The following is a 57,671-nucleotide window of genomic DNA, read 5'->3' on the forward strand; positions in this document are numbered from 1 at the left end:
CTGCCGGGCGAGGGCGCCTTCTACGGCCCGAAGATCGAGTACCACCTGAAGGACAGCCTGGGCCGCCCGTGGCAGGTCGGCACCATGCAGGTCGACTTCTCGATGCCGGGCCGCCTGGGCGCCGAGTATGTTGCGGAAGACAACACCCGCAAGGTCCCGGTCATGCTGCACCGCGCGATCGTCGGCTCGATGGAGCGCTTCATCGGCATCCTGATCGAGAACTACGCCGGCGCGCTGCCGCTGTGGCTGGCCCCGGTCCAGGTTGCGGTGCTTAACATTTCCGACGCGCAAGCTGATTACGTCAAACAGGTGGAGGCAAAGCTGCGTCAAGCTGGCCTGCGCGTTCACGCTGATTTGCGGAACGAGAAGATTACTTATAAAATTCGTGAACATTCCGTCCAAAAACTGCCGTACATCCTGGTGGTTGGCGACAAGGAACGTGAAGCGAATACGGTGGCCGTGCGTGCCCGCGGCAACGTCGACCTGGGTGTCATGTCGGTCGACGCGCTCGTGGAGCGTCTGGTAGGCGAAGTCGCTGCGAAAGCGAAATAAACGCTACAATACGCCCGGTCAAATTTAATACTTTCGAAGGAATAGACATAGCTACTGACAAACAGCATCGCATCAACGGCGAAATCACTTATCCGGAAATGCGCCTGAACGGTGTGGACAACGAACCGCTGGGCATCGTGAGCCTGGCGGAAGCGTTCCGCATGGCCGAAGAAAAGAACGTCGACCTGGTGGAAATCGCGCCGAACGCGACGCCGCCGGTTTGCCGTCTGATGGACTACGGCAAGTTCAAGTACTCGGAGCAGAAGAAGGCCCACGAAGCCAAGCTGAAACAGAAGGTCATCCAGGTCAAGGAAGTCAAGTTCCGTCCGGGTACCGACGAGGGCGACTACAGCATCAAGCTGCGTAACCTCATCAAGTTCCTGGACGAGGGCGACAAGACCAAGATCACGCTGCGCTTCCGCGGCCGCGAGATGGCCCACCAGGACATCGGTTTCCGCATGCTCGAGCGCCTGAAGGCCGACCTCGAGGCTTATGGCCAGGTCGAGCAGTTCCCGAAGATGGAAGGGCGCCAGATGATCATGATCATCGCGCCGAAAAAGAAGAAGTAATTCTTTTTTCGCCAGGAATTGACAGGGCCGGGTCCGGCGCCGCAGCGCAAGCTGCCGCGCCGGGCCTGGCCTTTGTCGTTTCGGTTTCGGATTTTGTAGGGTGGGTACTTGTACTCACGCGTTCTCGCCGTTCGCATTGATGTGGCGTCGATTCTCCTGGCCTGTTCGCGTGGTCGATTCCCGCGCGCGCCCCGGCTGATCGACCGTTGCACCGCGTGGGTTCGAGAACCCACCCTACAACCCCGCCACAACACTATTTCCCCGCAACCTGTGCTAGAATCTACGGTTCCTGTTTCTCGAAACAGGTTGTAGTGAGTTCGCACTCGCTGCAAAACAAGTGAAAGCAGGCATCCAAGAGCGGCGTTGCCGCCACCTGCAATCCTGTTACATATGAGGCTGTCCGTCAAAGGACAGAAGACTATGCCAAAAATGAAAACCAAAAGCTCCGCGAAGAAGCGTTTTCGCGTGCGTCCGGGCGGTACCGTCAAGTCGGGCATGGCGTTCAAGCGTCACATCCTGACCAAGAAGACCACCAAGAACAAGCGCCAGCTGCGCGGCACCCGTAACATCAATGCGTCGGACGTGACCAGCGTCTACCGCATGATGCCATCTGCTTAATCTCACACTAAGGAGCGAATATGCCTCGAGTAAAACGTGGGGTTACTGCACGTGCCCGTCATAAGAAAGTTCTTGAGCTTGCTAAAGGCTACCGTGGCCGTCGCAGCAAAGTATTCCGTATTGCCAAGCAAGCAGTCATGCGCGCTGGCCAGTACGCATACCGCGACCGCCGCAACAAGAAGCGCGTCTTCCGCGCACTGTGGATCACCCGTATCAACGCGGCATCGCGTTCGCACGGCATGACCTACAGCGCGTTCATGAACGGTCTGAAGAAGTCCGCGATTGAACTGGACCGTAAAGTCCTGGCCGACATGGCTGTGCACGACAAGCCGGCGTTCGCCGCGATTGTCAACACCGTCAAGGCCAAGCTGGCTGCCTAAGCTTAGGCAACTGGTTTTGCAAGACTGGCGCCGCGCGAGCGGCGCCTTAGAAGCGGGGCAGAGGTTCAGACCTGTGCCCCGTTTTTGATTGTGGTGGGACCTCGAATAAGCTACTGCGCGTTGCACTGTTGTCCTGCGCCGCCAAGGCGATGGCCCGCTGTACTACTCGTACAGCTCCGCTTCTCGGACAACATTGCTGCCGCTCGCTACGCTTTTTCGAGATCCTGTGGCTCTCCTGCCACTACAAAGACAGGAAAAGAATACGCATGAACTCGCTGGAAGAACTCGTCGTCTCGGCACAGGCTGACTTTGGCGCCTCGCTCGACGCGGCCGCGCTGGAAAACGCAAAAGCCAAATACCTGGGCAAGACCGGCCAGGTGACCGAACTGATGAAGGGTCTCGGCAAGCTCGAGCCCGAACAGCGCAAGGCCCAGGGCGCCCTGATCAATGCCGCAAAAGAAAAAATCGAACAGGCACTGACCGCGCGCCGCGAGGCCCTGGCCAACGCCCAGCTGGAGGCGCGCCTGAACGCCGAGGCGATCGACGTGACCCTGCCGGGCCGCGGCCGCGCGATGGGCGGCATCCATCCGGTGATGCGCACCTGGGAACGCGTCGAGCAGATCTTCCGCTCGATCGGCTTCGACGTGGCCGGCGGCCCGGAAATCGAAACCGACTGGACCAATTTCACCGCCTTGAACAGCCCGGAAAACCACCCGGCGCGTTCGATGCAGGACACCTTCTACATCGAGGGCGAGGACAGCCTTGGGAAGCCGCTGCTGCTGCGCACCCACACCAGCCCGATGCAGGTGCGCTATGCCCGCACCCACACGCCGCCGATCAAGGTGATCGCGCCGGGCCGCACCTACCGCGTCGACTCCGACGCCACCCACTCGCCGATGTTCCACCAGGTCGAAGGCCTGTGGATCGGCGAGGACATCTCGTTCGCCGACCTGAAGGGCGTCTACCTGAACTTCGTTAGAGCCTTCTTCGAGACCGACGACCTGCAGGTGCGTTTCCGTCCGTCCTACTTCCCGTTCACGGAACCGTCGGCCGAGATCGACATCGCCTTCGGCTCGGGTCCGCTGAAAGGCCGCTGGCTGGAAGTGTCGGGCGCCGGCCAGGTCCACCCGACCGTGGTGCGCAACTTCGGCCTGGATCCGGAAAAATTTATCGGCTTCGCGTTCGGCTCCGGCCTCGAGCGCCTGACGATGCTGCGCTACGGGATCAACGACCTGCGCCTGTTCTACGAGGGCGACCTGCGCTTCTTGAAGCAATTCAACTGAAGCAGTTCGATCTATAAGAAAACCTCATAAATAGCGCAGCTACAAGGTAAAAAGATTATGCAATTCTCCGAAAACTGGCTCCGTTCCCTGGTCGATCCGAAAATGAATTCGGACGAACTGGCCCACCTGCTGACCATGTCCGGCCTTGAAGTCGAGGAAGTGGAAGCCGTCGCGCCGCCGTTTTCGAACGTGGTGGTGGCCGAAGTCGTGGAAGTGGCGAAGCACCCGAACGCCGACCGCCTGAACGTGTGCCAGGTCGACGTCGGCAGCGGCACGCTCCTGAATATCGTCTGCGGCGCGCCGAACGTGCGCGCGGGCATGAAGGCGATCTGCGCCAAGGCCGGCGCCGTGCTGCCGCCTGGCGCGGACGGCAAGCCCTTCGAGATCAAGGTCGGCAAGCTGCGCGGCGTCGAGTCGCAGGGCATGATGTGCTCGGCCAAGGAATTGAAGATCTCGGAAGAGAGCAGCGGCCTGATGGAGTTGCCGGAAGACGCGCCGGTCGGCACGAATATCCGCGACTACCTCGGCCTGAACGACCTGAAGTTCACCATCAAGCTGACCCCGAACAAGGCGGACTGCCTGTCGGTGCTGGGCGTGGCGCGCGAAGTGTCCGCCCTGACCGGCTCGCCGCTCAGCTTCCCGGCCGTGCGTCCGGTCGCGGTCACCACCGACGAAATCCTGCCGGTCAAGATCTCGGCGCCCGACCTGTGCGGCCGCTTCAGCGGCCGCGTGATCCGCGGCCTGAACGCGAAGGCCGCCACGCCCGAATGGATGAAGCGCCGCCTGGAACGCTCGGGCCAGCGCCCGGTGTCGGCCCTGGTCGACATCTCCAACTACGTCATGCTGGAAGTCGGCCGGCCTTCGCACGTGTTCGACCTGGCCAAGATCCATGGCACGATGGACGTGCGCTGGGGCAAGAAGGGCGAGCACCTGAAGCTTCTGAACGGCAACACCATCGAGGTCGACGAGTGGGTCGGCGTGATCGCCGACGACAAAGAGATCGAATCGCTGGCCGGCATCATGGGTGGCGACGCCACCGCCGTCACGCTCGACACCACCGACATCTACCTGGAAGCGGCCTTCTGGTGGCCGAACGCGATCCAGGGCCGCGCCCGCCGCTACAACTTCTCGACCGATGCCGCGCATCGCTTCGAGCGCGGCGTCGACTACGCGACCACCGTCGAGGACATCGAGCGCATCACCGCCCTGATCGTCGAGATCTGCGGCACCGCCGATACCAGGGTCGGTCCGGTCGACGACCAGGTCGCCAACCTGCCGCAACGCGCGCCGGTCGTGCTGCGCACGGCGCGCGCCGCGAAAGTCATCGGCGTCGCGATCACCGACGACATGGTCGCCGACATCTTCACCCGCCTGGGCCTGCCGTTCATCCGCGAGGAAGGCCAGTTCGCGGTCACCGCGCCGTCCTACCGCTTCGACATCGAGATCGAGGAAGACCTGATCGAGGAAGTGGCGCGCGTCTATGGCTTCGAAAACATCCCGGCGAATCCGCCGGTGGCGCCGTCGGCGATGCTGATCGAGCCGGAAAACACGCGTTCGCTGTTCGCGATCCGGCACCAGCTGGCCGATCTCGGCTACCAGGAAGTGGTCAACATGAGCTTCGTGGAAAGCGCCTGGGAGCAAGATTTCGCTGCCAACGAGCAGCCGATCAAGCTGCGCAACCCGATCGCCAGCCAGATGAGCGTGATGCGCTCGACCCTGATCGGCGGCCTGCTGGCCAACGTGCGCTATAACCTGAACCGCAAGGCCGGCCGTGTGCGCGTGTTCGAAGTCGGCGCCGTGTTCAAGCGCGAGCCAGGCGTCGTCGACGGCCCGCTGTCGGTGGCCGGCTTCGACCAGCCCCAGCGCGTCGGCGCCATCGCCTACGGTCCGGCGGTGGACGAGCAGTGGGGCGTGGCGACCCGCGCGGTCGACTTCTTCGACGTGAAAGCCGACCTGGAAGCCCTGTTTGCGCCACGTGTGGTACGCTTCAATAAGGCTGAGCATGCGGCGCTGCACCCGGGCCGCTGCGCAAGCGTGGAAGTCGACGGCCAGGCCGTCGGTTTCATCGGCGAACTGCATCCGCGCTGGCTGCAGAAGTACGACCTGCCGCAGGCGCCGGTCCTGTTCGAGGTCGACGCCGCCGCGCTGCAACAGCGTTCGGTGCCGCGCTACAGCGAGATTTCGAAGTTCCCGGGCGCCACGCGCGACCTGGCCCTGGTGGTGAAACAGGACGTGCCGGCCCAGGCCGTGCTCGATTCCCTGAGCGCCGCCGCAGCCTCGCATCCGAATGGCAAGATTTTGCAAGCCGTTGTTTTGTTTGATGAATACCGCGGCAAGGGGCTGGAGGCGGACGAAAAATCGCTTGCTTTCCGCTTTAGCTTGCAAGATACTCAATCGACCTTGCAGGACGACGCCGTGGAGGCCGTGATGGCTGCCGTGGCCGAGGCGGCAAAAGAAAAACACAGCGCTAAATTGCGCGGGTAATGTCCAAAACGTTTGATCTGAAGGCAGGGCGCGAAAATTAACCATAACGACGTAGACACGGCCGTATTCCAGGAAGCCCTGGCGGCCGACCTGCATCGCGCGATGCAGGTGGCGCGGGTACGGAAGGAAGCCGAGAAGGACCTGCCGACCCTCACCAAGGCCGAGTTGGCCGAGCTGCTGTTCGAGCAGGTCGGCCTGAACAAGCGCGAGGCCAAGGACATGGTCGAAACCTTCTTCGACGAGATCCGTAACGCGCTCGAGCGCGGCGAGGCCGTCAAGCTGTCGGGCTTCGGCAACTTCCAGTTGCGCGACAAGCCGCAGCGGCCTGGCCGCAATCCGAAAACCGGGGAAGAGATCCCGATCACGGCGCGCCGCGTCGTGACTTTCCACGCCAGCCAGAAGTTGAAGGGCATGGTCGAAGAGACCAGTCCGGCATCCCTGGCGCGCGCCGCATAAGTGAGCCATGAACGACCGTCCGAACAAGACTGAACTCGCTACGCTGCCGCCCATCCCGGCCAAGCGCTACTTCACGATCGGCGAAGTCAGCGAATTGTGCGGGGTCAAGCCGCATGTGCTGCGCTACTGGGAACAGGAATTTACTCAGCTGAAGCCAGTCAAACGCCGTGGTAACCGCCGCTACTACCAGCATCACGAAGTGTTGCTGATCCGGCGTATCCGCGAGTTGCTGTACGAGCAAGGCTTCACCATCAGCGGCGCCCGCAACCGCCTCGACAGCCGTGCCAGCGACCTGGCCGGGGGCATCGAACCAGCCCCGATCGAGGAAACGCCAACGGTCGACGTGCCGAAGCTGCGCGAAGAACTGCTTGGAATTCTCGCATTGTTAAAACACGGCTCCCGGCCGGCTTAGAGCCTCTCCCGGCCAGGGGGGAATTGATGGCGGCATGCGCGTCAACAACGACTCGTTCCTTGCGGGAACACGGTCTTAAGTTTGGCATAACTCATGCATTCGTGCGCCTGTTGTACTAGGGCGGCGAAGTGCTAAAATGTTACATGCGCTTAGCTCATCCAACGCATGACAGCCGGGCTTGAAAACGTTCCTCCGGCTCTTTCCTGTGCCAGGAAAATTTAAGGGAAGACAATGATACGCGTTGCCATTTGTGACGATCACCAGATAGTTCGAGCAGGTTTCAAACAGATTTTCTCGTCGTCCGGCGAGTTCGAAGTCGTCGCCGAAGGCGCCACCGGCCGTGAGGCGCTGGACATCGCCCGTCGCGAAATCTGCGACGTGCTGCTGCTCGACATCGCCATGCCGGACCAGAGCGGGATCGATATCCTGCGCACCATCCGGCAGGGCCAGCCGAACCTGCCGGTGCTGATTCTCTCCGGCTATCCGGCACAACAATATGCGCTCAACCTGTTCAAGATGGGCGCGAACGGTTACCTGAACAAGGAGTGCGACGCCGACGAACTGAAGACCGCCGTGCGTACCGTCTACCAGGGCCGCCGCTACGTCTCGTCGACCGTCGGCGAACTGCTGGCCCAGAGCTTCGACCGCGACCCCAACACTGCGCTGCACACCGAGCTGTCGGACCGCGAGTTCCAGGTTTTCCTGCGCCTGGCCAAGGGTGCGACCGTGTCCGACATCGGCAATGCGCTCTCGCTGTCGATCAAGACCGTGTCCACCTACCGCACCCGCATCATGGAAAAGATGGGCCTGCAGTCGAACAGCGACCTGACCTATTACGCAATGAAAAACAACCTGCTCGACTAAGCAGGATGCGGACGCCGCCCGGCGTCCGCCTTCGCCGGCCCCGTCCGGCATCATGCGGCCTGGCGCGGTTTCAAGTGGCATACCGCGCAAGCCGCAGGCAAGTCCTCGCGACGTGACCGCGCCCTGGCGCAATGCTTGCCGCTCACGCGCTTTCTGTTTCCTCCCGCCTACACTCCAGCCCCCGCAGGCTGCGCTTGAGCCCGTACGGGGCTATAATCGGCCCGGCCCGCTTTAGTTGCGCGAAAGGAACCCAGCAGATGTACTTCACCCTTGACCCCGCTCCCCAGCGCGCGCGTGCGCTGCCGCTGTACAAGACACTGCTGTGTTTTGTTTGCGTGCTGATCCTGGTGGTCAACGGCTACTTCCTGCTGCGCAACCTCGACGGCCTGAAAGCCGCCAACACCGTGCAGGAGCGCACCGCCCAGGTCACGGACGAGCTGCAACACCTGAACCTGCTCGTCACCGACGCCGAAAGCAATTTGCGCGGCTATTTTCTCTCGGGCTCGGAAATCTACCTCGGCAGCGTGCAGATGGCGCCGACCCGCATCGACACCCAGTTGCGCAAGCTCGGCAGCTTGCTCGCCGATAATCCTTCGCAGCAGAAGAACCTGGCCCAGTTGCGGGTGCTGGTCGAGCGCCAGCTCGGCATGATGCAGCAGGCGCTGACCATCTATCGCCAGGGCGGGCTGGACGACATCCTCACCATTACCGGCGCACCCAGCGACGGCGACAGCGACGAGATCCGCCTGCAGGTGGTGATCATGCTCAGCGAACAGAACGAATTGCTGAAAGCGCGCAGCGCCGGCTTCTACGACCAGTACCAGCACGCCGTCATCCTCGGCCTGGGCATCAACGCGGCCGCGATCTTCGTCCTGCTGCTGTTCTACCGCCTGATCCGCAGCAGTTTCGCCGCTCGCATCGACGCCGAACATGCGCTGCAGCAGGCCAACGAGCAACTGGAACTCATCGTTGCGCGGCGCACCGAGCAGTTGTCGGTGCTGTCGCGCCACCTGATCCACGTCTCGGAAGAGGAAAAATCGAAGCTGGCGCGCGAGCTCCACGACGAGATGGGCGCCAACCTGACGGCCATCGGCATGGATTTGGGCAGCGTCGCCGAACAATTGCAGGGCAGCCGGCCGGACCTGGCGGCCATGCTGGGTCGGGCGCGCGGCACCCTGGTCGATACCGTGCAGCTGAAGCGCCGCATCGTCGAGGACCTGCGCCCGAGCCTGCTCGACAACCTGGGCCTGTCCGCGGCGCTGCAGAGTTATTGCGAGGATTACGCCCGCGTTACCGGACTCGATTGCGACGTGCTGGTCGAAGGCGACATCGATGCGGCCGGGCCCATGCATGCGATCGCGTTGTTCCGTATTGTCCAGGAGTCGCTCAACAACATCGCCAAGTATGCCCAGGCGACCAATGTGATCGTCCACCTGGGCCGGGAGGACGGCGAGCTGAGCCTGGAAGTCACGGACGACGGCGTCGGCATCCCGCCCGACGCCCTGACGCGCTCGAAGTCGCACGGCCTGCTGGGCATGCGCGAGCGCGCATTGCTGCTGGGAGGCAAACTCGACGTCAGCCGCGGCGTCAACGGGGTCGGAACTTGCGTACGCGCGAGCATTCCGCTCGACGCTCAGGCTGCCGCTCCGGCGGCGCCTGCCGCGCCGCAGTGGCCGGCCGCACCGGTGCGCGCAATGGCGGATGCGCTGAAAGCAAAATCGCCGGTCCCATCGCCAGTCTTGCCGGCGATGGGGAACGACGATCTTGGGGAGAGCCTTGGCCTGGAGGCGGCCTCGGCGGGTGGAAGGGGCGGGCCCGCCTGACTGGCGCCGCGTTCCTTGCCGTGCTGTCTTAGCGGGCGGCCACGTCCATCAGCAGGCGGTCGTATTCGGTCTTGGCGACCTTGTAGCATTCGCCCGCGTATTCTTCCAGGCCGGCGCGGTCGAGGACCGTGATGTTGCCGCGGCGGTACTGGATCAGGCCTTCGTCCTGCAGCTTGCCGGCGGCGGCGGTGATGCTCTCGCGGCGCACGCCCAGCATGATGGAGATGAGTTCCTGGGTCACTTTCAGCTCGTTGCCCGGCGAACGGTCCAGACGGTCGAGCAGCCAGCGGCACAGTTTCTGCTCGATCGAGCTGTGGCGGCCGCCGACGGCGTTCTGGGCCATCTGGGCAAACAGGGCGTTGGTGTAGCGCATCAGGAGCTGGGGCAGGGCGCCGCCGGCCATGAAGGCATCGCGCAGGTACTGGGTTTTCAGGCGGTAGCCGTAGCCTGCGCTCTGCACGACGGCGCTGCACATGGCGCGCTCGCCCATGAACAGCGAGACGCCGACCACGCCTTCGTGTCCTACGACGGCGATCTCGGTCGTGGCGCCGTCTTCCATCACATACAGCAGCGACACGATTGCCGTCGTCGGAAAATACACGTATTCCAATTTGCTGCCATACTCAAACAGTTCCTTGCCAAATGGCAGGGGAACCAGTTCCAGGTGCTCGAACAGGGTTTCCAGGTCTTGGCGCGGGAGTGCGGCCAGCAGTTCGTTCTGCTGGGTACCGCTGACACTGACAACTGGACGCGACGCAGCTTTGAGTTCCTCCTTGGTCGAAGGAATCTGGTTGACCGATTGCGCTTTTTGCGTGGCACCACCAAGTTGAGCGTTGTTCATTTTCTGTCCTCTTATCTCTAGCTTTACTACGTCAGGGGCGATTGCTGGAGGCACTGTTGACATTGCCTCATCGCGATGGGTGTACATTAAAGCTATAGTCTGTTGCCGAACATAAGATTAGGGGTTGCCCCCGTGTAGGCTGGACGCAGGATGTTTTGTCAGTCCAGTCCTACTAGGAAAGATGCGCCAAATCATTCCCCTGTTTCTCCTTTTGTTTGGGTCAGGAAACGGATTTGCCCCATAATGTGCGCCAACGCTTTTTCCCTTGATACCGTTCGCGCATGCACATCCTGCTCGTGGAAGACGATGCCGTCCTCGCCGACGGCCTGAGCCGCACCTTGCAAGCCCAGGGCATGCAGGTCGAGCTCGCCCGCGACGGCCTGCAAGCCGACCTCCTCCTGCAACGCAATCCGCCCGCCGTCGCCGTGCTCGACATCGGCCTGCCCGGCATCGACGGCTTCGACGTGGTGCGCCGCCTGCGTGCGCGCGGCGACGCCACCCCGGTGCTGCTGCTGACCGCGCGCGATGCCGTCGAGGACCGCGTGCGCGGCCTCGAAACCGGCGCCGACGACTACCTGGTGAAGCCCTTTGCCACGCCGGAACTGGTGGCGCGCATCCGCGCCCTGGCGCGCCGCAACGCGCCGAAGAGCAATATTCTGGCGCTCGGCAACATCGTGCTCGACAGCGGTGCGCGCCGCGCGCGTGTCGGAGAACGCCCGCTCGAGCTGTCGGTACGCGAGTGGGCCGTGCTCGAATACCTGCTCCAGCATGCGGGCCGGGTGGTGTCGAAACAGCAGATCGTCGACGCCATCGCCCCCTGGGGCGAGGACCTGACCCTGAACGCGGTCGAGGTCTACGTTTCGCGCCTGCGCCTGAAGCTCAACGGCGCGGGCGTTGCCTTGCGCACCATCCGCGGCTTTGGTTACCTGCTGGAAGCGCTGCCGTGAGCGCGCCCGCAACCGGCGCGCCTGCGTGAGCAGGCTGACATGAGCAGCATTCGGCTGCGCCTGCTCAAGTGGCTGGTCGCGCCCATCCTGGTCGTCAATCTCGGCGCCGCCGCGCTGACCTACCTGCTGGCCTGGACGCCGGCCCAGCTCGCTTTCGACGAGGGCTTGCGCGCCGCCGCGGGCGCCCTGGCCACGCGCGTGCGCAGCGCAGGCCCGGGGGCGCTGATGGAGGCCAGCCCGGCAGTGGACGGCGGCGAGGCCAGCTGGGCCGCCTTGATTGACGCCGATGGGCGCGTGCTGGCGGGCAGCACCGCGCTGCCGCCGGCCCGGCATGCGGGACTGTTCGACGCGCAGCTAGGGGGCGAGCCCGTGCGTATCGCGGTCGCCGGGCTCGAATGGCAGGGCCGCAAGGCCTGGGTCAGCGTGGCGCGCACCGTCCGCGCGCGCCAGCAGGTGCGCGCCGCCATCGTGCGTTCGCTGGTGCTGCTCGAAGGCCTGTTCAGCCTGGCCCTGGTCGGGCTGGTCTGGTTTTCGGTCGGCAATGGCCTCGCGCCGCTGGCGCGCCTGCGCGCCCGCCTGGACGCGCGCGGCAGCGCCGACCTGGCGCCACTGGACGACGCCGGCATGCCGCGCGAGCTGGTTCCGCTGGTCGACGCCTTCAATGCCCTGCTGGGCCGGATCGAGGCCGGCGCCCGCGCCCAGGACGCGTTCCGCGCCAACGTGGCGCACCAGCTGCGCACGCCGCTGGCCGGCCTCAAGCTGCAGCTCGAGTGGCTGGCCGCGCGCCATGCCGGCGATCCCGATTCCGCGCGCTCGACGGGCCTGCTGCTGGGGGCGATCGAGCGCATGATCCGCCAGACCAACCAGCTGCTCTCGCTCGAACGCGCCGAGCCGAACCGTTTCGCGCGTGCGCGCCTGGCCCCGCTCGACCTGTCCGAACTGGTGGCCGAGACGGTCGGCCACTTCGTCCGGCAGGCAACGGCCAAGGACATCGACCTCGGCTTCGAGCTGGAGCCGGCCAGGATCGAGGGCGACCGCTTCCTGCTGCGCGACCTGGTCGACAACCTGGTCGACAACGCGCTGCGCTACACGCCGGCCGGCGGCCGCGTGACCGTCGTTTGCGGGCCTGGGGCGGCGGGGAGCCCGGGCGCCGTGCTGCGGGTCGAGGACAACGGACCCGGCATCCCGGTTCACCTGCGCGAGCGGGTGTTCGAGCGCTTCGTGCGCCTCGACGAGCACAGCACGGGGAGCGGCCTGGGCCTGGCCATCGTGCGCGACATCGCCAACCTGCACGGCGCCGAACTGCGCATCGGCGCGCCGGAGCAGGGCGGCGGGGCGGTGTTCAGCGTCCAGTTCCCTTGAACAGGCGCCGGCGCGCGCGGCGGTGGGGGCAAGCGCGGCGCCCGCCTGGCGTTGGCGCGGCGGCGTCGGTCGCGTCGTCCTCGCCGCCGGCCTCGCCGGCCTCGCTGTCGGCCTCGCTGGCCTCGCGTTGCACGGCGCCGGCCCTGAACTTGACCGCGAGCGTGAGCAGGATGCCCAGGGTTCCGATGGTTGCCAACAAGGCGTCGAGCATAGGGTCCTCACATCATGGTCAAGGGTGCGGCGTTGCCGCAAGCGTTCGCCTGGACCGGAGGAAGGCGCGGCATTGCGCCGGCGCCCGAGTCCTTCCTGCGACCGTTCCCGCCCAGGAAAGGGGGAATCGTCGTGTCCATGGGGGGATCTTAGGGCCGGGGCGATTCCTTGGCAATCTGGCAATTCCGGTGCTAGACTTCGGCAATTCCGAATGCTGGAGACCACGATGCGCTTCGACCTGACCGACCTGCGGGTATTCCTGAGCGTGGTCGAGTGCGGCAGCCTGACCGGCGGCGCGCGCACCATGCACCTGGCGCTGGCCTCGGTCAGCGAGCGCATCGCGGGGATGGAAGCGACGCTGGGCGCGCCGCTGCTGGAGCGTAACCGGCGCGGGGTGCGCGCCACCGCCGCCGGCGAAGCCCTGGTCCGCCATGCGCGCATCGTCCTCGGCCAGGTCGAGCAGATGCGCGGCGAACTGCGCACCTATGCCAGCGGCCTGAAGGGCCGCATCCGCCTGCTGTCGAATACCGCCGCCATGGCCGACTTCCTGCCGCCGCAGTTGTGCCGCTTCCTGGCGGCGCATCCGGACCTGGCGATCGACCTCGAAGAGCGGCCCAGCCTGGAGATCGTCCAGGCCCTGGCCGACCGCCGCGCCGACCTGGGCATGGTGGCCGACGTGACCGATCTCGGTTCGCTGCAGACCCACCTGGTGGCCAGCGACCAGCTGTTCGTGGTCACAGGCCGCGCGCACCGCCTGGCGCGCCAGGCGCACGTCGTGTTCGCCGACATCCTCGCCGAGCCCATCGTCGGCATGAAGGACACCGCCCTCGAAGCCCACCTGGCCGAGCGCGCCGCACGCCTGGGCCGCCAGCTCGACTACCGCATCCAGTTGCGCAACCCCGACCACGTCGGCATGCACGTGGCGGCCGGGATCGGCATTTCGATCCTGTCCGGCGCCCTGGCGCGGACACTGCGCCACGACCTGGCCATCCTGCCGCTGGCGGAAGCCTGGGCCGCACGCCGGCTCTACCTCTGCAGCCGCGACTTCGGCGCCCTGACGCCCCACGCGGCCTTGCTAGCCCAGCAATTGCTGCAAGGGACTTCATAAGCCGGCTAGGCAGGAATAGCGTTCGCTTGTCAGGATTTTGTCAGCATTTCCTCAGGGTAATGCAAGCTTCCTCGGGTATTATTCTCCTGCGGCAACTTTTCTTTCCGCGCGCGGCATTCCTGAGCGGCGCGCCCCGACCCGAGGATTCCATGAAACGCCAGGCTGGCTTCACGCTCATCGAACTGTTGATCACGCTGGTGATCGTCGGCATCCTGACCGCGGTGGCGGTGCCGGCCTACGGCAACTACGTGTTGCGCACGCGCCTGACCGATGCCTATGCCGGCCTGGCCGGCATGCAGCCGCTGGCCGAGCAGTTCTGGGCCAACGAGCGCAGCTACGACGACATGGATGCCGACGGCGTCAACGTGCTGCCGGCCCCGACCGAGAACTTCACCTACGCCTTGAGCGATGCCAGCGCCACCGCCTATACCGTGACCGCCACCGGCCGCAACGGCGCCGCCGGCTTCGCCTTCACCATCGACCAGAACGGCAACCGCGCCACCACCGCCGCGCCCGACGGCTGGGACACCAGCGACACCTGCTGGGTCGGCGACAAGGACGGCAAGTGCAGCGAATGACGCGGCGGACCACCGGCGGCTTCACGCTGACCGAGTCGCTGATCGCGCTGGCGATCCTGGCCGGGCTGCTGGCCTTCGGCATGCCGCGCATGGCGGCCTGGGTGAATGCCAGCCGCGCGGCCTCCGCCGCCCAGTTCTATGCCGAAGGCTTCGCGCTGGCGCGCGCCCAGGCGCTCGCCCACAACAGCGCCAGCCGCCTGGTGCTGAGCGAGAACGCGGTCAACGGCCAGTTCGACTGGCAGGTCGACATCTGCTTCCCGCGTCCCGAGACCCCATGCAACGAGGACGGCGGCGGCTGGTCGAGCACGACCGCGGCCGCCGAGCGCGATCCGGAAGGCGCGGCCGGCTTCAAGTCGGTGCTGCGCCGCGCCGATGCCTTGCCGGGCACCGACGTGCTGGTCCAGACCGTGGGTCCGGACGACGCCTCGGCCGTGTACTTCACCCCGGTCGGCTGGGTCGACCCGGCGGTGGCGCCGCGCGTCGAGCGCATCGACCTGGAACCTGCCAGCGGGCGCGAAGAGGATTTCCGCGCCGCCGCCGTGGTGCTGACCCTGGCCGGGATCGCCGCCAAGTGCCAGCCCGACGCCCCCGACACCGATCCCCACAGGTGCCCGCCATGAGAATGCATCCGCTGCGCCGCCAGTCCGGCGTTTCCCTGATCGAAGCGCTGCTGGCCGCCGTGCTGCTGGCCATCGGCCTGCTGGGCACCATCGGCCTGCAGGCGCGCGCCTACTCCGCCCTGTCCGACGCCGGCCTGCGCGCCGAGGCGACCATCGCCGCCGACCAGCTGCTCGGCGTGATGAGCGCCGATCCCACCCACCTCGGCGACTACGCGCTGGCGGCCGGCGAGGAGCCGGGCGAGCGCCTGGCGGCCTGGTACCAGGAAACCCGCACCCGCATCCCGGGCGCCAGCATCACGGTCGGGGTGGAGGAGGGCGCCGCGCCCGACCCGAACGAAGTCGTGATCGCGATCGCCTGGCAGCGCAAGGACGATGCGCCGCGCAACCGCCACGAAGTGCGCGCCTTCCTGTCGGGGGCACTGTGAACCGTCGTCTTCCGGTGCGCCGCAACACATCCAGCGCTGCCGGCTTCTCGCTGGTCGAGCTGCTGGTGAGCGTGCTGGTCGGCCTGCTGGCCCTGGTGTTCGCCACGCGCCTGATCACGGGCGCCGAGCAGAACAAGGCTTCGGCCCTGGGCGGGTCGGACGCGATGCAGAACGGCATGCTGGCGATGTTCTCGATCAGCGGCGACGCCCAGCAGGCCGGCTTCGGCCTGAACGACCCGATCCTGATCGGCTGTAACACGCGCTTTACCGATACGGGCGGCTATGCGCTTGCCAGCGCGCCGCGCGGCGCCAGCGCCACCGTGCGCCCGCTGGCGCCGGTGGTGATCGAATCGGGCGGCACGGGACCCGACCGCATCAGCCTGTACTCGGGCAGCTCGATGAGCGGCACCGGCACCCTGCGCGTCACCAGCGACTACATCGGCGGCACGCGCCTGAACGTCGACCGCGTGCCCTACGGTTTCAACAGCGGGGACGTGGTGGTGGTGGCGCCGGACAACGTCGGCAGCGGCAACTGCGCGCTGGCCCAGATCTCGGACGACCCAAGCGACCACGCCGCGCCGCCCGAACAGCAGTACGTGATGGTCGCGGGCGGCGCGGGCTTCCGCTACAACAGCGGTTCGCTCGGCGCCAACTACACCGGCGGCACCACGCGCGTGTTCAACCTGGGACCGGCGAAGACCCTGGCCTTCCATACCTGGTCGGTCGACAACGGTTTCCTGCGCCTGCGCTCGACCGACCTGGCCGGTTCCAGCGCCGAGCCGAGCACGGTGGCCGCCGACATCGTCTCGATCAAGGCCCAGTACGGCTTCGATACCCGCAGCGGCGCCGCCTTCATCCCGCAGGACGGCCTGCGGGTGGCCCGCTGGTCGGCGACCATGATCGACGCCGACGGCGACACGGTCGTCGGCAGCGCCGGCGACTACCAGCACATCGCGGCGCTGCGCATCGCCGTGGTGGCGCGCAGCGCGGCGCGCGAGCGTCCCGGCGCGAGCGGGCAGTGCAGCGCCAGCAGCGCCAAGCCGGTGGTCTTCGCCAGCGCCGTGCCGCAGGGCGTGACGGCCGTGCCGATCACGGTCGAGGTCGCGGCCAGCGCCACCGACACCGCCTGGCGCTGCTACCGCTACCGCGTCTTCGAGACCATCGTCCCGCTGCGCAATGCGGGCTGGAGGCCATGAACATGTATCGTACGAATCCGCACCCGCAGGCCGGGCTGGCGCTGCCGGTCATGCTGATCATCCTGCTGGTGATGCTCATCTCGAGCATCTACCTGCTCAAGTCGAGCAACTCGACCACCCTGACGGCCTCGAACCTGGCCTACGACTCGGCCCAGAGCCGCGCGGTCGACTTCGGCCTCCACGCCGGCTTCAAGTGGCTCAGCGACACCGCCGCCGGCAACAAGGCGCTGCTCAACGAGGACGTGGCGGCCCAGGGCTACCTGGCCACGCTCGACCCCAGCCAGGGCGTGCGCTCGGACGCCTTCTGGAACGGCAAGCGCACCGTGACGCACGAGGGCCAGCAGATCGAATACGTGGTGCACCGCCACTGCCTGCTCACCGGACCCTACGACGGCAACGGCAACGCCTGCGTCCAGACCGCCGACAACGGATCGAGCGGCGGCACCGTCGTCTCGCCCGGCGACAGCCTGGCGGCCGACTCGCCGCAATTCGCATCGACGCCGAAGGTGCACTACGTGGTCACCGCGCGCCTGTCCGGCGCGCGCGGCGGCAATGTCGTCAACCAGCTGGTGGTGCTGATCGGCGGCTGAGGCCGCGGCAAGAACATTCCGGCCGCGAGGCCGGACAACGAGAATGGAATCGCGCATGAATCGCCTGTTTTCCCTGTTATTCCTGGTCTTCCCGGCTTTCTTCGCCCCGCTGGTCCAGGCGGCGCCCACCAGCATCGCCCAGGTGCCGCTGCTGAACATCAGCGGCACCGGCACGGTCAAGCCGAACCTGATGCTCCTGTACGACAACTCGGGCTCGATGACCAGCACGTACACACCGGACTACGTGAACGACAGCACCAGCTGCCGCGCGCGCTCGACCATGGCCAACGGCCTGCGCGCCTGCCGCGCGGGCGATCCGCCCTACATGAGCCCCGACTTCAACCGCCAGTACTACAACCCGAAGGTGCGCTACCTGCCGCCGGTGAAGGCCGACGGCACGTCCTACCCGTCGCAGGACGCCGCGGCCACCAGCAACTGGACCGTGGTCAAGACCGATCCCTTCAACGTCGACAAGACCGACCTGCTCGGCCGCAGCGTCGACACCACGAACCTGGTGACCGGTTTCCCGGACCTGCGCTGGTGCGACGACACGGCCTGCGGCTACAACACCACCGGCTACACCTACCCGAACGACAGCCGCTATACGGCCGAGTACTTCGTCGCCAACCCTTACTACTACAGCATCAACGTCGCCGAATACTGCACCGACACCACGCTCACCAACTGCCGCGTGACCGCGGTGGGCGCCGCCGCGCCGGCCGGCTACCCGGAGCCGGCCCGGGTGCGCTTCTGCAGCGACCGCGCGCTTACCAATTGCCAGGCCAAGTACGTCGGCAACTACAAATACCCGCGCTACTCCGACCCGAACCGCAACCCGGACTGGTTCGGCACCATCGCCATCGGCGCCTCGCCGACCACCAACTCGATGACCATCAGCAGCGTGCAGGTGGTCGAGCCGAACGGCACCTTCACGCTCACCAACACCGCGGTCACCGCCGCCAGCGGCACCGACACCAGCGCCAAGCGCAACGCCGTCGCCGCCGCGCTGGCGGCCTCGATCATCGCCAAGACGGGGCTGGCCAACCAGTACACCGCCTGCCTGCGCACCGCGACCGGCGGCGTGCCGGCCTGCTCGACTTTCGGCATCAACCTCGAGGCCGCCAATATCGTGGCGGTGGTGCCGATCAGCTGCCCGGCCGGCAGCACCAGCAAGACGGTCGGCGCCAATGCCTGCAGCCTGGTCAACGACGGCAGCCGTTCGGGCCGCGACCTGATCGTCAACTCCGGCAGCCGCGTCACCGCGCTGCTGAGCATCAGCGGCACCGCCAACGGCTCGAAGAAGGAGGTCCTGGGCGGCATCAGCCTGGGCGGCGTGCAACTCTTTTCCAGCTCGCTGAGCCTGGACCTGCGCTCGTCCAGCTCCTCGGTCGCGACCCAGATCAAGAACAAGATCGGCACCACCAAGGGCATCACCGCCTACGTCGGCGGCACCAGCACATCGGTCGCCGGCCCGATCTGCGCCGCCGCCAGCAGCTCGACCGTCTGCCTGGTCACGGGCGACATGTCCATGGTCGGCGCCAACATCGCGCTCGGCTCGCTCTCGAACAACGGCAGCAGCCGCGATCCCTACCTGAGCTTCGGCGCCAGCGCCGGCGTCAGCGACGGCGTGCCGACCGAGGTCACGCCGCTGGGCGCCTCGGTGTTCGTGCGCACCGACATCGTCTCGACCCGCAACAGCTACCCGAAGGACATCAAGCGCACCGACTGCGCGGGCGCCACCTGCACCTACGCCGAGGAGATGACCAACTTCGCCAACTGGTACGCCTACTACAAGACGCGCAACCAGATGATGAAGACTGCGGTCGGCCAGGCCTTCCAGCCGATCGCCGACAACTACAACGTCGGCATCGTCTCGCTTTCGACCGCGGCCGCCCAGGGCACGATCCGCCAGCCGCCGAAACCCTTCACCGGCACCGACCGCATCGCCTGGTACAAGGCCTTGTACGACATGAGCCCGAGCGGCTCGACCCCGGTGCGCCAGGCCCTGCACGCGGTCGGCAAGATGTACGCCAACCGCTCCCCCTACAACTACGCCGCCGGCAGCGAGGTGGTGCAGTTCGCCTGCCAGCAGAACTTCACCTTCGTCACCACCGACGGCTACTGGAACGGCGGCGCCGCCGACGGCGTGGTCAGCAACGACAACGTCGAGAGCGCGTCGCGCTTCTGCTCGCGCGCCAAGGGCTGCGTCGACCCCGCCGACCAGGCCGCCAATTCGCTGGCCGACGTCGCCCTGTACTGGTACAACGGCGGCTCGAACGACAGCGTGGCCTCGCTGCGCGACGAGCTCGAGGACTGGAACGCGCCGGACGGCCTGGTGGCCGCCGCCGCCGGCGAGAACACGCGCCTGCACATGAATACCTACGCGCTCGGCCTGGGCGTGGACGGCATCATGACCTACGACGACAAGTACGACACCGCGCCCAAGCCCGGCAGCGACTTCTACAAGCTGATCACCGGCGTGACCACCGGCTGCCCATGGAACAACAACGGCCCCTACGTCTGGCCCAATCCCTACACCGACGTCTCCGACGGCGGCGCGGCCTACCAGTCGCGCGTGGACGACCTGTGGCACGCGGCCATCAACGGCCACGGCAAGTACTTCAGCGCCTCCGACCCGCTGCAGGTGATCGACGGGCTGCGCGCGGCGCTCTCGAACATCGAAGTGAAGATCGGGGCGGCCGCCGCGGCGGCGACCTCGACCCCGAACATCTCGCAGCAGGACAACGACATCTTCTCGGCCACCTTCACCACGGTGCGCTGGTACGGCGAGCTGTCGGACAAGAAGATCGACACCGTCACCGGCATCGTCGGCAAGGACGCCAGCTGGAATTCGTCGGAGACGGTCGGCCGCAAGGTCGGCCTGGATACCGACGATCGCCGCATCCTGATGCTCGACCTCGAAGGCGTCGACACCGAGAATGCCGACGGCCTGAAGGACTTCCGCTACGGCGTGATGACCGCGGCCGAGAAGGCCTGGTTCGACGGCAAGTGCAGCGTCCTGGCGCAGTGCGCGACGCTGTCGAGCGCCAACCGGCAGGTGGTCGACAATGGCGAGAACATCGTCAACTGGCTGCGCGGCCAGCAGCAGCACGCCAACGACACGGTGCTGCGCGCCTACTCGCAGACGCCCACGATCCCGGCGGGTCTCACGGCGCCGCTGCCGATCGTGCTCGGCGATATCGCCTCGTCCAAGCCGGCCTACCTGCGCGATCCGCGCAAGGGCTACACGCGCGACAACTACAACCAGTACAAGCTCGACAACGCGAGCCGCCAGCCGACCGTGTTCGCCGCCGCCAACGACGGCATGCTGCACGCCTTCGACGCCACGACCGGCGAGGAGATCTGGGCCTACGCGCCGCGCATCACGATGAAGAAGCTGTACAAGCAGGCCAGCGTCACCTACGGCACGGCCCACCAGTTCACCACCGACGGCTCGCCCGAGGTGGCCGACGTCATGATCGGCGGTGCATGGCGCAGCGTGCTGGTGGCCGGCCTGAACGCGGGCGGGCGCGGCTACTACGCGCTCGACGTCACCGATCCCGACAACCCGAAGGCGCTGTGGGAGCTGTGCGCCGATCCGGCCGTCTGCAGCGGCATCAACTACGACGCCGACATCGGCCTGTCCTTCGGCAATCCGCAGTTCGGCACCTGGAAGGACGCCGCGAACGCCGAGCACTGGGTGGTGTTCCTGACCTCGGGCTACAACAACATCCCCGGCAGCGACGGCGTCAACGCCGGCAACGGCAGGGGTATCCTGTACGTGGTCGACATCGCCACCGGCCGCGTGCTGTCGAAGACGGCGACCCCCGTGACCGCCGCCGACCGCAACTACGTCCAGACCCCGTCCGGCTTCGCCCGCATCACCGCGATCAGCAGCAATCCGAACACCGACCCGCTGGTGACCTATGTCTATGGCGGCGACAACGACGGCGTCATGTGGCGCTTCGACTTCACCGTCAAGGGCAACCCGACGGTGCTGCGGATGGGCGGCAGCGGCGCCGGCCAGCCGATCACCACGCGGCCGGACGTGACGATGTGCCAGGTCGCCGCCGTGGCCGAGGACGGCAGCCAGAGCACCCGGCTGGAGCGGGTGGTGGCCTTCGGCACCGGCCGCCTGCTCGACCAGGTCGACATCGGCAACACCGAGGTCCAGAGCGCCTACGTGCTGAAGGACGCCGGCGCCAGCATCCCGCCAGCCGAGTGGCGCAATGCCTCGAAGATGGCGCAGCAGACCCTGCGCCGGATCAGCGGCACCAGCACCGCCTATTCGATCAGTGGCACCGCGATCGATTTCTCGACCCAGCACGGCTGGTACGTCGACTTCGCCCTGAACGACGGCGAGCGCGTCAACCTGGATCCGAAGATCGTCTCCGGCGGCCTGAACATCGTGACCAACCTGCCGAGTTCCTCGTCGAGCTGCAAGGTGGGCGGCACCAGCAACGTCTACCAGCTCAACGTCTGCACCGGCGAGCCGCTCGGCCAGACGGTCAAGGACAGCACCGGCCGGACCTTCACCATCGCCGGCCAGACCCTGTCGAACGCCTCGGCGGCGGTCGGCTTCATCATCGTGCGCCTGCCGTCCGGCGCGCTGAAGATGATCACCACCACGGCCGACGGCAACACCATCACCTCGGGCGTGGCGCCGGCCGAGTCCGAGGGCGCCTCGCGCGCCGGCTGGCGCCGCGTGCGCGAGTAACACGTAGGGTGGGCACTCCGTGCCCACGCGTGACGCATGCATCACGTTGGCCTGTCGGGCGCCGCGTCTGCTCGTCGTTCACGCGTGGGCACGTCATTGATGCCCCCGGCATCAATGACCCCACCCGACGGCTGCACCCTCGCTGGCTCCGCACCCCATTCATTTCACACGATCCGCGCCGGAATCGGTAAAATCGAGGGTTTTCTTCATTGGGGCCATTGGGGCTCGACTATGTCCAACGAACTTGACATCCTTGCCACGGAAGCGGCAGCCGACGAAACGGCGGCGGGCGCGACCCGCCAGACCGGCGCCATTGCACGCGAAGTCGCGCGCCGCCGCACCTTCGGCATCATCTCCCACCCGGACGCGGGTAAGACCACCCTGACCGAGAAGCTGCTGCTGTTCTCGGGCGCGATCCAGCTCGCCGGCACCGTCAAGGGCCGCAAGAGCGGCCGTCACGCGACCTCCGACTGGATGGACATCGAGAAACAGCGCGGCATCTCGGTCGCGTCCTCGGTGATGCAGTTCGAGTTCCGCGACCACGTGATCAACCTGCTCGACACCCCGGGCCACCAGGACTTCTCGGAAGACACCTACCGCGTCCTGACCGCGGTCGACTCGGCGCTGATGGTGATCGACGCCGCCAAGGGCGTGGAAGAGCAGACGATCAAGCTGCTGGAAGTTTGCCGCATGCGCAACACCCCGATCGTCACCTTCATGAACAAGCTCGACCGCGAAACCCGCGACCCGCTCGAGCTGCTCGACGAGCTGGAATCGGTGCTGAAGATCGAGTGCGCGCCGGTGACCTGGCCGATCGGCATGGGCAAGAACTTCCGCGGCGTCTACCACCTGCTGAACGATACGATCATGCTGTTCAAGGCCGGCGAGGAAAAGGCCGACGGCGCCTTCGAGATCGTCAAGGGCATCGACAACCCGAAGCTGGCCGAGATGTTCCCGCTCGAGATCGAGCAGCTGAAGATGGAAGTGGAACTGGTGCACGGCGCCTCGCATCCCTTCGACCTGGAGCGCTTCCTGTCGGGCGTGCAGACCCCGGTGTTCTTCGGTTCGGCGATCAACAACTTCGGCGTGCGCGAGATCCTGTCGGCGCTGGTCGACTGGGCCCCGGGCCCGCGCGAGCGCGACGCCACCGTGCGCGCCGTGAAGCCGGAAGAGCCGAAGTTCTCGGGCTTCGTCTTCAAGATCCAGGCCAACATGGACCCGGCCCACCGCGACCGCATCGCCTTCCTGCGCGTGTGCTCGGGCCGCTTCGAGAAGGGCATGAAGGTCAAGCACCTGCGCCTTGGCCGCGAAGTGAAACTGTCGTCGGTGGTGACCTTCATGGCTTCCTCGCGCGAACAGGTCGAGGAAGCCTACGCGGGCGACATCATCGGCTTGCCGAACCACGGCAACATGCAGATCGGCGACAGCTTCTCGGAAGGCGAGATGCTGACCTTCACCGGCATCCCTTATTTTGCCCCGGACCTGTTCCGCACGGTGCGCATCAGGAATCCCCTGAAGGTGAAGCAGCTGCACAAGGGCTTGCAGCAGCTGGGCGAGGAGGGCGCGGTCCAGGTGTTCAAGCCGGTGCTGGGCTCGGACCTGATCCTGGGCGCAGTCGGCGTGCTGCAGTTCGAGGTGGTGGCGAGCCGCCTGCTGAACGAATATGGCGTGGATGCCGTCTTCGAGTCGTCCAGCATCAGCAGCGCGCGCTGGGTGTCGAGCGACGACAAGAAGGCGCTGGCCGACTTCGAGAACCAGCTCGGCCACCAGGTCGCCTACGATGCGGCCGGCAACATGGCCTTCCTGGCGACCTCGGGCGTCAACCTGCGCCTGACCCAGGAGCGCTGGCCGAAGCTCACCTTCCACGCGACCCGCGAGCACGCGGCCAAGCTGGACTGATACATGCCCGAGGCCGGCGGCGTGCCGGCCGTTCCGAGCGAAACGGATCCACATCGTGGGTCCGTTTTTTTTGCGTCCTCATCGGCGCCTGCCTCGGGATTGCGATGAGCGGGTAACCGAATTTGCTTGACTGTAGTACTTTTCAGTTCCTAAATAGGTTTACATGATGCCATCATCTAGCATATAGTTGTTCATAACAAGAGAATAACTAGATTCGGAGGTGGAGCATGGCATTGCTGCGTCGTTGTCGCCTGCTGGTCCTGGTCGCCGGCTTGCCGGTCCCGGCATTCGCCCAGCAGCCTGCGCCGGAGGGGCCGGTCGCCCAGGTGGAAGTCAAGGGCGGGGCGGCGCGCTACGATCCGCGCCGCGACGACACTGCGGCGCGCTTCGTGCTCGGCCGCGAGGAGATCGCGCGCTATGGCGACACCAGCGTGTTCGACCTGTTCAAGCGCATTCCCGGCGTGACCGTGACGGTCGGCTCCGGACGCAAGGCCCAGGTCAGGATGCGCGGCCTGGGCGAGGGCTATACCCAGATCCTGCTGAACGGCGAACGCACCCCGGCCGGGTTCACGCTCGACAGCCTGGCGCCCGAAAGCATCGAACGCATCGAGGTGCTGCGCGCGGCCATGGCCGAGTTCCCGACCGAGTCGGTGGCCGGCACCATCAATATCGTGCTGCGCAAGAAGGCGCGCGCCCGCGAGCGCGAGCTCAAGCCGGGCTACCTGCTGTCGCGCGAGTTCCGCGGGCCGACCTTCAGCGCCCGGCTGGCGGACCGCGGCGAACGCTCCGCGTGGTCGTTCGCGGCCAGCGGCAACCATGACGCGCTCGCGCGCAGGTCCACCGCCAGCGAGCGCAATACGCGGCCGGACGGCGTCGTGGACATGCGCAGGGAGACGCTGCTGCGGGAAGCGGGGCGCATGAACCGCCTCAACCTGGAGCCGCGTTTCAGCTGGACGCTGGAGAACGGCGATACGCTCGCGTGGGAGACCCTGGTCAACGGCGGCGGCTTTCGCAACCATGGGCATGCGCTGGTGACCACCACGGCCGGCACCGCGCCGCCGGTGCCGGACCTGCATACCTTCGGCGAATTCGACGACAGGATGCTCAAGTCCGACCTGCGCTGGACGCGCGCCCTGGCGTCCGGCGCGAAGCTCGAGACCGGAATCGGCGCCGAAGGCGCGCGCCGCAAGTCCTTCGTGCGCCGCATCGGGGCCGACAGCCTGGGCCGCCTGGCGACGGACGGCGGCGTGCTGGCCGACACGCGGGAGAAGGGCGCGAGCAGCACCGGCAAGTACGCGCGCAGCTTCGACGGCGGGCACGTGCTGGCCCTGGGCTGGGACATCGGCGTCAACGCGAGCGAGGACCTGCGCGCCGAGCGCGACGCGATCCGGGCGCTGCCGCCCGGCCAGCCGCCCGAGGAAGACTTCGCCGCCCGGGTGGCGCGCGCCGCCGTCTACGCGCAGGACGAGTGGACGCTGACGCCGCGCTGGTCGGTCTATCTCGGCGCGCGCTGGGAAGGCGTGCGTACCCGGGTGAGCGGCAACACCTTCGCGCCGACCCGGGTGCGCTCGAGCGTCCTGAGCCCGATCTTCCAGACCCTGTGGAAGCTGCCGGGCAAGCAGGGAGAGCAGGAGGGCCAGGGCAGTCAATTGCGCCTGGCGCTGAGCCGCACCTACAAGGCGCCCGACCTGTACAGCCTCGTGCCGCGCCGCTCGGCCTGGGAAAACAACAGCGCCACCGAGGCCGATTACCAGGGCAACCCGGACCTGGAGCCGGAACTGGCCTGGGGCGTCGACGCCGCCTGGGAGCATTACTGGGCCGAAGGGGCCATGGTGTCGGTGAGTACCGCGCTGCGCCGCATCGACAACTACACCAGCAACCAGGTGTTCTTCGACGGCCTGCGCTGGATCTTCACGCCGGTGAACGCCGACCGCGCCGTCATGCGCAGCCTGGAGCTGGAGACGCGCTTTCCCTTGCGCGCGCTGGTCCGGGACGCGCCCGCCATCGACCTGCGCGCCGGCGTCGCCCGCAACTGGTCGCGGGTCGAATCGGTGCCCGGGCCGCACAACCGGATGGAGCAGCAGACACCCCTGAGCGCCAACCTCGGCATCGACTACAAGCGCGGCGCGCTGTCGGCCGGCGCCAGCCTCGCGCATCGCCGGGGCGGCGTCGTCCGGGTGGCGGCGAACCGCGGCTTCTACTCGGAAGCGCGGACCGACCTCGAGACCTACGCGGTATGGAAATTCACACCCGCGCTCCAGCTGCGCGCGGTGCTGTCGAACCTGCTCGGCGAGGACAACGCTTTCGGGCCGAGCTATACCGATCCCGGCGGCGCGACGGAAACGCGCGCCTGGCGTTATCCGGAGAGCGTCAAGCTGCGCACCACGCTGGAGATGACCTTCTAGGCCCGTTCACATGGCTTGCGCAGGCGCCGGCGCCGTCTCGATCCGCGTCAGCACCTGGGTGGCGACGCTGCCGTCCGGCGCGGTCACGCGCAGCTGCACCGGCATCCAGTCGTGCGCGGGCGCCAGCCACAGTTCCAGCCTGGCGCGGCGCGCTCCGGCAGGTTGGGCCAGTTCGGCCAGGCGCACCGTGGCCAGGGTGCCGGCGCCGGTCGCGAGCTGCTCGCTTCCCAGGACCTGGAAGCGCGCGACCCCGGCGCCGTCGGGACCGCCGACCACGATCTCGACCGTGTCCTGCATCTGCTCGGGCTGGGCCAGGCCGATGCCCGCCAGCTGCATCAGCACCGAGGCCTGGTCCTGGCTCCCCAGGTGCAGCGGCGCGCTGCCGGCGCCGCTGTCGAACGCGATCCGTCCGCGCGCGCGGTCGAAGCGGGTGATGCGGTCGCTGCCGTCGTCCTGGTGTTCGCTGGCCAGCAGCGGCGCGATGCCGGCGTCGTCGCCGCCGCCTTCGCTTTCCAGCAAGCCGAGCACGCCCTCGACGCGCAACTGGTAGCGCCCGTCCTCGGCTTCCCAGACGATCTGCGCCTCGCCCTCGCTGGCCGGCGGACGGCCGGGCCGGATGCGGCTGACGCTGTAGAGCAGGCGCGCCGAGGGCGGCATGCGCACCAGGTAGCGGCCGGGCATGCCTTGCGGCACGGCGCCGGCCGGGGCAGCGCTTGCCGATGCCGACGCCGATGCCGGCATGCCCGCGGATGGCGGCGCCGAAGGCGCGGGCAGCAGTGGCCGCAGCGGCGGCAGGGCAGGGGAAGGCGGCGGCGCCGCGCCTTCGGGTGGCGCAGCCGGCGCGCGCCGCGTGGCAGGCACAGGCGGCAAGGCCGGCGCGGCGGCCGTTTGCGGCTGGGCCGGGACCGGCGGCGCCGCGTCCGCCAGGCGCAGGGCGATCGTTCCCCCGGCCGCGTCGCGCTGCGCGACGACCAGGCGCGGCCCGATCCAGGCCAGGGCGAGCAGGTGCAGCAACAGGGACAGCCCGCACAGCGCCAGCAGGCGCCGGTGCCGGGCCAGGTGGACGGCGATCTTCATGGCGCTAGTGTAACGCTCTGAGAGCAATTGTCCACGATGCGAAGTCGACCGCCGGGGCGGGAATGGTCTTGATTTCGCGCAAGAGCGCGGCCGGGGCGATGCCGTAGATTGGTCAAATGCGTTGAAGAAATTTTGCGCGTTGCCGACATCGAGGGCCCTTATGACGATCATCCCGCTCATCCTAGCCGCGGCCGGCCCGGCCGTGTTCCCATCCCCCACCTGCGCCGTCCCATCATGCTCGCCCGTCTGAAGATCGGCCCCAAGCTGCTGCTGGCGCCGGCGGTCGTGCTGCTGCTGCTGGTGCTGCTCTCGAGCGGCGCCTGGTATGCGATGGTGCGGCAGAACGATTCGCTCGAAGTCATCGTCCACCAGCGCGCGGCCCACATGCGCGCCGCCAACGAGCTGGTGGTGGCGGCCCAGCGCGGCCATGCCCAGGTCTACCAGCTGCAGACCTGGATCGCCGGGAGCTTCCCGAAGAAGCGGATCGAGCCGCTGATCCGCGAGATCCACCGCCAGCACGCGGTCACCGAAAGCGGCCTGGCGCGGGTGGCGCGCATGACCCGGGCCGGCAGCGCCGAGCGCCGCTACGTCGACCAGGCGGTGGACGCCTACCGCGTGTACACGGCGGCCGTGCGCGACGTGCTCGAGATCGTGCGCGACGACCAGTCGATCGGGGCCAACGCCATGAGCAAGGCCGACAAGGCCTTCGCCGTGGTCGCGCAGCGCCTGACCGAGCTGTCGGAAATGGAGCAGGCGCTGTCGCGCGCGGCCTCGGACAGCGCGGCCGCCGATTTCCGCGTCATGACCTGGGCCATGCCGTGCGTGATCCTGCTGGCGGTGGGCGTGTCGCTGCGCATCACGATGGCGGTGCGGCGCGCGCTGCTGGCCGAGATCCGCGGCATCGGGGCGGCGGCGGTGGACCTGGCGAGCGGCGACCTGACCGTCAAGGAGCGTGTCTACGGCAACGACGAGATCGCCGAGACCTCGCGCGCGCTCGACGCCAGCATCCGCAACCTGAACTTCACGCTGCGCACCATCCTGGAATCGGCGCGCTCGATCGGCAGCGCCTCGCGCGACATTGCGCTGGGCAACCTGAACCTGACCACGCGCGCGGTGTTTCGCGCCAGTTCGCTCGAACACACGGCCACCTCGATGCAGGAGCTGGCCGCCACCGTCAACCAGACCGCCGACAGCGCCGAGGCCGCGAACCGCCTGGCCGCCTCGGCCTCCAGCGTGGCCCAGCAGGGCGAAAGCGTGGTCGACCGGCTGGTGACGACCATGGAGTCGGTCAAGGGCAGCGCGCGCCGCGTGGGCGACATCGTCGGCCAGATCGACGCGATCGCCAACGAGACCGGCACGCTGGCCCTGAACGCGGCGCTGGAGGCGGCGCGCGCCGGCGAGGGCGGGCGCGACTTCGCCCTGGTGGCGAGCGACGTGCGCTCGCTGGCGCTGCGCGCCGGCGCGGCGGCGCGCGAGATCCGCGAACTGGTGGCGCAATCGGTGGCCGAGATCGAGGGCGGCACCGCCTGGGCCGCCCAGGCCGGCAACAGCATGGCGACCATCGCCATGTCGGTGCAGCAGGTGGGCGACATCGTCAGCCGCATCAGCTCGGCCAGCGCCGAACAGGCCAGCGGCCTGAACGAAGTGAACGAGGCGATCGTGCAGATGGACCAGGTCACGCAGCGCAACTCGACGCTGGTGGAAGAAGCGGCGGACGCGGCGCGCACCCTGCAGATGCAGGCCCTGACGCTGTCGCGGGCGGTGGCGGCGTTCCGGCTGGACGAGGCGGTGACGGCGGCGCCGCCGCCGGCGCCCGAGAAGCACGAGAAGCAGAGCGCGGTGCGCAACTGGTCGCAATTGGTGACCGAGGCTGGCGCGCTGCCGCCGGGCGGCCCGGACCGGCGCAAGCACGCGCGGCCGCATCTGCACCTGGCGTCGCGGCGCGATTGACCGTAGGGTGGGCGGCTTCGCCGCCCACGCGTCGATTGCTAGCGCCTCCGGTATCGGGCTCGACGATCTTGATGCCGGCTATCACCGCGTGGGCGGGGGACCCGCCCACCCTACGATTCCCATAAAAAAAAGCCCCGCCGGCGCTTGCGCGCCGCGGGGCTTCGTCACATCAGGTCAGCGCAAATTATTCGTAATCGCTGATCGGCGCGCAGCCGCAGAACAGGTTGCGGTCGCCGTAGACGTTGTCGGCGCGGCCGACCGGCGGCCAGTACTTCTTCTTGCGCAGCGACGCCACCGGGAAGGCCGCCACCTCGCGGGTGTAGGTATGCTGCCAGTCGTCGGCGGTGACCACTTCCGCGGTGTGCGGGGCGCCCTTGAGCGGGTTGTCCATCTTGTCGTACTCGCCGCGCTCGACCTTCACGATCTCGGCGTGGATGGTGATCATCGCCTCGATGAAGCGATCCAGTTCCGCCTTCGATTCCGACTCGGTCGGCTCGATCATCAGCGTGCCCGGCACCGGGAAGCTCATGGTCGGGGCGTGGAAGCCGAAGTCCATCAGGCGCTTGGCCACGTCCTCGTTGCTGATGCCGGTCTTGTCCTGCAGCGGACGCAGGTCGATGATGCACTCGTGCGCGACCAGGCCGTCGTGGCCGGTGTAGAGCACCGGGTAGTGCGGGGCCAGGCGGCGCGCGATGTAGTTCGCGTTCAGGATCGCGGTCTCGGTGGCGGCGGTCAGGCCTTCCGCGCCCATCATCGCGATGTACATCCACGAGATCGGCAGGATCGAGGCCGAGCCGTAGGCCGCCGCGCTGACCGCGCCGATGCCGGCTTCGTTGCGGACATAACCCGTCGACAGTTGGTTCGGCAGGAACGGCGCCAGGTGGGCGCCGACGCCGATCGGGCCGACGCCGGGGCCGCCGCCGCCGTGCGGGATGCAGAAGGTCTTGTGCAGGTTCAGGTGGCTGACGTCGCCGCCGAACGCGCCCGGCGCGGCCACGCCGACCATCGCGTTCATGTTGGCGCCGTCCACGTACACCTGGCCGCCGTGCTGGTGCACGATCTCGCACAGTTCCTTGATGCCTTCCTCGAACACGCCGTGGGTCGACGGGTAGGTGACCATCACGCAGGCCAGGTCGCGGCTGTACTGCTCGGCCTTGGCCTTCAGGTCGGCCAGGTCGACGTTGCCGTTCTCGTCGCAGGCGGTGACCACGACCTTCATGCCGACCATGCTGGCCGAGGCCGGGTTGGTGCCGTGCGCCGACGACGGGATCAGGCAGACGTTGCGGTGGCCTTCGCCGCGCGATTCGTGGTATTTCTGGATGACGAGCAGGCCGGCGTATTCGCCCTGCGAGCCGGCGTTCGGCTGCAGCGAGATCGCGGCGTAGCCGGTGGCGGCGCACAGCATGGCTTCCAGCTGGGCGATCATCTCGCGGTAGCCGACGGTCTGGTCTTCCGGCGCGAACGGGTGGATGTTCGAGAACTCGGGCCAGGTGACCGGGATCATCTCCGAGGTCGCGTTCAGCTTCATGGTGCACGAGCCCAGCGGGATCATGGTGCGGTCCAGCGCAAGGTCCTTGTCCGCCAGCGAACGCAGGTAGCGCAGCATCTCGTGCTCGGCGTGGTAGCGGTGGAAGGTCGGGTGGGTCAGGTAGGCGCTGGTGCGGGCCAGAGCGGCCGGGTAGGCGTCCTGCACGTCGCTGTCCAGGGCGTCGATGTCCACGGTTTTTCCATTGCCGAAGATAGCGAACAGCAGGGCCAGGTCGTCGCGGGTGGTGGTCTCGTCCAGCGACACGCCGACGTGCTGGTCGTCGATGCGGCGCAGGTTGACGCCGGCGGCTTCGGCGGCGGCGTGCAGCGCCTGCGCGTCGCCCTTGACCGTCAGGGTGTCGAAATACGTGGTGTTCAGGACCTCGGCGCCGAGCGACTTCAGGCCGGCGGCCAGGATCGCGGCCTGGCGGTGCACGCGCTGGGCGATGCGCTTCAGGCCTTCCGGGCCGTGGTAGACCGCGTACATGCCTGCCATCACGGCCAGCAGCACCTGGGCGGTGCAGATGTTCGAGGTCGCCTTCTCGCGGCGGATGTGCTGTTCGCGGGTCTGCAGCGCCAGGCGGTAGGCCTGGTTGCCCTGCGCGTCGACGGTGACGCCGACCAGGCGGCCGGCCATGCTGCGCTTGTATTCGTCGCGGGTAGCCAGGTAGCCGGCGTGCGGGCCGCCGAAACCGAGCGGCACGCCGAAGCGCTGGCTGTTGCCGACGACCACGTCGGCGCCCCAGTCGCCCGGCGCGGCCAGCATGGTCAGGGCCAGCAGGTCGGCGGCAACCACCACCATCGCGCCCATCGCATGCAGGTGCTCGACGGCGGCGCGGTAGTCGCGCACTTCGCCGTTCACGCCCGGGTATTGCAGCAGCACGCCGAAGCACGACTCTTCCAGCTTCTCGATGTCGGCGGCAGCGACGACGCGCACTTCGACGCCGATCGGCTTGGCGCGGGTCTGGACCACTTCCAGGGTCTGCGGCAGCACGTCGTCGGCGACGACGAAGACCTTCGAGGCCGACTTGCCGACGCGCTGGAGCAGCGTCATCGCTTCGGCGGCGGCGGTGCCTTCGTCGAGCATCGACGAGTTGGCGATGCCCATGCCGGTGAGGTCGGTGATCATCTGCTGGAAGTTCAGGATCGCTTCCAGGCGGCCCTGCGAGATCTCCGGCTGGTACGGGGTGTAGGCGGTGTACCAGGCCGGGTTCTCGAAGATGTTGCGCAGGATGACCTTCGGGGTGTGGGTGCCGTAGTAGCCCTGGCCGATCATCGACTTCATGACCTTGTTCTTCGACGCCAGCGCCTTCAACGTGGCGAGCGCGTCTTCTTCGCTGCGCGGCTCGACGAACTGGCCCAGGTCCAGGACGTCCTTGCGGCGGATGTTCGCGGGGACGACGGCGTCGATCAGCGCGGCGCGCGATGCGTAGCCGAGGGTCGACAGCATCGCTGCCTGTTCGGATTCGGAGGGACCGATATGGCGCGGAATGAACGCGTCGCGTGCTTCAAGTTGGGTGAGGCTGGTGCGGGTCATGGTAGAGGCCAAAAGAGCTGGCGCGGGAAGCGCCGTGGGATTGGAATGTGGTGGTGCGGGGGTGGCGCCGGTACGTAGGGTGGGCGGCTATGCCGCCCACCCTACGGTGATCAATGATCGGTGGTCTTGCCGTAGGCGTCGGCGTCCATCAGGCCGTTGATCGCATTCGCGTCGCTCGGCTGCAGCTTGAACAGCCAGGCGCCGTAGGCGTCCTGGTTGATCGAGTCCGGGGCGTCGGCGACCGGCTGGTTGACGGCGGTAACGGTGCCCGAGACCGGCGCGTAGATGTCGCTGGCGGCTTTCACCGACTCGACCACGGCGGCGTCGTCGCCGGCGGTGAAGGCCTTGCCGACCTGCGGCAGTTCGACGAACACGATGTCGCCCAGGGCGTCCTGCGCGTATTCGGTGATGCCGACGGTCAGGGTACCGTCGGCTTCGAGACGGACCCACTCGTGGGACTCGGTGTATTTCAGGTCGGCTGGGATGTTCATTTAGGGGGCTCCTGGTTGGGATGAGGCGTAATTATAAGACTGGGATGTTCGATTCAGGCGGCCAGCACTTTGCCGTTGCGCACGAATGGCAGCTTGACCACGGAGGCGGCCAGCTTCTTGTCGCGGATCTCGACGTGCACGGTGTCGCCGACCTGCACGTCCATCGGGACGCGCGCCAGTGCGATCGCCTGCTGCATGGTCGGGCTGAAGGTGCCGCTGGTGATTTCGCCGGCGTTGCCGGAGGCGGCAATCACCTTCTGGTGGGCGCGCAGGATCCCGCCTTTTTCGCGCAGGATCAGGCCGACGAACTGGGTTTGCTGGCCTTTCGCCTGCAGCGCCGCCTTGCCGATGAAGTCGCGTTCCGAGGCCAGGTCGACGGTCCAGCCCAGGCCGGCGTCGAGCGGGTTGACCGATTCGTCCATGTCCTGGCCGTAGAGGTTCATGCCCGCTTCCAGGCGCAGGGTGTCGCGTGCGCCGAGGCCGGCCGGCTTGACGCCGGCGGCGACCAGGGCGTTCCAGAGGTTTTCCACCTGGGCCGTCGGCACGCCGATCTCGAAGCCGTCCTCGCCGGTGTAGCCGGTGCGCGCGACCATGGCTTCGCCGAAGGCGGTGTCGGCGACGATGGCGACGTTGAAGGGCTTCATGGCTTCGGTGGCGGCCTGGGCCTCGGGCAGCACCTGCCAGACCTTGGCGCGGGCGTTCGGGCCCTGCACGGCGACCAGGGCGATCGCGTTCTCGCCGTCGCGGCGCTGGGTGATCGCCAGGCCGCTGTTGGTGGCGTCGTTTTGCTGGCGCATCCAGGCCACGTCCTTCTCGGCGGTGCCGGCGTTGACGACCAGGCGGAACCAGTCTTCGCGGAAGAAGTAGACGATCAGGTCGTCGATCACGCCGCCCTCGGGATTCAGCATGGCCGAGTAGAGCGCCTTGCCCGGGGTCTGCAGCTTGTCGACGTTGTTGGCCAGCAGGCCGCGCAGGAAGGACCGCGCATTGGCGCCCTCGAGGTCGACCACGCACATGTGCGAGACGTCGAACATGCCGGCGTCGCTGCGCACGGCGTGGTGTTCTTCGATCTGCGAACCGTAGTTGACCGGCATGTCCCAACCGCCGAAATCGACCATCTTGGCGCCGAGTGCGCGGTGTGCGGAATTGAGCGGGGTCGCTTTGAGCGTCATGGTGTCCTCAGGGCAGAAGTATAAGGGAGCGGCACGCCGCCGCGGTGCGGCCCTGCGTGCGCTGCGCGCCCCTCTGTCCTTGGTACCTGAGAGATAGCGGATGTCCGCCTGCCCCTTCGGTGGGCCGGTCTGTTCGCCGGGCCGCTCTCCAGAGTTGGTCCGGCCCGCATCGCGCGCCGACCCCTGACCGGTCCTTTTGCCTGAGAGTTTTCGGGTGATGCCCCTTCGGCGGCAGCGTGGTGCTGCGCTCTCCCGGTCAAGACCCCGGAGAATATGCGAGCCTTGAACCGCTGTCAACAAATGGACCCGATAAACCTACTGCGCGTCGGATTGTCACCCTACGATGCTCGCTGTACTCAAGTACAGCTGCGCTTCTCAGGCGACACTCCTTCCGCTCGCTACGGTTTCTCGGGTCCATTTGGATGCAGGCAGAGGCCTGCGCACCGTTGGCGTGCATGCGCGCGGGCTTTTTGCTCCATTTGTTACACTGGGGCCGTCACTTTTCGGGTAAGAAGACTATGAGCGAAGATCAAACCAAACACGAGAAGGAAGCCTGGTTCACGCTGTCGGGCGACGTCAACAGCGACATGGTGCACCGGGTGTTCGAGGCGGTCGGCCACATGACCGAGGATGGGATCGAGCGGGCCCACGTGCTGGTGCAGTCGAACGGCGGCTACGTCAGCGACGGGCTGTGCCTGTACAACTTCCTGTCGAACTCGCCTGTCGAGTTCGTGATGTACAACGGCGGGGCGGTGGCCTCGATCGCCGTCATCATGTACCTGGCCGGCACCCGGCGCTATGCCAGCGAGACGGCGCGTTTCATGGTGCACAAGTCGCACGCGACCGCGTCCCCGGGCTCGCGTCCCGATGCGCTCAACATCATCGTCGAGGGCCTGCGCGCCGACGACGCGCGCACCGAATCCATCCTGCGCAGGCACATCGAGCTGACGCCGGACCAGTGGGCCATTCACCAGTACTCCGACCTGCACCTGAACTCGCGCGACGCCAAGACCGCGCGCATGATCGACGACGTTGCCGATTTCGCGCCGCCGAAGGGAGCGATCCTGCGCAATATCTGAAGGAGCGTCCCGCGCGGCCGGCACGGCTGTCACCGCTTCGGCGGTAAAGGCCGTTGTCGGCCTTTTTTTATTGGCGCTATCGCCGCTACGCGTTGGACAGGGCAGTGCCGCTTGCAGCAAGCCTTTTTGCGAGCCGGGGAAACGGTGCGCCAATTCCGGAACATTTTATTGGTAATCATTTCATGCAAATAATATTTGCAGTCGAGTTAACTCGACAATAAAATATTTGCATATTTCCCGCTTCTTGCAAATGTCGATATATTCCGCAAATCGGGAAAAAGAAACCGATACAAAGAAGCCGATAAAAAGAAACCAGGAATGATAAAAGCCCGGTGCGCATGAGCGTCCCGGGCTTTTATGCGTCCGCCGTCGCGTCAGCAGACGGAGGCAAGCGAATTAACGCTTGTTGTCGTTCTTGTGGCTTTGACGGCCGGCTTCGGCGTGCTGCTCCGGGGTGCCGCCGCGCATGCCCGAACCCGAGCCCGAACGGGAACCCGAGCCCGAACCGGACTGCTTGTTGCCGTCGTTCTTGTGGCTCTGGCGGCCGGCTTCGGCGTGCTGCTCAGGCGTGCCGCCGCGCATGCCGGAACCCGAGCCCGAGCGCGAACCCGAGCCCGAACCGGATTGCTTGTTTCCGTCGTTCTTGTGGCTCTGACGACCGGCTTCCGCGTGCTGCTCCGGGGTACCGCCTTGCGTGCGTTTTTGATTCGAGGCCATGATTATTCCTTTCAATGTTGAATTACATTTACTCGCCGAACAACTGCTCTTTGAGATAAGTGAGCAGTTGATTCGGTAGTGCAATCATGCGATCCATACTGCTGAACCGGTATCGGATGATCGCCAGAGTCCGTGTAGGAAAGACTCCTACACATTAAAAATAACCATTTCCCCGCATAGTTCAATCTAATTCGCGCGTTCAAATTAAAACTCTTTAAAACTCTTCCCAGTCCGCGTCGGATTTGGCCGGGCTGCGCCGCGCCGGCCGCGCCGTCCTGGCAGCGGCCGCGGCGGCAGGGCGCGGCGTCGGCACCGGACGCAGCGCCGGCTTGCCAGCGATCCGCGCCGGCGCCGGGCTGGCGGCGGCCCTGGAAACGGCGGGCTCGGCCAGCACGAAGCCGCTGGTGGCGCGCCCCAGCGCCGTGGCCTGGACGCGCACCGACGCGGCGGCGGCGGCCGACTGCTCGACCAGGGCCGCGTTCTGCTGGGTGGCCTGGTCCATCGCGGCGATCGCGCCGTTCACCTGCTCGATGCCGGCGGTCTGTTCCAGGCTGGCGTCGGCGATCTCGGCGATGATGCCGGTCACGCGCTTGACGCTGCCGACCACTTCCTCCATCGTCTTGCCGGCGCGGTCGACCAGCGCGCTGCCGGCGTCGACCTTGGCCACCGAGTCGTCGATCAGCGCCTTGATTTCCTTGGCCGCGGCGGCCGAGCGCTGGGCCAGGCTGCGCACCTCCGAGGCCTCGACCGCGAAGCCGCGTCCCTGTTCGCCGGCGCGCGCCGCCTCCACGGCGGCATTCAGTGCCAGGATGTTGGTCTGGAAGGCGATGCTGTCGATCACGCCGATGATCTCGGCGATCCGCTTCGACGAGTCGTTGATCGAGGCCATGGTGTCGACCACGTCGAGCACCACCTGGCCGCCCTTGACCGCCACTTCCGAGGCCGAGATCGCCAGCCTGCTGGCCTGGTGCGCATGCTCCGCGTTCTGGCGCACGGTCGTGGTGAGTTCCTCCATCGACGACGCCGTTTCTTCCAGCGAGGCGGCCTGCTGTTCGGTGCGGTTCGACAAGTCCAGGTTGCCGCTGGCGATTTCGCCGCTGCCGCTGCCGATCTGCTCGGCGCCGGCGCGTACCTCGGCCACCATCGCCGCGATCTTGCCGCCCAGGCCGGCCAGGGCGTCCATCAGCTTGCCGGCTTCGCCCGGCTGGACGTTCTCGGCGCGCACCCGCAGGTCGCCGTCGAGCAGGCGCCGCGCCAGCTGGGCCGCTTCCCGCAGCGATTGGGTCGTTTCCCGCGCCAGCCAGAGCGACAGCGCCACCGCCAGTCCCAGGCCGGCGGCGAGCGGCAGCACCACGGCGGCGCGCAGCGGCGAGCTTCCGGCCGGCGTCGCCAGCAGCATCTGCGCGGCGAAGACGGCATAAAGCAGGGCAAACGCGGCATGGATTTTCAGCCGGCTGTCGAGTTGGCGTATGAACTTCATGAGGCGCTCCTGGCGAGGTGGGGATGGGGTGGACTTTGCTTGACCTTGTTATGTTAGGGAAAGGAAATGTCGCGAATTTGTCTAAGCTCAACAGAAAAGATGCCGTTAAGATACTCAGGCCCGGGACGCCGCAGGGCTGCCGCACGCGCGCACAAGGAAACGCCGCGGTTTCCGGCATCCCGCTATTGCCATGTGGCAATAATGTGTAACAATGGCAGGGATGGCGCCCGCCTGCCGAAGGATTTCACCATGGCCCACGCTAGTACCGAGACATCCAGCACCCGCTCGCTCCCCGCGCCGCCGCGCGAGGTGCTGCTCGACCTCGTCCGTGCGGCGGCGAGCGGAGCGGGCGAGCAGCTGGGCGGCATGGTCAACCGGCTGGCGACGGTCCTGCTCGACATGACCACGGCCGGCAACGATGCCCAGCTGGTCTACCGGCGCACCCGCGCCGGCAATCTCCTCAAGAGCAATTCCTACGCCTTCATCCACCTGGCGGGCCAGGCCCTCGAGCGCGCGCTCGAGCAGGCGGGCGCCGAGCTGGTCCCGGCCAGGGCTCCGACCGCCGGCCTGGACGATCTGAGCCTGGTGCCGCTGGAGGTCATGGACACGCGGGTTGCCTTCGGCGCCCTGTGCCGTCCGTTCGAGATCGCGCACTCCGAAGTGCTGGCCAGCCTGTGCGTGCGCCTCGGCCTGCTGCTCGGGCGCGAGGTGCTGCGTCCGAACCAGAATCCGCTGCGCCCTGAGGTCTTCCTGACCGCGGTGCACGAGGCCTGGTGCGAATTCGAACCGGATGCAGGTTCGCACGAGCTGCTGCTGCCCCTGCTGCGGCCCGATCTCTTCCTCGACCTGGGCGAACTGCTGGAGGCGGCCGACAAGACCCTGCGCGCCCATGGCAAGCAGGCGCGCGAGCGCTTCCACATCCGCAAGACCGACGACACGGCGGCGGCGCGCGCCCGGCGCTCCGGCATGGACGCGGCGCTGGCCCAGCAGTTGCGCAAGCTGCTGGGAGATGCCGAGGGCGAGCCGGCGGCACCCCTGGTCCCGGAATTGCCGCACATGCCGCAGGGCAGCGGCTGGCGCCCGAGCGCCGCGGCCGGTTTCGCCATGGCCGCGCCCGCTGACGCTGGCGCCGGCGGTACGACGGAGCAGCCGGCGGCGCCGGCCGGGCAGCCGTTCGCGCGGGTGGCGCCGCAGGCCGGCCCGGGCCAGGGCGTGCTGGCGCCGGCAGGCGTCGCGCCCGCCGGAGTTGTCGCGCCGGGCGCTGCGCCGGCCGGTGTGCCGCTGTTCATGGTGGCGGGGCAGGGTAGCGCCGCGGCGCCTGGCCTGGCGGCCGCGGTTCCGGGTGGTCCGGCTACGATAGGCGCGGCGGGCGCGGTCCCGGCGGCCGGCTTCGTGGCGCCGGTTGCGGGCGCCGCCGCGAGCGCTCAGGTACTCGTGGCCGCCGGACTGTCCGGCCAGCCGGGCGCGCCGCAGGCGCATGCCGGCAATCTGCTCGACCTGCTCGCCGCGATCGAGCTGGCCGCGCCGGGTACGCCGGCGCCGGCCGCTATGGCAGGCGCCAGCGCAGGCACGGGCGCTGCCCCGCACCAGGTGTTCTACCTGCCGCGCCTGAAGCAAAGCCTGCCCCAGGGCAGCCTGTCGCGCGGCGAGGAAAACACGCTCGACCTGCTCTCGCGCATCTTCGAGACCGTGCTGCTGGACGAGAGCATTCCGCCTGAAACGCGCGAATTGATCCGCTTCCTGCAGGTGCCGGTGCTGAAGGCGGCCCTGCTCGACCAGAGCTTCTTTTTCGAGGAGATGCATCCGGCGCGGCGCATGATCGACCTGCTCTCGCGCATGGGCTGGGAGCAGCGCCAGGCCCAGGACGATCCGGTCGTGCAGGCGATGCGGCGCGGGGTCGACCGCATCGGCCGCGAGCCGGGCGCCGAGCCGCAGGCCTTTGCCGCGGCGGTGGCCGAGGTCGAGGCCGAGCTGGCGGCCGAGGAGCGGGCCGCCGAGGCGGCCATCGCCCAGCCGATCGCGCGCGCCACCAAAATCGAAAAGCAGACGGTGGCGGCGCGCTCGGCGCGCCGGGCCGTCGAGCAGCGCTTGGGCGACGGCGCCCTGGTGGCCGTGGTGTCGCAGTTCCTCGAACGCCGCTGGGTCGACGTGCTGACCTTTGCCCACCTGATCGACGAGGAGCGCCCGGGCGCGGTCGACAACGCGACCCGCGCCATGGACGACCTGGTCTGGACCGTGAAGCCGAAGGCGACCCAGGAGCAGAGAAAGGCCCTGATCGCGAAGCTGCCGCCGCTGCTGACCACGCTGAACAAGTGGCTCGATGCGATCAAGTGGCAGGACGCCGACCGCCTGCAGTTCTTCGCCGAGCTGGCCGAATGCCACCTGCAGATCGTGCGCGCGCCGCTCGAACTCTCGCCCGAGCGCCAGCTGGAACTGGCGGTGGAAGCGGCCCAGCAGGACGCGCTGCGCCGCATCGCCCAGGAGCAGGCCGCGGCCGCGCAGGACGAGCCGGCGGACCAGGACGATGCGAGCAGCCAGGTCGACGACCTGGAGCGCGGCATGCGCCTCGAATTCGCCGAGCCCGACGGCAGCGTGCGCAAGGTCAAGCTGGCCTGGGTCAGCCCGCGCCGCACGCTCTTCATCTTCTCGACTGGCCCGCGCCAGGAAGCCTTTTCGCTGCCGGCCGAAAAGCTGGTCGAGGCCTTCCGCAGCGGCAGCGTCACCCTGGTCGCGATGGAAGGCGTCGTCGGCCGCGTGCTGACCGAGGCGATGCGCGAGGCGGTCAACGACCCGGCGCCGCTGTCGGCGCTGGCCTGAACGGCAAGGGTGTACTGCTAGAATGTCCTGGTCGATTTACCGGGCACATTCAGCATGGGCTACTACCTTTACATCGTACGCACCGAGTCGGGAAAGCCGCGGCCCATCCCGAAGGACGAGCTCGGCCAGGCGCTGGCGAGGATGAACGGCAAGCTCGCCGTCCTGCCGGGCAGCGAGGGCGCGCAGCTTTACATGCCCGCGCTCGGCGAGGAGCGCGACGTCATCGTCTGCGAAGACGAGGAACTGTGGGCGAAGAATCCCGGCGAGCCCCTGGCCGAGGCCATGATCGCGCTGGCCGCCCAGCTTGGCGCGCGCGTGCGCAACGACGACTTCGAGACCCTGCGCAGCCTGGACGACAGCTACGTCCATCCGGACGACAGGGCGGAGCGCGACGCCGCCATCGCGGCAGCCAGACAGCCACGCACGCTGCTGGGCGGACGCAAGGTGGCGACCGGCGTGAAGCTGCTGTTCCTGGGCGTGGTGCTGGTCACCGCCCTGGTGCGCCACTTCCAGGGCGCCAGTTGAATTCTGCACGGCCCGCGCCCACTATTTCATTTCGTTAATATTCTGTAGAATGCCGCCGCCCCGGCGCTTGCCTGCCGTGTCCGCCATAGACCAAACTTGGCCGAAATGCAAGCGACAGGTGGTATGATGCATTCTTTAACGATTCCCGAGTAGCCGAAGCAAGGTGCGCCTATCCTCCATTAAATTGTCGGGATTCAAGTCTTTCGTCGATCCCACCAATTTCCAGGTGCCTGGTCAATTGGTCGGCGTCGTCGGCCCGAATGGATGCGGCAAGTCGAACATCATCGATGCCGTACGCTGGGTGCTGGGCGAATCGAAAGCCTCGGAACTGCGCGGCGAGTCGATGCAGGACGTGATCTTCAACGGCTCGACCCACCGCAAGCCCTCGGGCCGCGCCTCGGTCGAACTCGTGTTCGACAACAGCATGGGCAAGGCGGCCGGCCAGTGGGGCCAGTACGCCGAGATCGCGGTCAAGCGCACTCTGACGCGCGACGGCACCTCCACCTACTACATCAACGGCCAGCCGGTGCGCCGGCGCGACATCCAGGACATCTTCCTCGGCACCGGCCTCGGGCCGCGCGCCTACGCCATCATCGGCCAGGGCATGATCGCGCGCATCATCGAGTCGCGCCCGGAAGAGCTGCGCGTCTTCCTCGAGGAAGCGGCCGGGGTCTCTAAGTACAAGGAGCGCCGCCGCGAGACCGAGAACCGGCTGTCGGACACGCGCGAGAACCTGCTGCGGGTCGAGGACATCCTGCGCGAACTGAACGCCAACCTGGAAAAGCTCGAAGCCCAGGCGGCGGTGGCGAACCGCTTCCACCAGCTGCAGGCAGACCAGGAAGAAAAGCAGAAGCTGCTCTGGCTGCTGCGCAAGAACGAGGCCGAGGCCGAGCAGAAGCGCTACTTCCGCGAGATGGAAGAGGCCCAGAACAGCCTGGAAGAGCAGACCGCCAAGCTGCGCAACGTCGAGCTGGAACTGGAGCACCTGCGGCAGCACCACTTCGCCGTCGGCGACCGCCTGCACACGGCCCAGGGCGCGCTGTACCAGACCAATTCCGAGATCGGCAGCCTGGAAGCGCAGATCAAGTTCGTGGTCGAGTCGCGCACCCGCCTGCAGAACCAGCTCGGCACGCTGGCGGCCCAGCGTGATCAATGGCTGGCGCAGGCGGCCGAGTACGAGGAGCAGATCCAGGAAGCGACCTTCAACGTCGAGGAACTGGCGGCGCGCGCGGAAGGAGCCCAGATCGCGGTGGAAGCGGCGGGCGAGCGCCTGCCGGAACTGGACGCGGCCTGGCGCGAAGCGCAGCGCAAGGCGGACGAATCGCGCGCGCGCATCATGCAGGTCCAGCAGCGCATCGAACTGTCCGCGGCGCACGGGCGCAATGCCTCGAACATCCTGAACAATCTCGCCAGCCGGCGCGAGCGCCTGCAACAGGAAAAGAACGGCCTGGCGCCGCCCGACAGCACCCAGCTGGCCAACCTGCGCCTGCAATTCGAGGAGAAACAGCAGGCCCTGGAAGAGCAGAGCATGCTGCTGGAAGAGGCGGGCGAGCGCCAGGAACAGGTCGAGGCCGAGCGCCGCGAAGCGCAGGCGGCGCTGGCCGCCGAGAGCACGGCCAACGCCCAGCTGGAGGCGCGCCTGTCGGCCCTGAAGGGCATGCAGGAGCGCGTCCAGGCCCAGGGCAAGGTCCAGCCCTGGCTGCAGAAGCACGAGCTGGGCGGGCTGCCGCGCCTGTGGAAGCAGGTGCAGGTCGAGGAGGGCTGGGAGACCGCGCTCGAGGCCGTGCTGCGCGAACGCGCCGGCGCGCTCGAAGTGTCGAACATCGACTGGACCCGCGCTTTTCTCTCCGACGCGCCGCCGGCGCGCCTGGCGATGTATTCGCCGGCCCCGGCGGCGCCGGCCGCCGCGGAAGCGCCCGGCCTGAAGCCCTTCGCCGGCCTCCTGAAGCTGAACGACCCCGGCCTGCGCGGCGTGCTGAACGACTGGCTGCACCTGGTGTTCGCCGCCGACGATGCGCAGACCGCGTTCGCGCAGCGCGCGCGCCTGCCGCAGGGCGCTTGTTTCGTGACGCGCCAGGGCCACGTGGTGTCGCAGTCGAGCGTCTGCTTCTACGCCGCCGATGCCGAGCAGGACGGCATGCTGGCGCGCCAGCACGACATCGAGAACCTGGGCAAGCAGTTGCGCGCCCAGGCCCTGCTGCTGGACGAGGCGCGTTCGCGCGCCACCCGCGCCGACGCCGCCGTCACCGACCTCCAGCGCCGCCTGCAGGATGCGCGCGGACGCGTCGCCACCCTCACGCGCGAAGTGCACGCGCTGCAGATCGAAGTCGTGCGCCAGGGCGAGATCGAGGCCCGCTTCAGCCAGCGCAGCAGCCAGATCAACGCCGACCTGCTCGAGATCGCCGCCCAGGAAGCCGAGCAGCGCGAGGTGCAGGCCAACGCCGAGGCCGAGTTCGAGGAGCTCGACATGGAGCTGGCCGAGCTGCAGGGCAGCCACGAGGACGGCCAGACGGCTTTCCTGCAACGCGAGGCGGCCCTCAGCGAAGCGCGCGACAAGCTGCGCGAACTCGAACGCGGCGCCCAGGAGGCGCTGTTCGCCGAGAAGACCGGCCGCGCGAAGATCGAGGAACTGCGGCGCAGCATCGCCACCGCGCAGCAACAGGCGGCCCAGGTGGCCGAAAGCCTGGAATCGGGCAAGGCCGAACTGGCCGCCCTGGAAGCCGGCACCGCCCACGAGGGCCTGCAGGAACTGCTCGCGCGCAGGACGGACCAGGAAAAGGCGCTGGCCGATGCGCGCCACGAACTGGACCAGGTGGCCCAGCAGCTGCGCCATGCCGAGGAGTCGCGCATGGGCAACGAGCGCAGCCTGCAGCCGCAGCGCGACCGCATCACGGAGATGCAGCTCAAGGAGCAGGCCGCGCGCCTGAACCAGGAGCAGTTCGCCGAGGCGCTGGCCGCCACCGGCGCCGACGAGAAGGCGCTGGCGGAAAAACTCAATCCCGAGATGAAGCCGCAGTACCTGCAGGGCGAGGTGACGCGCCTGACCAACGCCATTGCCGCGCTGGGCGCGGTGAACCTGGCCGCGGTCGAGGAACTGGCCACCGCCACCGAGCGCAAGCGCTTCCTCGATTCGCAGAACGCCGACCTGAACGAGGCGATCGCCACGCTGGAAGACGCGATCCGCCGCATCGACAAGGAAACCCGCGAACTGCTGCAGGACACCTTCGATCGCGTGAACAACCACTTCTCGGAGCTGTTCCCGATCCTGTTCGGCGGCGGCCAGGCGAAGCTGGTGATGACCGGCGACGAGATCCTCGACTCGGGCGTGCAGGTCATGGCCCAGCCGCCGGGCAAGAAGAACGCCACGATCCACCTGCTGTCGGGCGGCGAAAAGGCGCTGACGGCGACGGCCCTGGTGTTCTCGATGTTCCGGCTGAACCCGGCGCCGTTCTGCCTGCTGGACGAGGTCGACGCGCCGCTGGACGACGCCAATACCGAGCGCTTCTGCCGCATGGTCAAGCGCATGTCGGACCATACCCAATTCCTTTTCATCTCCCATAACAAGATTGCGATGGAGATGGCCAATCAACTGATCGGTGTGACGATGCAGGAGCAGGGCGTATCGCGCATCGTGGCGGTGGACATGGAGTCCGCCGCGAACTTCGCACAAGAGGCACAAGCAGCATGACAGACTTCCAAATGAGCCTGATCGCGGCGGGCGGCGTATTCGTCGTCGGCGTTATCACCTACAACAAGTGGCAGGAGTACAAGGCGAGAAAAACCGTTGAGCGTGCCTTCGCGTCGGACCATGACGACATCCTGATGCGCACCGGCGCGACCGGCGGCGACCGCCAGGAACCGGTGCTCGACGTCGGCATGCCCGGCGCCGAAGCGGTCGAGCCGAGCTATGGCGCGGCGGCGAACCCCGAGTCCGTGGGCGACCTGTCCGCCGCCGGCACGACTCCTGCCGTCTCGCCTGTCACCGGCGCGGTCGCCAGTGCGGCCGCGGGTTCGGCTACTGGTGCGGGCGCCGGCGCATCCGCCGCCGCCGAGCCGCTGGCGCCGCTGGCTGGCGCCGCGGCCGCGCCTGCCGCCCCCGTGCCTTCGGAAGCGGCCGAGAAGCTGGTCGATCCGCTGATCGACTGCATGATCCCGCTGAAGCTCGAAGGCGCCGCGCGCGGCGACAAGATCCTGCCTTCGCTGCTCAAGCTGCGCCGCGTCGGCAACAAGCCGATCCACTTCGTCGGCCTGGCCGTGAGCGGCGAGTGGGAGCCGATCGTCCACGGCGGCGTCTACACCGAGCTGCAGGCCGGCGTCCAGATGGCGACCCGCACCACGGCCCTGAACGAACTCGAATATTCCGAGCTGGTCACGCGCCTGCGCGCGGTGGCCGACGAGATCGGCGCCGAGCCGGACGTGCCGGACATGATCGAGGTGATGAGCGAAGCGCGCACCCTGCACAAGTTCGTCGCGGGCCACGACGCCCAGCTGGGCGTGAACCTGCGCTCGAACGGCGCGGCGTGGGCGATGACGACCCTGATCGGCGCGCTGGAAAGCGCCGGCTTCGACGTCGGCCCGAGCGGCCGCTTCGCGATGCCCGACGGCGCCGGCGGGACGCTGTTCACGCTGTCGACCAACGTGAATCTCGGCGCCGAGAACACCGACCGCCTGACCCTGCTGCTCGACGTGCCTTGCGTCGCCCCGGCCCGCGACGGCTTCGGCGCCATGGTCAAGTGCGCGAAGGACCTGGCGCTGCGCCTGGACGCGACCATCGTCGACGACTTCGAGCAGCCGCTGCTCGACGCCACGCTGGACGAGATCGCCGGACAGGTGAAGGACTTCTACCAGGAGATGGAAGCGGCCGACATCCCGGCCGGCTCCACGCGTGCGCTGCGCCTGTTCAGCTGAGGCCCCGATGAGCGAAGCGCAGGACTATCTCGGACGCATGGCGTGGCTGGTGGAGGAACTGAACCGCCACATCTACAACTACCACGTGCTCGACGCGCCGACCATTCCCGACGCCGAGTACGACAAGCTGTTCCGCGAGCTGCAGGAACTGGAGGCGGCGCACCCGGAAGCGATATCGAACGATACGCCGACCTCGCGCGTCGGCGCCGCGCCGATCCCCGAGTTCAGGCAGGTGACCCACGCGGTGCCGATGCTCTCGCTGAACAACGGCTTTTCCGATGAAGACATCGACAACTTCGACCGCCGCGTGCGCGAAGGACTGGATGCGGGCCAGGTCGACTATGCGGCCGAGCTGAAGTTCGACGGCCTGGCGATGAGCCTGCGCTACGAGAACGGCGTGTTCGTGCAGGCCGCCACCCGCGGCGACGGCTACACCGGCGAGGACGTGACGGCGAACATCCGCACGGTGCGCGTGATCCCGCTGCGCCTGCATGGCGACCCGAACGGGGGAGACGTGCCGGCGGTGCTCGAGGTGCGCGGCGAAGTCCTGATGTTCAAGCAGGACTTCGAGCGCCTCAACGAACGCCAGCGCGAGGCGGGCCAGAAGGAATTCGCCAACCCGAGGAACGCCGCGGCCGGCAGCCTGCGCCAACTCGACGCGCGCATCACGGCCCAGCGCAAGCTGCGCTTCTTCGCCTATGGCGTCGGCCTGCTGGAAGGCGCCGAGATGCCGGCTTCGCACTCGGCCGTGCTGGATTGGCTCGAGGGGCTCGGCCTGCCGGTCTCGAAGGAGCGCGCGGTGGTGCGCGGCTGCGAGGGCCTGCTCGGCTACTACCGCGAGATCGGGCAAAAGCGTCCGGCGCTGCCCTACGAGATCGACGGCGTGGTCTACAAGGTCGACCGCGTGGCGGACCAGCGCGCGCTCGGCTTCGTCTCGCGCGCGCCGCGTTTCGCGCTGGCGCATAAATTCCCGGCCGAGGAAGCGCTGACCGTGGTGTCGGCGATCGACGTCCAGGTCGGCCGCACCGGGGCGATCACGCCGGTGGCGCGATTGAATCCGGTCTCGGTCGGCGGAGTGACCGTCACCAACGCCACTCTGCACAACGAGGACGAGGTGCGGCGCAAGGACGTGCGCGTCGGCGACACCGTGATCGTGCGCCGCGCCGGCGACGTGATTCCGGAAGTGCTGTCGGTGGTGCTGGAGCGCCGCCCGGCGCCCGAGCCGGCGGTCTACACGCTGCCGAGCCAGTGCCCGGTGTGCGGTTCGCACGTGGTGCGCGAAGAGGGCGAGGCGGTGGCGCGCTGCTCGGGCGGCCTGACCTGCGCCGCCCAGCGCAAGGAAGCGATCCGCCACTTCGCCGGCCGCCGCATGATGGACATCGAAGGCCTGGGCGACCGCTACATCGACAGCCTGGTCGAGTGCAACCTGATCCACGGCGTGGCCGACCTGTACAAGCTCACGCTCGACGACCTGCTCAAGATGAAGCGCCTCGCGGACGAGCGCGACGGCGCCACGCCTGAATTGGCCAAACCCGCCGTAAAACAGGGCAAGGTGGCGACCAAGTGGGCCGACAACCTGCTGGCCGCGATCGAGGCCAGCAAGCGCCCGCCGCTCGAGCGCCTGCTGTTCGCGCTCGGCATCCGCCACGTCGGCGAATCGACGGCGAAGACCCTGGCCGACTGGCTCGGTTCCCTGGCCCTGGTACGTCGCGCGCCCGCCGCGCTGCTGCGCGTGCTGCCCGACATCGGCGGCACCGTGGCCGAGGCGATCGCCGACTTCTTCGCCGAGGAAAAGAACCAGATCGCGCTCGACGCGTTGCTGGAAACCGGCGTCGCGCCGCAGGGCGAACACCCGCCGAAGGCGGCGCTGCGCGAGCGCCTGGACGAGGTTCAGCTGCTCGCCGCGCTCGGCATTCCGAAGCTGACCGAACCGCGCGCGCGCCAGCTGCTCGACGGCCGCACGCTGGAAGACCTGGCCTTCCTGAAGGTGTTCGGCGTGTTCGGCCTGCCCGAAGCCCTGGTGGCGTCGCTGGAAGGCTGGATGGGCATCGAGGCCAACCGCGAGGCGTTGATGACGCTGTCGAGCCTGCGCCGCGAACTGCTGGACATGCTGCCGGCAGAGGAAGCGGCGCCGCAGGGCGCCTTGGCCGGCAAGACTTTCGTGCTGACCGGGACCCTGCCGACCATGTCGCGCGACCAGGCCGGCGCCCTGATCGAGGCGGCCGGCGGCAAGGTGTCGGGCTCGGTGTCGAAGAAGACCTCGTACGTCGTGGCCGGCGCGGAGGCAGGCAGCAAGCTGGAGAAGGCCGAGGCGCTGGGCGTTACGGTGCTCGACGAAGCCGGCCTGCTGGCGCTGCTGGGCCAGGCCAACCAATAACACCGCAAGAAGGGGAGCAACATGGCGCAGATTCGCAAGGCAGTGTTTCCGGTCGCGGGCCTCGGCAGCCGCTTCCTTCCCGCCACCAAGGCGCAGCCGAAGGAAATGCTGCCCATCGTCGACAAGCCGCTGATCCAGTACGCGGTCGAGGAGGCGGTGGCGGCCGGCATCACCGAGATGATCTTCATCACCGGCCGCAACAAGCGCGCCATCGAGGACCACTTCGACAAGGCCTACGAGCTCGAGTCCGAACTGGAAGCCCACAACAAGCAGGCATTGCTGGACGTGGTGCGCAAGGTGATCCCGAAGAACGTCACCTGCATCTATACGCGCCAGTCGGCGCCGCTGGGCCTGGGCCACGCGGTGCTGTGCGCGCGTCCGGTGGTCGGCAACGAGCCTTTCGCCGTGCTGCTGGCCGACGACTTCATGGATGCCGGCGGCGGCAAGCCGGTGCTGGCCCAGATGACCGAACGGTACGCCTACGAGAAATGCAGCCTGCTGGCGGTGCAGGACGTGCCGCGCGCGCAAACCCGCCAGTACGGCATCGTCAGCGCCGCGCCCTATCGCCAGGACCTGGAGCTGGTCTCGAGCATCGTCGAGAAGCCGCTGCCGGAAGAGGCGCCCTCGACCCTGGCGGTGGTCGGCCGCTACGTGCTGTCCGGCGCGATCTTCGACTACCTGGAAAACCTGGGGACGGGCAGCGGCGGCGAAATCCAGCTCACCGACGGCATCGCGGCGCTGATGCAGGCCGAGCGCGTGCTGGCCTACCGCTACGCGGGACAGCGCTACGATTGCGGCTCGAAGCTGGGCTACCTCCAGGCGACCGCCGCGATCGGCCTGAAACACCCCGAAACCGCCGCCGGCTTCGCCGAGTTCCTGGCCGGGCTGGCAAAGGAGAACGGCCATGGCCGTACGTGAGATCCTGAAGATGGGCGACCCGCGCCTGCTGCGCGTGGCCGAGCCGGTGCGCGCGTTCGGCACGCCGGAACTCGCGTCGCTGGTCGCCGACATGTTCGACACCATGCATGCCGCCAACGGCGCCGGCCTGGCCGCGCCCCAGATCGGCGTCAACCTGCAATTGGTGATCTTCGGCTTCCGCCGCAACGCGCGCTATCCGGACGCACCCGAGGTGCCGGAGACGGTGCTGCTCAATCTGGTGCTGACGCCGCTGTCCGACGAGATGGAAGAGGGCTTCGAGGGCTGTCTGTCGGTGCCCGGCCTGCGCGGCAGCGTGCCGCGCCACACCCGCCTGCGCTACGAGGGCGTCGACCAGTTCGGCAATCCAATCCGGCGCGAGGCGCAAGGCTTCCATGCGCGCGTGGTGCAGCACGAGGTCGACCACCTGCTCGGCATCCTCTACCCGATGCGCATCAGGGACTTTTCCCGCTTCGGCTTCACTGAGGTGATGTTCCCCGGCCTCGATGCGGGAGCCGACGATTGATTGCTGGCGTATCGAGGATTGTATTGTTGTCCCTGCCGCTGACCGCGCCACTGGCGCAGGCCGCGCATCCCTTCACGAAGATCGAGGCCGCGCCGGAGAGCGCATTCTGGATCGATTCCGGCTTCCTCACCGGCCATTTCGACAGCGACGATGGCCTGAACGGCAACAACAAGGGCCTGGCCGCCGAGTACCGGTTCTCGGGCACGATGGCGGCCACCCTCGGCCGCTTCCATAACAGCGACCGTGCGTGGTCGAACTACGCCGGCGTGATCTGGCAGCCGTATGCGCTGGGCCCGCTGCGCCTGGGCGCGGCGCTCGCCCTGTTCGACGGCTACCCGCGGATGCGCGGCGGCGGCTGGTTCCCGGCCGTGATCCCGACCCTGACCCACGATTGGGAGCGGTTCGGGGTCAACATCGGCATCATCCCGAGCTACAAGGACCGGCTCTACGGCGGCGTTTCGGTGCAGTTCAAGCTCAAGGTGTTCGAATGATCGAGACGTCCGATCTGCGGGTCGAGGTGGCGGGGGATGTGCTGCTGGTGGTGCCGCCGCGGCACATGACCGAAGCGGGGCTGCGCCTGTGCCAGGACCGCATGCTGGCGCTGGCGCGCGAGACCGGCCTGCGCCGCGTGCTGTACGACGCGCGCGGCATGACCGCGCCCGAGGCCCACATCGCGCTGATGCAGCAGGAACTCGACGGCCAGCTCGGCGACCTGGCGCTGCGCCGCGCGATCGTCGTGCCCGGCACGCGCATCGCCTACCTGGCGCGGATCGCCTTCTTCGAGGGCGAGGACCGGGTGTTCTACGACGATGTCGAAGCGGCGCTGGCCTGGCTGCGTAGTTGAGCGTAGGGTGGGTACTTGTACCCACGCGGTCTCACGATCGGCAAACCAGCGGACTTGATGCGAGTACGATATTCAAAGGCTCAAACCGGTGGGTACAAGTACCCACCCTACGAACTTGTCCCCACCGTATGACACCGAGGTTTTGTAGGGTGGACACCTGTGTCCACGCTGTCTCGCGGCCGGCCGGCCAGCGATCATGAGTGATAGTCCCACCCGCGTGGACGGTATGCAGGCGGTGATCCCGCGTGGGCACAGGTGCCCACCCTACGAAAACCGCCCATTGCCGCTCACGCCTCCTTCGGATACGGGCTCTTCCCACCCTCCGCGATGAAGCGGTCGATCCGGTCCTTCAGCACCGGCAGCGGCACCGATCCGAGCTGCAGCACGGTGTCGTGGAAGTTGCGGATGTCGAACTTCTCGCCCAGCGCCTTCTCTGCCTTCGCGCGCGCTTCCATGATCGCCATCTGGCCCAGGTAGTAGGACAGGGCCTGGCCCGGCCAGGAGATGTAGCGGTCGACTTCGGTCGTGACCTCGTGGTCCGACAGCGCGGTGTTGGCGCGCAGGTAGGCTTGCGCCTGCTCGCGGGTCCAGCCCTTGGCGTGGATGCCGGTGTCGACCACCAGGCGCGAGGCGCGCCAGGCCTGGTAGCTCAGCATGCCGAACACCTCGTAGGGCGTCTCGTAGATGCCCATCTCGGTGCCGAGGCGCTCGGTATACAGGGCCCAGCCTTCGCCGAAGGCCGAGATGTAGGCGCGGCGGAACGAGGGCACGCCTTTCTGCTCGAGCGCGACCGGCATCTGGAAGGCGTGGCCGGGCGCCGACTCGTGCAGGGTCAGGGCAGGCAGGCTGTAGAGCGCGCGCGCCGGCAGGTTGTAGGTGTTGACCAGGTAGACGCCGGGGCCGCCGCGGCCGGCCGTGTAGTAGGGCGCCTGGTCGTCCGGCACCGGGCGGATCGCGAAGCGCTGGCGCGGCAGGTAGCCGAAATACTGGCCGGCCTTGGCGTCGAATTTCTTCGCCACCCAGGCCGCGCGCATCAGCAGTTCTTCCGGGGTCTTGGCGTAGAAGCGCGGGTCGGTGCGGAGAAAAACCTGGAAGGCCGCGAAGTCGCCCGTGAAGCCGGTCTGGCGGATCACCTCGTCCATCTCGGCGCGGATCTTCGCCATCTCGGCCAGGCCGATGCGGTGGATCTCGTCGGCGCTGAGATGCGTGGTGGTGAACTCGACGATCTTCGACTGGTAGTAGGCCTTGCCGTCGGGCAGGCTTTCGGCCGCCAGCACCTCGCGCGCCTTCGGCACGTATTCCTCGCGCATGAAGGCCAGCGCCTTCGCGTAGGCGGGCTGCACGTGCTCGCGGATCGCGGCGGCGGCCTGCTCGCGCAGTTGCGCCTGTTCGGCGGCCGGGATCGAGGCCGGCATGGTCTTGAACGGCGTGAAGAACACGGTATCCTGCGGCTTGGCCTCCACCACCGAGGCCAGCGTGGCGTCGCGCCCGGCCAGCGTCACCTTCGGCGGCGTGAAGCCGCGCGCCAGGCCGGCGCGCATGTTGTCGAGCTGCTCGCCGAAATAGCGCGGGAAGCTTGCCAGCTGGCGCAGGTAGTTGGCGTACTCCTCGCGCTTGTTGAAGCCCTGGCGCGCGCCATAGGTCACGTCGGTCCAGAAGGCGCTGTCGGCATTGACCGGCTGCTCGTACTCGCGAAAGCGCAGTTCCTCCACAAAAGCGGCGATCTGGGCGCGGTAGACCTGGTAATTGATGCGCTCGCCAGGCGACAGCGCGGCGGCGTCGAGGGCGTCGAGCTGGCGCAGCACGCCCTGCCAGTGCGCCAGGCGGGCCTGCTGGGTCCTGGCGTCGACGCGCGGCAGTTCGGCGCGCACGCTGCCGCGCGCGTTCTCGTCGCTGGCGAGGCGTTCGCCGACGCGCCATTTCCATTCCGCCTTGTAGATGGCTTCAAAGCGGGCATCGGCCGCGCCTTTCGCAGGCGCGGCCTGCGTCCCGGCCGTCATCAGGATTCCTGCCGCGACCATGGCGGCAACCAGCGTATGCTTCATGTTCTCCCCATTTTCTTCTCGATTGCACAACAATTGCTGTTTTGCATTATGTCGTAGACGACCTCTTGCGGCCACGCCTTTTTTCTTCGTGAAACGGATTCCGGTGTTTTTCTCCGCTTTCGGTGTCAGCCTGTCAAAATTGCCCGTGTTGCCCCCATTGCCTCTATAATCAAGGATCAGCCAGCCAGCCGGCTGGCCTGCGTAACGACAATGACAGCTGACCAGCAAGCATGGATCATCGAGAAGGCGACCGGCCCCAGCGGCCGGATCATGCCGGCATAAGGAAACAGAGCGACGCGCCCCGGGATGGGCGAGAAGTCGAGGTGCTGGTCCGGCCCTGGCTGCGGCTGGGCGAGCAATTGACGCCGCTGATCGGCGAGAGCGGCTTTTGCGCGCTCTTCGGCCGGGCGCTGCGCCTGACGAACACCAGGTTCGAATTCCTGGGCCGCTGCGATCCCTCGCGGCCCGTGGAAGACCTGTTCGCGTCCCTGACCAGAACCCTGAACGAGGCAGAACCGGAGCATGCGGGGGAGGCCAATGCCGCCCTGCTTGACACTTTTACAGCGCAGCTGCGTGCCCTGATCGGGGACGCGCTGACGAAACAGCTGTTACACGTCGCGACGGAAGGCGGGGTTGGGCAGAAGCATGAACAGGAGCGGAAGTAAATGAGCGACAAAGTAGCCTTGGGCCTGTTGAGTACCGGAGTGCCCGGCCTGGATGTTCTCCTGGAAGGAGGACTGCCCGAGTTCTCGTTCAACCTGGTGGCCGGCCCCCCGGGCAGCGGCAAGACCACGCTGGCGCACCAGATCATGTTCGCGCTGGCCACGCCCGAGCGGCGCGCGCTGTTCTTCACCGTGCTGGGCGAACCGCCTCTGAAGATGCTGCGCTACCAGCAGCAGTTCTCCTTCTTCGACGTGGCCAAGGTCGGCCCGGCGATCCGCTACGTGAACCTCGGCGAAACCCTGCGCCAGGGCGATTTTTCCGGCGTGCTCGAGCGCATCATGGCCGAGGTCGAGGCATTCTCGCCCTCGCTGGTGTTCGTCGATTCCTTCCGCTCGGTGGTCCAGACCGCCAGGAGCGGCAACGAGGGCCTGGCCGACCTGCAGTACTTCATCCAGGAGCTGGGCACCCGGATGACGACCTGGCAGGCCACCACCTTCCTGATCGGCGAGTACATGCATGCCGACCCCGAAGCCAACCCGATCATGACGGTGGCCGACGGCATGTTTTCGCTGACCCAGGCGCACGAACAGAGCACCGTGGTGCGCAAGCTGCGCGTGGTCAAGATGCGTGGCCATCCGCACCTGGCCGGCTCGCACAATTTCCGTATCACGGGCGACGGCCTGCGCGTCTATCCGCGCGTGTTGCCGCCGCTGGCGGCCGACCGCCTGCCGGGCCACCCGGTCGACGCCGCGCCGCGCCGTATCCCGACCGGGGCGCCGGGACTGGACGCGCTGCTGGACGGCGGCCTGCCGCAGGGCCACACCATGCTGGTGGTGGGGCCGACCGGCGCCGGCAAGACCATCCTCGGCACCAGGTTTTTGCAGGAAGGTGCGCGCCAGGGCGAGAAGGGCGTCGCCATGTTCTTCGAGAAGGGCACGGCGCGCCTGCGCAATGCCGAGCTGGCGGAGCTGGTGCAGGATGGCAACGTGACCGTGGTCGAAAGCCGCATGCTCGACCTGACCGTGGACGAACTGATCGACGAGCTCCAGGACACCCTGCAGCGCACGGGCGCGAAACGGCTGGTGATCGACTCGCTGTCGGAATTTTCGCTGTTCGTGGCGCCCGAGTTCCACGCCGACCTGCGCCAGGCCGTGTTCCGCATGCTGGCCGTGGTCGCCAAGCACGACGTGACCACGGTCGTCACGGCCGGCCTGGACGACATCTTTACCGAGCTGCGCTTTGGCCAATCGAACATTTCTTACCTGACCGACGCGATCCTCGCGCTGCGCTATGCCGAGGTGGATGGCAGCCTGCGCAAGTTCATGTCCGTCGTCAAGGTGCGCGGCAGCGGGCATAGCCACGACCTGCGCGAATACCGGATCACCGACGACGGCTTCGATATCGACAATGACCCGACCGACCTCGACGGGATTCTGACCGGGCGGCCCTTGCAACGCCAGCCGGGCAAATAGGAGACGAGGGAATGTTTCACGAAGACGACAAAGGCTCCATGCAGCGTTCCCTGAATCCGGACCCGGCCGCGCTCGGCCAGGACGCCTACACGGCGGCGCTGTTGCGCCACATCGGCGGTCTCGAAGACGAGCTGGCGCGCCTGCGCGAGGCGGTGCGCGAAAAGGACGCCCTCGAGCGCAGCGTCGAGCGCCTGCGCGAAGCCAACGAGCACCTGGTGCTGGCCGCGATCAACGCCCAGGGCTCGCGCGACGACGCCGAGGCCGCGAACCGGCGCCAGAACGAATTCCTGGCCATGCTGGCGCACGAGCTGCGTAATCCCCTGGTGCCGATCAGCATGTCGTCGATGCTGCTGGAACGCTCGGCGAACGCCTCGCCCCAGCTGTTGAACTTTTCCAAGGTCATCCGGCGCCAGGTCGACCACATGGCGCGTCTGCTCGACGACCTGCTCGACGCCGCGCGCATCAGCAGCGGCAAGATCACCCTGGCCCTGGAATCGATGGCGGTCTCGAACGCGATCGACCAGGCCCTCGAGACCGTGCTGCCGCGCATCCGCGAGCGCGGCCAGCACCTGTTCCTGAACCTGCCGCCGGAACCGGTCGGCACGCGCGGCGACCGGGTGCGCCTGACCCAGGTCTTCACCAACCTGATCGGCAACGCCTCGAAGTACACCGGCGACGGCGGCGATGTCCACGTCGACGTCGCGGTCGAGGACCACGAAGTCATCGTCTCGGTGCGCGACAACGGCACCGGCATCGCGCCCGAGGTGCTGCCGCACATCTTCGACCTGTTCACCCAGGGGCCGCGTTCGCTGGCGCGCTCCGAAGGGGGGCTGGGCGTCGGCCTGAACGTGGTGCGCAACCTGGTCTCGATGCACGGCGGGACGGTAAAGGCCGACAGCGCCGGACTCGGCGAGGGCAGCCGCTTCGTGGTGCGCCTGCCGCTATGCCCGCTGGACAAGGCCGCGCCGCCGGCCGATGCCGTCGCCTCCGGGCAAGGCGCGGGGCGCAGCCGCGTGCTGCTGGTCGAGGACAACGTCGACGCCGCCGAAACCCTGAAGGCCTTCCTCGACATGGAAGGGCACGAAGTCGAGACCGCCCACGACGGCACGAGCGGGCTCGCGGCCCTGATGGCGCAGGACTTCGACGTGGTCGTGTGCGACATCGGCCTGCCCGGCATGGATGGGCTGGAAGTGCTGGCGGCGCTGCGCGCGTCCGGCAAGGCCGCCCAGCCGATCGCGATCGGCCTGTCGGGCTATGGCCAGGCCGAGGACCGCGCGCGCGCCCTGGCCGCCGGCTTCGACCACTACCTGGTGAAACCGGTCAGCCCGGACACGCTGCTGGCGCTGGTGACGGCGCCGCGCTAGCCCGCCGCGGCCCCGGTGTCCATGCGCGCCAGCCACTCGGCGCGCGTCATCTCGTACACCGCATGCGGGCTGTCGTACCAGGTCTCCTCGCCGCGGTAACGCATGCCGAGGCGTTGCATCACCCTGGCCGAATCCCGGTTTTCCGGCTTGCAGACCGCGCACAGCAAGGGCGCGTCCAGCGTCTCGAAGGCCCAGCCGGCCATCGCCCGCGCCGCCTCCGATGCGTAGCCCTGGCCCCATTTGTCCGGCACCAGGCGCCAGCCGATCTCGTGCGGGTTGGCCGGATCGCGGCCCAGGTACTGGATGCAGCCGGCGCCGATCACGCGCTCGCCGCCGCGTTCGACGAAAGCCCACCAGGAAAAGCCGTACTGCGCCCAGCGCCCCTTGATCATCTCGATCGCGGCGCGGGTCTGCTCCAACGTTTCCGGCTTGCCCGTGATGAAGCGCATCACCTCGGGCAGGCGGTTCATCGCGTGCAGGCCGTCCAGGTGACGGTCGTCGAAGGGTTCCAGGCGCAGGCGGCCGGTCGTCAGTATCGTCATCGTCGCTCTCGTTCGCAACATCGTTCGCAAAAGAAAAGGGCCGGCGAACCGGCCCTTCGATCAGCGCGCGCTTACTGGTGCGCGTGGTGGGTGGCGGTCAGGCGCCGCATCATCGGCAGCACGGCCAGGGCGATCAGGGTGCAGGCCACGGCGGCGATGCCCAGCTTGTTGAACAGGCTGGTGTAGATCGGCAGGGTCTGCAGCGGATCGGTCATGCCTTGCGGGACGCTGGCCAGGTTGGCGACCACGCCGCCCAGGTACTGCGAGATACCGGAAGCGACGAAATAAGCGCCCATCATGAAGCCGCCCATGCGCGCCGGCACGTAGCGTGCGACCATCGCCAGGCCCAGGCCCGACACCAGCAGCTCGCCCAGCGAATACAGGCCGTAGCCGGCGATCATGATCCACGACGAGGTCAGGCCGTTGACGGCGAAGGAGCCGGCGAAGCCATAGGTGAAGAAGCCGAGCGCGACGACCGAGAAGCCGAGCGCGAACTTGCCGGCGATCGACAGATCCGAACCGGTGCGGCCGGCGCGCGCGTACATCCATGCAAGGACCGGGCTGAGGACCATGATCCAGATCGCGTTCAGGGCCTGGAACTGGGCCGGCGACCAGGTCCACAGGTGGGCGCCCAGCACGGTGAACTCGAGGTCGACGTTACGCAGCGCAAACAGCGCCAGCGAGGTCGACATCTGCTGGTAGAAGATGAAGAAGAACACGGTCTGCAGGGTCAGGATCAGTGCCGCGATCAGGCCGGCGCGCTCGCTCGGCACGCTCTTCCTGATCAGGTGGGCGAAGATGCCCAGCACCACGATGCCGGCCACGTACACGAAGGCACGGGCCAGGCTCTGGTACTGCAGGATCACGGCCGACAGGCCGACGGCGACCACGCCGCCCGCCAGCACCATGCCGAGCTTGCCCATGTCGAGCGGCAGTTCGTCCGGCTGGGAGCCGACGTGGCGGATGGTGGCGCGCATCATCATCACGGTCAGCAGGCCGACGACCAGGCCGACGCTGCAGAAGGCGAAGGCGACGTGCCAGCCCAGTTCGTTGCCGTAGGTGGCGTTGACGTAGTCCTTGATCGCCGGCGTGGCCAGCATCGAGAAGGTCGAGCCGACGTTCACGGCCATGTAGTAGATGGTGAAGGCGCTGTCGATCTTGGAATCGTCGCCTTCATAGATCTTGCGCACCAGGTTGGCGGTGTTCGGCTTGAACAGGCCGTTGCCGACCACGATCACGCCCAGGGCCGAGAACAGGAACCAGGTGTTTTCGGTCGGTACCGCCATCAGGGCATAGCCCAGGGT

General features: G+C 67.5%; 46 protein-coding genes and 2 riboswitches (1 of these 48 running past the window's edge). Of the genes, 35 read left to right on the forward strand and 11 right to left on the reverse strand.

All coding sequences use genetic code 11. The features are described from left to right. The 10 genes from RT688_RS14785 to RT688_RS14830 all read left to right on the forward strand — a co-directional run. A partial coding sequence (locus RT688_RS14785; RefSeq protein ID WP_313705618.1) for a threonine--tRNA ligase occupies window positions 1–552 on the forward strand: 552 nt, incomplete at its 5' end. Window positions 553–593: 41 nt separating this feature from the next. Continuing rightward, window positions 594–1,121 carry a translation initiation factor IF-3 gene (gene infC / locus RT688_RS14790; RefSeq protein WP_312550889.1) on the forward strand — a complete coding sequence of 176 codons (528 nt, stop codon included), beginning with the start codon at window positions 594–596 and terminating at the stop codon, window positions 1,119–1,121. 420 nt (window positions 1,122–1,541) lie between these two features. Next, window positions 1,542–1,739, forward strand: coding sequence for a 50S ribosomal protein L35 (gene rpmI / locus RT688_RS14795; RefSeq protein ID WP_026354218.1), 198 nt, complete (start codon window positions 1,542–1,544; stop codon window positions 1,737–1,739). 20 nt (window positions 1,740–1,759) lie between these two features. Then, on the forward strand, window positions 1,760–2,119 hold the full coding sequence (gene rplT, locus RT688_RS14800; protein ID WP_078031238.1) for a 50S ribosomal protein L20: 360 nt from the start codon (window positions 1,760–1,762) through the stop codon (window positions 2,117–2,119). Between the two features lie 266 nt (window positions 2,120–2,385). Beyond that, on the forward strand, window positions 2,386–3,402 hold the full coding sequence (pheS, locus tag RT688_RS14805) for a phenylalanine--tRNA ligase subunit alpha (protein WP_313705619.1): 1,017 nt from the start codon (window positions 2,386–2,388) through the stop codon (window positions 3,400–3,402). A gap of 57 nt (window positions 3,403–3,459) precedes the next feature. Continuing rightward, complete coding sequence (gene pheT / locus RT688_RS14810) at window positions 3,460–5,886, forward strand: phenylalanine--tRNA ligase subunit beta (RefSeq protein WP_313705620.1); 2,427 nt, start codon at window positions 3,460–3,462, stop codon at window positions 5,884–5,886. A 102-nt stretch (window positions 5,887–5,988) separates the two neighbouring features. Beyond that, on the forward strand, window positions 5,989–6,342 hold the full coding sequence (locus tag RT688_RS14815; protein WP_290424311.1) for an integration host factor subunit alpha: 354 nt from the start codon (window positions 5,989–5,991) through the stop codon (window positions 6,340–6,342). 7 nt (window positions 6,343–6,349) lie between these two features. Continuing rightward, entirely contained in the window at window positions 6,350–6,754 is a 405-nt protein-coding gene (locus RT688_RS14820) for a MerR family transcriptional regulator (RefSeq protein ID WP_313705621.1), read from the forward strand. A gap of 231 nt (window positions 6,755–6,985) precedes the next feature. Then, window positions 6,986–7,618, forward strand: coding sequence for a response regulator transcription factor (locus tag RT688_RS14825; protein ID WP_312550869.1), 633 nt, complete (start codon window positions 6,986–6,988; stop codon window positions 7,616–7,618). Window positions 7,619–7,875: 257 nt separating this feature from the next. Beyond that, window positions 7,876–9,441 carry a CHASE3 domain-containing protein gene (locus RT688_RS14830; RefSeq protein ID WP_313705622.1) on the forward strand — a complete coding sequence of 522 codons (1,566 nt, stop codon included), beginning with the start codon at window positions 7,876–7,878 and terminating at the stop codon, window positions 9,439–9,441. Between the two features lie 28 nt (window positions 9,442–9,469). On the opposite strand, the gene RT688_RS14835 is transcribed toward RT688_RS14830, so the two are convergent. Then, the gene (locus RT688_RS14835; RefSeq protein ID WP_313705623.1) at window positions 9,470–10,282 is read right to left on the reverse strand and encodes a Crp/Fnr family transcriptional regulator; all 813 of its coding nucleotides are present in this window, start codon (window positions 10,280–10,282) and stop codon (window positions 9,470–9,472) included. 281 nt (window positions 10,283–10,563) lie between these two features. On the opposite strand from RT688_RS14835, the gene RT688_RS14840 reads away from it, so the two are divergent. Together RT688_RS14840 and RT688_RS14845 are read left to right on the forward strand one after the other, a co-directional pair. Then, the gene (locus RT688_RS14840; protein ID WP_313705624.1) at window positions 10,564–11,229 is read left to right on the forward strand and encodes a response regulator transcription factor; all 666 of its coding nucleotides are present in this window, start codon (window positions 10,564–10,566) and stop codon (window positions 11,227–11,229) included. Window positions 11,230–11,268: 39 nt separating this feature from the next. Continuing rightward, the gene (locus tag RT688_RS14845) at window positions 11,269–12,591 is read left to right on the forward strand and encodes a sensor histidine kinase (RefSeq protein WP_313705625.1); all 1,323 of its coding nucleotides are present in this window, start codon (window positions 11,269–11,271) and stop codon (window positions 12,589–12,591) included. Here RT688_RS14845 and RT688_RS14850 read toward each other — a convergent pair. Then, window positions 12,572–12,787, reverse strand: a complete 216-nt coding sequence (locus RT688_RS14850; RefSeq protein WP_313705626.1) for a hypothetical protein — start codon at window positions 12,785–12,787, stop codon at window positions 12,572–12,574. The two genes, RT688_RS14845 and RT688_RS14850, sit on opposite strands and share 20 nt — an antisense overlap. A gap of 240 nt (window positions 12,788–13,027) precedes the next feature. Here RT688_RS14850 and RT688_RS14855 point away from each other — a divergent pair, with 240 nt between their 5' ends. The 9 genes from RT688_RS14855 (at window position 13,028) to RT688_RS14895 (ending at window position 26,339) form a co-directional block, all read left to right on the forward strand. Next, complete coding sequence (locus tag RT688_RS14855) at window positions 13,028–13,909, forward strand: LysR family transcriptional regulator (protein ID WP_313705667.1); 882 nt, start codon at window positions 13,028–13,030, stop codon at window positions 13,907–13,909. 149 nt (window positions 13,910–14,058) lie between these two features. Continuing rightward, window positions 14,059–14,487 (forward strand): type IV pilin protein, encoded by a 429-nt coding sequence (locus tag RT688_RS14860; RefSeq protein ID WP_313705627.1) that lies wholly within the window; start codon window positions 14,059–14,061, stop codon window positions 14,485–14,487. Beyond that, on the forward strand, window positions 14,484–15,107 hold the full coding sequence (locus RT688_RS14865; protein ID WP_313705628.1) for a GspH/FimT family pseudopilin: 624 nt from the start codon (window positions 14,484–14,486) through the stop codon (window positions 15,105–15,107). The genes RT688_RS14860 and RT688_RS14865 overlap by 4 nt, the downstream gene beginning before the upstream one ends. Next, entirely contained in the window at window positions 15,104–15,532 is a 429-nt protein-coding gene (locus RT688_RS14870; protein WP_313705629.1) for a prepilin-type N-terminal cleavage/methylation domain-containing protein, read from the forward strand. The genes RT688_RS14865 and RT688_RS14870 overlap by 4 nt, the downstream gene beginning before the upstream one ends. Beyond that, window positions 15,529–16,728, forward strand: coding sequence for a PilW family protein (locus RT688_RS14875; protein ID WP_313705630.1), 1,200 nt, complete (start codon window positions 15,529–15,531; stop codon window positions 16,726–16,728). Before RT688_RS14870 ends, RT688_RS14875 begins: the two co-directional genes overlap by 4 nt. After that, window positions 16,725–17,318 (forward strand): hypothetical protein, encoded by a 594-nt coding sequence (locus tag RT688_RS14880; RefSeq protein ID WP_313705631.1) that lies wholly within the window; start codon window positions 16,725–16,727, stop codon window positions 17,316–17,318. Before RT688_RS14875 ends, RT688_RS14880 begins: the two co-directional genes overlap by 4 nt. A 55-nt stretch (window positions 17,319–17,373) precedes the next feature. Then, window positions 17,374–22,035: a pilus assembly protein gene (locus tag RT688_RS14885; RefSeq protein ID WP_313705632.1), complete on the forward strand. Its 4,662-nt coding sequence runs from the start codon at window positions 17,374–17,376 to the stop codon at window positions 22,033–22,035. Window positions 22,036–22,266: 231 nt separating this feature from the next. Continuing rightward, on the forward strand, window positions 22,267–23,934 hold the full coding sequence (locus RT688_RS14890) for a peptide chain release factor 3 (RefSeq protein ID WP_313705633.1): 1,668 nt from the start codon (window positions 22,267–22,269) through the stop codon (window positions 23,932–23,934). Between the two features lie 227 nt (window positions 23,935–24,161). After that, a complete protein-coding gene (locus tag RT688_RS14895) occupies window positions 24,162–26,339 on the forward strand; it encodes a TonB-dependent receptor domain-containing protein (protein WP_313705634.1) in 2,178 nt (725 codons plus the stop codon). 6 nt (window positions 26,340–26,345) lie between these two features. On the opposite strand, the gene RT688_RS14900 is transcribed toward RT688_RS14895, so the two are convergent. Further along, entirely contained in the window at window positions 26,346–27,416 is a 1,071-nt protein-coding gene (locus RT688_RS14900; RefSeq protein ID WP_313705635.1) for a DUF3108 domain-containing protein, read from the reverse strand. Window positions 27,417–27,650: 234 nt separating this feature from the next. On the opposite strand from RT688_RS14900, the gene RT688_RS14905 reads away from it, so the two are divergent. Beyond that, window positions 27,651–29,366: a methyl-accepting chemotaxis protein gene (locus tag RT688_RS14905; protein WP_313705636.1), complete on the forward strand. Its 1,716-nt coding sequence runs from the start codon at window positions 27,651–27,653 to the stop codon at window positions 29,364–29,366. Window positions 29,367–29,550: 184 nt separating this feature from the next. Here the strand turns inward: RT688_RS14905 and gcvP are convergent, their stop codons facing one another. The 3 genes from gcvP to gcvT all read right to left on the reverse strand — a co-directional run bounded on the left by gcvP (window position 29,551) and on the right by gcvT (window position 34,093). Further along, window positions 29,551–32,430 carry an aminomethyl-transferring glycine dehydrogenase gene (gcvP, locus tag RT688_RS14910; RefSeq protein WP_313705637.1) on the reverse strand — a complete coding sequence of 960 codons (2,880 nt, stop codon included), beginning with the start codon at window positions 32,428–32,430 and terminating at the stop codon, window positions 29,551–29,553. Between the two features lie 110 nt (window positions 32,431–32,540). Then, window positions 32,541–32,921: a glycine cleavage system protein GcvH gene (gcvH, locus tag RT688_RS14915; RefSeq protein ID WP_313705638.1), complete on the reverse strand. Its 381-nt coding sequence runs from the start codon at window positions 32,919–32,921 to the stop codon at window positions 32,541–32,543. 53 nt (window positions 32,922–32,974) lie between these two features. Beyond that, window positions 32,975–34,093, reverse strand: a complete 1,119-nt coding sequence (gene gcvT, locus RT688_RS14920) for a glycine cleavage system aminomethyltransferase GcvT (RefSeq protein ID WP_313705639.1) — start codon at window positions 34,091–34,093, stop codon at window positions 32,975–32,977. A 63-nt stretch (window positions 34,094–34,156) separates the two neighbouring features. After that, window positions 34,157–34,255: riboswitch (glycine riboswitch) on the reverse strand. A 16-nt stretch (window positions 34,256–34,271) separates the two neighbouring features. Beyond that, window positions 34,272–34,358, reverse strand: a riboswitch (glycine riboswitch). Window positions 34,359–34,611: 253 nt separating this feature from the next. Between gcvT and RT688_RS14925 the strand changes: the two genes are divergently transcribed. After that, window positions 34,612–35,172: an ATP-dependent Clp protease proteolytic subunit gene (locus RT688_RS14925; protein ID WP_313705640.1), complete on the forward strand. Its 561-nt coding sequence runs from the start codon at window positions 34,612–34,614 to the stop codon at window positions 35,170–35,172. A 396-nt stretch (window positions 35,173–35,568) separates the two neighbouring features. Here RT688_RS14925 and RT688_RS14930 read toward each other — a convergent pair whose 3' ends face one another. Together RT688_RS14930 and RT688_RS14935 are read right to left on the reverse strand one after the other, a co-directional pair. Continuing rightward, on the reverse strand, window positions 35,569–35,889 hold the full coding sequence (locus tag RT688_RS14930) for a hypothetical protein (RefSeq protein ID WP_313705641.1): 321 nt from the start codon (window positions 35,887–35,889) through the stop codon (window positions 35,569–35,571). Window positions 35,890–36,103: 214 nt separating this feature from the next. Next, entirely contained in the window at window positions 36,104–37,369 is a 1,266-nt protein-coding gene (locus tag RT688_RS14935) for a methyl-accepting chemotaxis protein (protein WP_313705642.1), read from the reverse strand. 249 nt (window positions 37,370–37,618) lie between these two features. Between RT688_RS14935 and RT688_RS14940 the strand changes: the two genes are divergently transcribed. The 9 genes from RT688_RS14940 to RT688_RS14980 all read left to right on the forward strand — a co-directional run bounded on the left by RT688_RS14940 (window position 37,619) and on the right by RT688_RS14980 (window position 50,281). Further along, a complete protein-coding gene (locus tag RT688_RS14940; protein ID WP_313705643.1) occupies window positions 37,619–40,186 on the forward strand; it encodes a DUF1631 family protein in 2,568 nt (855 codons plus the stop codon). Window positions 40,187–40,240: 54 nt separating this feature from the next. Continuing rightward, window positions 40,241–40,711 (forward strand): hypothetical protein, encoded by a 471-nt coding sequence (locus RT688_RS14945; protein WP_313705644.1) that lies wholly within the window; start codon window positions 40,241–40,243, stop codon window positions 40,709–40,711. Between the two features lie 163 nt (window positions 40,712–40,874). Continuing rightward, window positions 40,875–44,399, forward strand: coding sequence for a chromosome segregation protein SMC (smc, locus tag RT688_RS14950; RefSeq protein WP_313705645.1), 3,525 nt, complete (start codon window positions 40,875–40,877; stop codon window positions 44,397–44,399). Then, a complete protein-coding gene (locus RT688_RS14955; RefSeq protein WP_313705646.1) occupies window positions 44,396–45,619 on the forward strand; it encodes a cell division protein ZipA C-terminal FtsZ-binding domain-containing protein in 1,224 nt (407 codons plus the stop codon). Before smc ends, RT688_RS14955 begins: the two co-directional genes overlap by 4 nt. A 7-nt stretch (window positions 45,620–45,626) precedes the next feature. Beyond that, window positions 45,627–47,996: an NAD-dependent DNA ligase LigA gene (gene ligA, locus RT688_RS14960; protein WP_313705647.1), complete on the forward strand. Its 2,370-nt coding sequence runs from the start codon at window positions 45,627–45,629 to the stop codon at window positions 47,994–47,996. Between the two features lie 21 nt (window positions 47,997–48,017). Beyond that, window positions 48,018–48,914: a UTP--glucose-1-phosphate uridylyltransferase GalU gene (gene galU / locus RT688_RS14965; RefSeq protein WP_313705648.1), complete on the forward strand. Its 897-nt coding sequence runs from the start codon at window positions 48,018–48,020 to the stop codon at window positions 48,912–48,914. After that, window positions 48,901–49,437, forward strand: coding sequence for a peptide deformylase (gene def, locus RT688_RS14970; protein WP_313705649.1), 537 nt, complete (start codon window positions 48,901–48,903; stop codon window positions 49,435–49,437). Before galU ends, def begins: the two co-directional genes overlap by 14 nt. A gap of 26 nt (window positions 49,438–49,463) precedes the next feature. Beyond that, a complete protein-coding gene (locus tag RT688_RS14975) occupies window positions 49,464–49,928 on the forward strand; it encodes a hypothetical protein (protein WP_313705650.1) in 465 nt (154 codons plus the stop codon). After that, window positions 49,925–50,281, forward strand: coding sequence for a hypothetical protein (locus RT688_RS14980; protein ID WP_313705651.1), 357 nt, complete (start codon window positions 49,925–49,927; stop codon window positions 50,279–50,281). Before RT688_RS14975 ends, RT688_RS14980 begins: the two co-directional genes overlap by 4 nt. A 287-nt stretch (window positions 50,282–50,568) precedes the next feature. Here the strand turns inward: RT688_RS14980 and RT688_RS14985 are convergent, their stop codons facing one another. Beyond that, window positions 50,569–52,326 (reverse strand): DUF885 family protein, encoded by a 1,758-nt coding sequence (locus tag RT688_RS14985; RefSeq protein ID WP_313705652.1) that lies wholly within the window; start codon window positions 52,324–52,326, stop codon window positions 50,569–50,571. 230 nt (window positions 52,327–52,556) lie between these two features. Here RT688_RS14985 and RT688_RS14990 point away from each other — a divergent pair, with 230 nt between their 5' ends. Genes RT688_RS14990 through RT688_RS15000 form a run of 3 tightly spaced genes read left to right on the forward strand, consistent with a single transcriptional unit; the run spans window position 52,557 to window position 55,825 of the window. Next, the gene (locus RT688_RS14990; protein ID WP_313705653.1) at window positions 52,557–52,991 is read left to right on the forward strand and encodes a hypothetical protein; all 435 of its coding nucleotides are present in this window, start codon (window positions 52,557–52,559) and stop codon (window positions 52,989–52,991) included. Further along, window positions 52,992–54,461: an ATPase domain-containing protein gene (locus tag RT688_RS14995; RefSeq protein ID WP_313705654.1), complete on the forward strand. Its 1,470-nt coding sequence runs from the start codon at window positions 52,992–52,994 to the stop codon at window positions 54,459–54,461. It begins immediately after the preceding gene. 38 nt (window positions 54,462–54,499) lie between these two features. Further along, window positions 54,500–55,825, forward strand: a complete 1,326-nt coding sequence (locus RT688_RS15000) for an ATP-binding protein (protein ID WP_313705655.1) — start codon at window positions 54,500–54,502, stop codon at window positions 55,823–55,825. Here RT688_RS15000 and RT688_RS15005 read toward each other — a convergent pair. Both RT688_RS15005 and RT688_RS15010 read right to left on the reverse strand, forming a co-directional pair. Then, window positions 55,822–56,367 (reverse strand): GNAT family N-acetyltransferase, encoded by a 546-nt coding sequence (locus RT688_RS15005; RefSeq protein ID WP_313705656.1) that lies wholly within the window; start codon window positions 56,365–56,367, stop codon window positions 55,822–55,824. The two genes, RT688_RS15000 and RT688_RS15005, sit on opposite strands and share 4 nt — an antisense overlap. A 71-nt stretch (window positions 56,368–56,438) precedes the next feature. Then, window positions 56,439–57,671, reverse strand: the 3' portion of a protein-coding gene (locus tag RT688_RS15010) for an oligopeptide:H+ symporter (protein ID WP_313705657.1). The gene runs 267 nt beyond the window's last position; 1,233 of the gene's 1,500 nt are visible here — the last part of the coding sequence; its start codon lies beyond the right edge, outside the window; it ends in the stop codon at window positions 56,439–56,441.

This window comes from Massilia sp. (assembly GCF_032106685.1).
GTDB lineage: Bacteria > Pseudomonadota > Gammaproteobacteria > Burkholderiales > Burkholderiaceae_D > Telluria.

What these genes read in the sequence shown, in the direction of transcription:
- rpmI (WP_026354218.1), top strand. Translation starts at nt 1,542, where the DNA reads ATGCCAAAAATGAAAACCAAAAGCTCCGCGAAGAAGCGTTTTCGCGTG.
- rplT (WP_078031238.1), top strand. Translation starts at nt 1,760, where the DNA reads ATGCCTCGAGTAAAACGTGGGGTTACTGCACGTGCCCGTCATAAGAAA.
- pheS (WP_313705619.1), top strand. Translation starts at nt 2,386, where the DNA reads ATGAACTCGCTGGAAGAACTCGTCGTCTCGGCACAGGCTGACTTTGGC.
- pheT (WP_313705620.1), top strand. Translation starts at nt 3,460, where the DNA reads ATGCAATTCTCCGAAAACTGGCTCCGTTCCCTGGTCGATCCGAAAATG.
- RT688_RS14815 (WP_290424311.1), top strand. Translation starts at nt 5,989, where the DNA reads ATGCAGGTGGCGCGGGTACGGAAGGAAGCCGAGAAGGACCTGCCGACC.
- RT688_RS14820 (WP_313705621.1), top strand. Translation starts at nt 6,350, where the DNA reads ATGAACGACCGTCCGAACAAGACTGAACTCGCTACGCTGCCGCCCATC.
- RT688_RS14825 (WP_312550869.1), top strand. Translation starts at nt 6,986, where the DNA reads ATGATACGCGTTGCCATTTGTGACGATCACCAGATAGTTCGAGCAGGT.
- RT688_RS14830 (WP_313705622.1), top strand. Translation starts at nt 7,876, where the DNA reads ATGTACTTCACCCTTGACCCCGCTCCCCAGCGCGCGCGTGCGCTGCCG.
- RT688_RS14835 (WP_313705623.1), bottom strand. Translation starts at nt 10,282, where the DNA reads ATGAACAACGCTCAACTTGGTGGTGCCACGCAAAAAGCGCAATCGGTC.
- RT688_RS14840 (WP_313705624.1), top strand. Translation starts at nt 10,564, where the DNA reads ATGCACATCCTGCTCGTGGAAGACGATGCCGTCCTCGCCGACGGCCTG.
- RT688_RS14845 (WP_313705625.1), top strand. Translation starts at nt 11,269, where the DNA reads ATGAGCAGCATTCGGCTGCGCCTGCTCAAGTGGCTGGTCGCGCCCATC.
- RT688_RS14855 (WP_313705667.1), top strand. Translation starts at nt 13,028, where the DNA reads ATGCGCTTCGACCTGACCGACCTGCGGGTATTCCTGAGCGTGGTCGAG.
- RT688_RS14860 (WP_313705627.1), top strand. Translation starts at nt 14,059, where the DNA reads ATGAAACGCCAGGCTGGCTTCACGCTCATCGAACTGTTGATCACGCTG.
- RT688_RS14865 (WP_313705628.1), top strand. Translation starts at nt 14,484, where the DNA reads ATGACGCGGCGGACCACCGGCGGCTTCACGCTGACCGAGTCGCTGATC.
- RT688_RS14870 (WP_313705629.1), top strand. Translation starts at nt 15,104, where the DNA reads ATGAGAATGCATCCGCTGCGCCGCCAGTCCGGCGTTTCCCTGATCGAA.
- RT688_RS14880 (WP_313705631.1), top strand. Translation starts at nt 16,725, where the DNA reads ATGAACATGTATCGTACGAATCCGCACCCGCAGGCCGGGCTGGCGCTG.
- RT688_RS14885 (WP_313705632.1), top strand. Translation starts at nt 17,374, where the DNA reads ATGAATCGCCTGTTTTCCCTGTTATTCCTGGTCTTCCCGGCTTTCTTC.
- RT688_RS14890 (WP_313705633.1), top strand. Translation starts at nt 22,267, where the DNA reads ATGTCCAACGAACTTGACATCCTTGCCACGGAAGCGGCAGCCGACGAA.
- RT688_RS14895 (WP_313705634.1), top strand. Translation starts at nt 24,162, where the DNA reads ATGGCATTGCTGCGTCGTTGTCGCCTGCTGGTCCTGGTCGCCGGCTTG.
- RT688_RS14900 (WP_313705635.1), bottom strand. Translation starts at nt 27,416, where the DNA reads ATGAAGATCGCCGTCCACCTGGCCCGGCACCGGCGCCTGCTGGCGCTG.
- RT688_RS14905 (WP_313705636.1), top strand. Translation starts at nt 27,651, where the DNA reads ATGCTCGCCCGTCTGAAGATCGGCCCCAAGCTGCTGCTGGCGCCGGCG.
- gcvP (WP_313705637.1), bottom strand. Translation starts at nt 32,430, where the DNA reads ATGACCCGCACCAGCCTCACCCAACTTGAAGCACGCGACGCGTTCATT.
- gcvH (WP_313705638.1), bottom strand. Translation starts at nt 32,921, where the DNA reads ATGAACATCCCAGCCGACCTGAAATACACCGAGTCCCACGAGTGGGTC.
- gcvT (WP_313705639.1), bottom strand. Translation starts at nt 34,093, where the DNA reads ATGACGCTCAAAGCGACCCCGCTCAATTCCGCACACCGCGCACTCGGC.
- RT688_RS14925 (WP_313705640.1), top strand. Translation starts at nt 34,612, where the DNA reads ATGAGCGAAGATCAAACCAAACACGAGAAGGAAGCCTGGTTCACGCTG.
- RT688_RS14930 (WP_313705641.1), bottom strand. Translation starts at nt 35,889, where the DNA reads ATGGCCTCGAATCAAAAACGCACGCAAGGCGGTACCCCGGAGCAGCAC.
- RT688_RS14935 (WP_313705642.1), bottom strand. Translation starts at nt 37,369, where the DNA reads ATGAAGTTCATACGCCAACTCGACAGCCGGCTGAAAATCCATGCCGCG.
- RT688_RS14940 (WP_313705643.1), top strand. Translation starts at nt 37,619, where the DNA reads ATGGCCCACGCTAGTACCGAGACATCCAGCACCCGCTCGCTCCCCGCG.
- RT688_RS14945 (WP_313705644.1), top strand. Translation starts at nt 40,241, where the DNA reads ATGGGCTACTACCTTTACATCGTACGCACCGAGTCGGGAAAGCCGCGG.
- RT688_RS14955 (WP_313705646.1), top strand. Translation starts at nt 44,396, where the DNA reads ATGACAGACTTCCAAATGAGCCTGATCGCGGCGGGCGGCGTATTCGTC.
- ligA (WP_313705647.1), top strand. Translation starts at nt 45,627, where the DNA reads ATGAGCGAAGCGCAGGACTATCTCGGACGCATGGCGTGGCTGGTGGAG.
- galU (WP_313705648.1), top strand. Translation starts at nt 48,018, where the DNA reads ATGGCGCAGATTCGCAAGGCAGTGTTTCCGGTCGCGGGCCTCGGCAGC.
- def (WP_313705649.1), top strand. Translation starts at nt 48,901, where the DNA reads ATGGCCGTACGTGAGATCCTGAAGATGGGCGACCCGCGCCTGCTGCGC.
- RT688_RS14980 (WP_313705651.1), top strand. Translation starts at nt 49,925, where the DNA reads ATGATCGAGACGTCCGATCTGCGGGTCGAGGTGGCGGGGGATGTGCTG.
- RT688_RS14985 (WP_313705652.1), bottom strand. Translation starts at nt 52,326, where the DNA reads ATGAAGCATACGCTGGTTGCCGCCATGGTCGCGGCAGGAATCCTGATG.
- RT688_RS14990 (WP_313705653.1), top strand. Translation starts at nt 52,557, where the DNA reads ATGGATCATCGAGAAGGCGACCGGCCCCAGCGGCCGGATCATGCCGGC.
- RT688_RS14995 (WP_313705654.1), top strand. Translation starts at nt 52,992, where the DNA reads ATGAGCGACAAAGTAGCCTTGGGCCTGTTGAGTACCGGAGTGCCCGGC.
- RT688_RS15000 (WP_313705655.1), top strand. Translation starts at nt 54,500, where the DNA reads ATGCAGCGTTCCCTGAATCCGGACCCGGCCGCGCTCGGCCAGGACGCC.
- RT688_RS15005 (WP_313705656.1), bottom strand. Translation starts at nt 56,367, where the DNA reads ATGACGATACTGACGACCGGCCGCCTGCGCCTGGAACCCTTCGACGAC.